The organism is Acinetobacter seohaensis, from assembly GCF_056431365.1.
In genome coordinates, this window is the sequence record NZ_JBWKMK010000140.1 from 1 (window position 1) to 45,047 (window position 45,047).

Annotated in this window: 51 protein-coding genes and 2 pseudogenes; 32 read left to right on the forward strand and 21 right to left on the reverse strand. The window is 41.6% G+C overall.

What is annotated here, in order from left to right:
- Positions 1-129 precede the first annotated feature (129 nt).
- The 4 genes from tfpZ to AC07E5_RS13470 all read left to right on the forward strand — a co-directional run bounded on the left by tfpZ (position 130) and on the right by AC07E5_RS13470 (position 3,437).
- Positions 130-849, forward strand: coding sequence for a TfpX/TfpZ family type IV pilin accessory protein (gene tfpZ / locus AC07E5_RS13455; protein ID WP_416713727.1), 720 nt, complete (start codon positions 130-132; stop codon positions 847-849).
- 152 nt (positions 850-1,001) lie between these two features.
- Complete coding sequence (locus tag AC07E5_RS13460) at positions 1,002-2,633, forward strand: PglL family O-oligosaccharyltransferase (RefSeq protein WP_498625652.1); 1,632 nt, start codon at positions 1,002-1,004, stop codon at positions 2,631-2,633.
- 276 nt (positions 2,634-2,909) lie between these two features.
- Complete coding sequence (locus AC07E5_RS13465; RefSeq protein WP_019836164.1) at positions 2,910-3,152, forward strand: type II toxin-antitoxin system ParD family antitoxin; 243 nt, start codon at positions 2,910-2,912, stop codon at positions 3,150-3,152.
- Positions 3,153-3,269: 117 nt separating this feature from the next.
- Positions 3,270-3,437 (forward strand): type II toxin-antitoxin system RelE/ParE family toxin, encoded by a 168-nt coding sequence (locus tag AC07E5_RS13470; protein ID WP_498625653.1) that lies wholly within the window; start codon positions 3,270-3,272, stop codon positions 3,435-3,437.
- A 165-nt stretch (positions 3,438-3,602) separates the two neighbouring features.
- On the opposite strand, the gene bfr is transcribed toward AC07E5_RS13470, so the two are convergent.
- The 6 genes from bfr to gmk form a co-directional block, all read right to left on the reverse strand.
- Positions 3,603-4,067 carry a heteropolymeric bacterioferritin subunit Bfr gene (gene bfr / locus AC07E5_RS13475; protein WP_131260631.1) on the reverse strand — a complete coding sequence of 155 codons (465 nt, stop codon included), beginning with the start codon at positions 4,065-4,067 and terminating at the stop codon, positions 3,603-3,605.
- 247 nt (positions 4,068-4,314) lie between these two features.
- Positions 4,315-4,509: a bacterioferritin-associated ferredoxin gene (locus AC07E5_RS13480; RefSeq protein ID WP_004974511.1), complete on the reverse strand. Its 195-nt coding sequence runs from the start codon at positions 4,507-4,509 to the stop codon at positions 4,315-4,317.
- Between the two features lie 171 nt (positions 4,510-4,680).
- On the reverse strand, positions 4,681-5,064 hold the full coding sequence (locus tag AC07E5_RS13485; protein ID WP_004809961.1) for a RidA family protein: 384 nt from the start codon (positions 5,062-5,064) through the stop codon (positions 4,681-4,683).
- Positions 5,065-5,187: 123 nt separating this feature from the next.
- On the reverse strand, positions 5,188-7,290 hold the full coding sequence (locus tag AC07E5_RS13490) for a RelA/SpoT family protein (protein ID WP_498625654.1): 2,103 nt from the start codon (positions 7,288-7,290) through the stop codon (positions 5,188-5,190).
- A 221-nt stretch (positions 7,291-7,511) separates the two neighbouring features.
- Positions 7,512-7,793 carry a DNA-directed RNA polymerase subunit omega gene (gene rpoZ, locus AC07E5_RS13495; RefSeq protein ID WP_004896248.1) on the reverse strand — a complete coding sequence of 94 codons (282 nt, stop codon included), beginning with the start codon at positions 7,791-7,793 and terminating at the stop codon, positions 7,512-7,514.
- Positions 7,794-7,869: 76 nt separating this feature from the next.
- Positions 7,870-8,493: a guanylate kinase gene (gene gmk, locus AC07E5_RS13500; RefSeq protein ID WP_498625655.1), complete on the reverse strand. Its 624-nt coding sequence runs from the start codon at positions 8,491-8,493 to the stop codon at positions 7,870-7,872.
- Positions 8,494-8,627: 134 nt separating this feature from the next.
- Here gmk and ispH point away from each other — a divergent pair, with 134 nt between their 5' ends.
- From ispH to rplS, 12 genes are all read left to right on the forward strand, one after another.
- Complete coding sequence (gene ispH, locus AC07E5_RS13505) at positions 8,628-9,578, forward strand: 4-hydroxy-3-methylbut-2-enyl diphosphate reductase (protein ID WP_498625656.1); 951 nt, start codon at positions 8,628-8,630, stop codon at positions 9,576-9,578.
- A 163-nt stretch (positions 9,579-9,741) separates the two neighbouring features.
- The gene (locus tag AC07E5_RS13510) at positions 9,742-10,176 is read left to right on the forward strand and encodes a pilus assembly FimT family protein (RefSeq protein WP_498625657.1); all 435 of its coding nucleotides are present in this window, start codon (positions 9,742-9,744) and stop codon (positions 10,174-10,176) included.
- Positions 10,177-10,194: 18 nt separating this feature from the next.
- The gene (gene pilV / locus AC07E5_RS13515) at positions 10,195-10,680 is read left to right on the forward strand and encodes a type IV pilus modification protein PilV (protein ID WP_179989822.1); all 486 of its coding nucleotides are present in this window, start codon (positions 10,195-10,197) and stop codon (positions 10,678-10,680) included.
- Positions 10,670-11,620 carry a PilW family protein gene (locus AC07E5_RS13520; protein ID WP_236094103.1) on the forward strand — a complete coding sequence of 317 codons (951 nt, stop codon included), beginning with the start codon at positions 10,670-10,672 and terminating at the stop codon, positions 11,618-11,620. The genes pilV and AC07E5_RS13520 overlap by 11 nt, the downstream gene beginning before the upstream one ends.
- Positions 11,617-12,315, forward strand: coding sequence for a pilus assembly PilX family protein (locus AC07E5_RS13525; protein ID WP_498625658.1), 699 nt, complete (start codon positions 11,617-11,619; stop codon positions 12,313-12,315). Before AC07E5_RS13520 ends, AC07E5_RS13525 begins: the two co-directional genes overlap by 4 nt.
- Positions 12,316-12,333: 18 nt before the next feature.
- On the forward strand, positions 12,334-16,020 hold the full coding sequence (locus AC07E5_RS13530) for a pilus assembly protein (RefSeq protein WP_498625659.1): 3,687 nt from the start codon (positions 12,334-12,336) through the stop codon (positions 16,018-16,020).
- A 10-nt stretch (positions 16,021-16,030) separates the two neighbouring features.
- Complete coding sequence (locus tag AC07E5_RS13535) at positions 16,031-16,612, forward strand: type IV pilin protein (RefSeq protein WP_179989830.1); 582 nt, start codon at positions 16,031-16,033, stop codon at positions 16,610-16,612.
- Positions 16,612-17,040 (forward strand): type IV pilin protein, encoded by a 429-nt coding sequence (locus tag AC07E5_RS13540; protein ID WP_236094100.1) that lies wholly within the window; start codon positions 16,612-16,614, stop codon positions 17,038-17,040. Before AC07E5_RS13535 ends, AC07E5_RS13540 begins: the two co-directional genes overlap by 1 nt.
- Before the next feature lie 144 nt (positions 17,041-17,184).
- On the forward strand, positions 17,185-17,442 hold the full coding sequence (gene rpsP, locus AC07E5_RS13545) for a 30S ribosomal protein S16 (protein WP_178319388.1): 258 nt from the start codon (positions 17,185-17,187) through the stop codon (positions 17,440-17,442).
- 30 nt (positions 17,443-17,472) lie between these two features.
- Positions 17,473-18,021, forward strand: coding sequence for a ribosome maturation factor RimM (rimM, locus tag AC07E5_RS13550; RefSeq protein WP_498625661.1), 549 nt, complete (start codon positions 17,473-17,475; stop codon positions 18,019-18,021).
- 26 nt (positions 18,022-18,047) lie between these two features.
- Positions 18,048-18,788, forward strand: a complete 741-nt coding sequence (gene trmD / locus AC07E5_RS13555) for a tRNA (guanosine(37)-N1)-methyltransferase TrmD (protein ID WP_498625662.1) — start codon at positions 18,048-18,050, stop codon at positions 18,786-18,788.
- Positions 18,789-18,995: 207 nt separating this feature from the next.
- Positions 18,996-19,367 (forward strand): 50S ribosomal protein L19, encoded by a 372-nt coding sequence (rplS, locus tag AC07E5_RS13560; protein WP_004974529.1) that lies wholly within the window; start codon positions 18,996-18,998, stop codon positions 19,365-19,367.
- 67 nt (positions 19,368-19,434) lie between these two features.
- Here the strand turns inward: rplS and AC07E5_RS13565 are convergent, their stop codons facing one another.
- From AC07E5_RS13565 to AC07E5_RS13575, 3 genes are all read right to left on the reverse strand, one after another.
- Positions 19,435-20,403: a lipase family alpha/beta hydrolase gene (locus AC07E5_RS13565; protein ID WP_498625663.1), complete on the reverse strand. Its 969-nt coding sequence runs from the start codon at positions 20,401-20,403 to the stop codon at positions 19,435-19,437.
- A gap of 176 nt (positions 20,404-20,579) precedes the next feature.
- Complete coding sequence (locus AC07E5_RS13570) at positions 20,580-21,560, reverse strand: esterase/lipase family protein (RefSeq protein ID WP_104852622.1); 981 nt, start codon at positions 21,558-21,560, stop codon at positions 20,580-20,582.
- Between the two features lie 351 nt (positions 21,561-21,911).
- Positions 21,912-22,940: a lipase secretion chaperone gene (locus tag AC07E5_RS13575; RefSeq protein WP_498625664.1), complete on the reverse strand. Its 1,029-nt coding sequence runs from the start codon at positions 22,938-22,940 to the stop codon at positions 21,912-21,914.
- 144 nt (positions 22,941-23,084) lie between these two features.
- Between AC07E5_RS13575 and truB the strand changes: the two genes are divergently transcribed.
- Together truB and AC07E5_RS13585 are read left to right on the forward strand one after the other, a co-directional pair.
- Positions 23,085-23,990 carry a tRNA pseudouridine(55) synthase TruB gene (truB, locus tag AC07E5_RS13580; protein ID WP_168460794.1) on the forward strand — a complete coding sequence of 302 codons (906 nt, stop codon included), beginning with the start codon at positions 23,085-23,087 and terminating at the stop codon, positions 23,988-23,990.
- Between the two features lie 203 nt (positions 23,991-24,193).
- The gene (locus AC07E5_RS13585; RefSeq protein ID WP_168418489.1) at positions 24,194-24,652 is read left to right on the forward strand and encodes a hemerythrin domain-containing protein; all 459 of its coding nucleotides are present in this window, start codon (positions 24,194-24,196) and stop codon (positions 24,650-24,652) included.
- A 21-nt stretch (positions 24,653-24,673) separates the two neighbouring features.
- Here the strand turns inward: AC07E5_RS13585 and AC07E5_RS13590 are convergent, their stop codons facing one another.
- Positions 24,674-25,552: an EamA family transporter gene (locus tag AC07E5_RS13590; RefSeq protein WP_498625665.1), complete on the reverse strand. Its 879-nt coding sequence runs from the start codon at positions 25,550-25,552 to the stop codon at positions 24,674-24,676.
- Between AC07E5_RS13590 and AC07E5_RS13595 the strand changes: the two genes are divergently transcribed.
- Positions 25,506-25,661, forward strand: coding sequence for a hypothetical protein (locus AC07E5_RS13595; protein WP_162164694.1), 156 nt, complete (start codon positions 25,506-25,508; stop codon positions 25,659-25,661). The genes AC07E5_RS13590 and AC07E5_RS13595 overlap by 47 nt on opposite strands.
- A 49-nt stretch (positions 25,662-25,710) precedes the next feature.
- Here the strand turns inward: AC07E5_RS13595 and serA are convergent, their stop codons facing one another.
- Positions 25,711-26,943: a phosphoglycerate dehydrogenase gene (serA, locus tag AC07E5_RS13600; RefSeq protein ID WP_104852617.1), complete on the reverse strand. Its 1,233-nt coding sequence runs from the start codon at positions 26,941-26,943 to the stop codon at positions 25,711-25,713.
- Positions 26,944-27,290: 347 nt separating this feature from the next.
- Here serA and AC07E5_RS13605 point away from each other — a divergent pair, with 347 nt between their 5' ends.
- The 4 genes and pseudogenes from AC07E5_RS13605 to craA all read left to right on the forward strand — a co-directional run bounded on the left by AC07E5_RS13605 (position 27,291) and on the right by craA (position 30,888).
- Complete coding sequence (locus AC07E5_RS13605; protein WP_154320282.1) at positions 27,291-28,700, forward strand: D-2-hydroxyglutarate dehydrogenase; 1,410 nt, start codon at positions 27,291-27,293, stop codon at positions 28,698-28,700.
- A gap of 157 nt (positions 28,701-28,857) precedes the next feature.
- Positions 28,858-29,229 (forward strand): hypothetical protein, encoded by a 372-nt coding sequence (locus AC07E5_RS13610; RefSeq protein ID WP_004974545.1) that lies wholly within the window; start codon positions 28,858-28,860, stop codon positions 29,227-29,229.
- A gap of 138 nt (positions 29,230-29,367) precedes the next feature.
- Positions 29,368-29,477 (forward strand): annotated as a pseudogene (locus AC07E5_RS13615) (pirin family protein); the annotation flags it as partial.
- A gap of 181 nt (positions 29,478-29,658) precedes the next feature.
- Positions 29,659-30,888 (forward strand): chloramphenicol efflux MFS transporter CraA, encoded by a 1,230-nt coding sequence (gene craA, locus AC07E5_RS13620; protein ID WP_498625666.1) that lies wholly within the window; start codon positions 29,659-29,661, stop codon positions 30,886-30,888.
- Between the two features lie 123 nt (positions 30,889-31,011).
- Here the strand turns inward: craA and AC07E5_RS13625 are convergent, their stop codons facing one another.
- From AC07E5_RS13625 to AC07E5_RS13640, 4 genes are all read right to left on the reverse strand, one after another.
- Positions 31,012-31,308: a DUF3817 domain-containing protein gene (locus AC07E5_RS13625; protein ID WP_004974548.1), complete on the reverse strand. Its 297-nt coding sequence runs from the start codon at positions 31,306-31,308 to the stop codon at positions 31,012-31,014.
- Between the two features lie 339 nt (positions 31,309-31,647).
- Entirely contained in the window at positions 31,648-32,136 is a 489-nt protein-coding gene (sodC, locus tag AC07E5_RS13630; RefSeq protein WP_256733956.1) for a superoxide dismutase [Cu-Zn] SodC, read from the reverse strand.
- Positions 32,137-32,353: 217 nt separating this feature from the next.
- Positions 32,354-33,493 (reverse strand): AI-2E family transporter, encoded by a 1,140-nt coding sequence (locus AC07E5_RS13635; protein ID WP_498625667.1) that lies wholly within the window; start codon positions 33,491-33,493, stop codon positions 32,354-32,356.
- Positions 33,494-33,601: 108 nt separating this feature from the next.
- Entirely contained in the window at positions 33,602-34,246 is a 645-nt protein-coding gene (locus AC07E5_RS13640) for a ParA family protein (protein WP_004974554.1), read from the reverse strand.
- Positions 34,247-34,361: 115 nt separating this feature from the next.
- Between AC07E5_RS13640 and AC07E5_RS13645 the strand changes: the two genes are divergently transcribed.
- Positions 34,362-34,835: a Holliday junction resolvase-like protein gene (locus AC07E5_RS13645; RefSeq protein WP_004974557.1), complete on the forward strand. Its 474-nt coding sequence runs from the start codon at positions 34,362-34,364 to the stop codon at positions 34,833-34,835.
- Here AC07E5_RS13645 and AC07E5_RS13650 read toward each other — a convergent pair.
- A complete protein-coding gene (locus tag AC07E5_RS13650; RefSeq protein ID WP_498625668.1) occupies positions 34,832-35,458 on the reverse strand; it encodes a class I SAM-dependent methyltransferase in 627 nt (208 codons plus the stop codon). The two genes, AC07E5_RS13645 and AC07E5_RS13650, sit on opposite strands and share 4 nt — an antisense overlap.
- Before the next feature lie 175 nt (positions 35,459-35,633).
- On the opposite strand from AC07E5_RS13650, the gene AC07E5_RS13655 reads away from it, so the two are divergent.
- Positions 35,634-36,200 carry a hypothetical protein gene (locus tag AC07E5_RS13655; RefSeq protein WP_171287417.1) on the forward strand — a complete coding sequence of 189 codons (567 nt, stop codon included), beginning with the start codon at positions 35,634-35,636 and terminating at the stop codon, positions 36,198-36,200.
- Positions 36,201-36,209: 9 nt separating this feature from the next.
- On the forward strand, positions 36,210-36,620 hold the full coding sequence (locus AC07E5_RS13660; protein ID WP_498625670.1) for a protease inhibitor I42 family protein: 411 nt from the start codon (positions 36,210-36,212) through the stop codon (positions 36,618-36,620).
- 149 nt (positions 36,621-36,769) lie between these two features.
- Here the strand turns inward: AC07E5_RS13660 and AC07E5_RS13665 are convergent, their stop codons facing one another.
- Positions 36,770-37,102, reverse strand: coding sequence for a HopJ type III effector protein (locus tag AC07E5_RS13665; protein ID WP_498625671.1), 333 nt, complete (start codon positions 37,100-37,102; stop codon positions 36,770-36,772).
- A gap of 234 nt (positions 37,103-37,336) precedes the next feature.
- On the opposite strand from AC07E5_RS13665, the gene crcB reads away from it, so the two are divergent.
- Complete coding sequence (gene crcB, locus AC07E5_RS13670; protein WP_004974593.1) at positions 37,337-37,714, forward strand: fluoride efflux transporter CrcB; 378 nt, start codon at positions 37,337-37,339, stop codon at positions 37,712-37,714.
- Between the two features lie 213 nt (positions 37,715-37,927).
- Here the strand turns inward: crcB and AC07E5_RS13675 are convergent, their stop codons facing one another.
- Positions 37,928-38,176, reverse strand: a complete 249-nt coding sequence (locus AC07E5_RS13675; protein ID WP_004974599.1) for a type B 50S ribosomal protein L31 — start codon at positions 38,174-38,176, stop codon at positions 37,928-37,930.
- 277 nt (positions 38,177-38,453) lie between these two features.
- Here AC07E5_RS13675 and AC07E5_RS13680 point away from each other — a divergent pair, with 277 nt between their 5' ends.
- Positions 38,454-38,735 carry a type II toxin-antitoxin system RelB/DinJ family antitoxin gene (locus tag AC07E5_RS13680; RefSeq protein ID WP_004974600.1) on the forward strand — a complete coding sequence of 94 codons (282 nt, stop codon included), beginning with the start codon at positions 38,454-38,456 and terminating at the stop codon, positions 38,733-38,735.
- Positions 38,735-39,055 carry a type II toxin-antitoxin system PemK/MazF family toxin gene (locus tag AC07E5_RS13685; protein WP_131260605.1) on the forward strand — a complete coding sequence of 107 codons (321 nt, stop codon included), beginning with the start codon at positions 38,735-38,737 and terminating at the stop codon, positions 39,053-39,055. The genes AC07E5_RS13680 and AC07E5_RS13685 overlap by 1 nt, the downstream gene beginning before the upstream one ends.
- A 158-nt stretch (positions 39,056-39,213) precedes the next feature.
- Here AC07E5_RS13685 and AC07E5_RS13690 read toward each other — a convergent pair whose 3' ends face one another.
- The 3 genes from AC07E5_RS13690 to AC07E5_RS13700 all read right to left on the reverse strand — a co-directional run bounded on the left by AC07E5_RS13690 (position 39,214) and on the right by AC07E5_RS13700 (position 42,522).
- The gene (locus tag AC07E5_RS13690) at positions 39,214-40,512 is read right to left on the reverse strand and encodes an ABC1 kinase family protein (RefSeq protein WP_498625673.1); all 1,299 of its coding nucleotides are present in this window, start codon (positions 40,510-40,512) and stop codon (positions 39,214-39,216) included.
- Between the two features lie 145 nt (positions 40,513-40,657).
- Positions 40,658-42,022 carry an MATE family efflux transporter gene (locus tag AC07E5_RS13695; protein WP_004974603.1) on the reverse strand — a complete coding sequence of 455 codons (1,365 nt, stop codon included), beginning with the start codon at positions 42,020-42,022 and terminating at the stop codon, positions 40,658-40,660.
- Positions 42,023-42,060: 38 nt separating this feature from the next.
- Positions 42,061-42,522 carry a DMT family transporter gene (locus AC07E5_RS13700; protein WP_004974605.1) on the reverse strand — a complete coding sequence of 154 codons (462 nt, stop codon included), beginning with the start codon at positions 42,520-42,522 and terminating at the stop codon, positions 42,061-42,063.
- Positions 42,523-42,644: 122 nt separating this feature from the next.
- Between AC07E5_RS13700 and hemW the strand changes: the two genes are divergently transcribed.
- The 3 genes and pseudogenes from hemW to AC07E5_RS13715 form a co-directional block, all read left to right on the forward strand.
- Positions 42,645-43,799, forward strand: a complete 1,155-nt coding sequence (gene hemW / locus AC07E5_RS13705) for a radical SAM family heme chaperone HemW (RefSeq protein WP_180060106.1) — start codon at positions 42,645-42,647, stop codon at positions 43,797-43,799.
- 158 nt (positions 43,800-43,957) lie between these two features.
- Positions 43,958-44,941 carry a DNA cytosine methyltransferase gene (locus AC07E5_RS13710; protein ID WP_180051423.1) on the forward strand — a complete coding sequence of 328 codons (984 nt, stop codon included), beginning with the start codon at positions 43,958-43,960 and terminating at the stop codon, positions 44,939-44,941.
- Between the two features lie 31 nt (positions 44,942-44,972).
- Positions 44,973-45,047: pseudogene (locus tag AC07E5_RS13715) on the forward strand (IS607 family transposase); the annotation flags it as partial.

A 45,047-nucleotide genomic window follows, 5' to 3' on the forward strand; every position in this document is an offset into this window, starting at 1 on the left:
AAATGGAAATATTACCTCGGTTAATGAGGGCACGATTGTAGGAAGACCAGTTAGTTGTACGATAGATTTTAGGAGCAGGTTTATTCATATTGAAATTATAGGACTGAATAATCTTTCTAGGCTAGGTATATGCAACAAAGCCGTTCATTTGGCTTTATCTATTCTTGTTGCTGCTTGTTGTGTGTGGATTGTTTTTTTCTTTGGCATCCACAACCAATAGCTAAAGCAATTGGGGTAATAAATATTTTTGTAATGATGCTTATTATAGATATAATTTTAGGTCCATTATTGACACTACTTGTTGCTAAACAAGGCAAAAAGACACTTAAATTTGACTTATTTATAATTTTTTTATTGCAGATTTCCGCATTAACATACGGTGTATATAATATTTCTATCAGCCGACCAGTTTGGCTAGCCTTTGATACAATGAGATTCGAATTAGTTCAAGCAAATAGTATTCCAACAGAGATGCTCAAAGAAGCCAAATTTCCATATAATCAACTAAGTTTTTTGAGACCCAAATGGGTTGCTATTAAAGTAGCAAAGAATGAAGAAGAAAAAGCTAGCCGTACCTTTTTAGAATTGCAAACGGGGGTTTCTCCAAGTATGCAGCCATCTTTATATGAACCATTATTGAAACAGGCTCAAGTAATACAAAAGAAAGCAAAGAATCTAGTAGAATTGGAACAGTACAACTCAAAAACTGAAGTTGAAAAAACTTTAGCAAACTACCCAAAAGCAGATGCTTGGTTACCTTTAAAAGCCAATGCCGTAGATATGGTGGTTTTAGTCAATAAAGAATCCGCATCTATCATCAAAATAGTAGACCTAAGACCGTGGAAATAATTTCTTAAGTTAAAAATGGGGAATTTAAGTATTCCCCATGCGATCATCCCATTTTAAGACTGGCAGAATTCCAATCAAACTTACCACACAAAGCACTATCATCTTGCCAAAAAAAATATAAGATAGAGCCAGTTTTTTAGTCTAGTTTTCTTATGAAATCTGCATTGCTGCTTTTGGCTGCCATCCTCATCTCCCTTGCATGGCTATTGCCCATTCACTACCGCCCGTGGGTTACCTATACAGGTGAGCTTTACGCATTTTTTTCCCTGTTTGCCCTTGCAGCCTGCTTTTTTAAAGCAAAATTACAAATACCCAAAATCAGCCTGCCCTTACTGGCATTGTGCAGTGTTCCGCTCATTCAGTGGAGTTTAGGCTTAGTCTATTTCTTTGACAAAGCCTTGCTCAGCAGTGTGTATATCTTTAGTTTTTGGCTCGCGATCATTTTTGGCTATAACCTTACTCAAAATAGTATTGAACGTGAACGCATCTTTACAGGCTTTAGTTATGTGCTACTCGGCGTAGGAAGTATGACCGCATTCATGGCAATTTGCCAGTGGCTCACACTCGATCAACACCTGCCAATGATGGTGGATATAAAAATCGGGCAACGTCCTTATGCCAATTTCGCCCAACCGAATAATATGGCGACTTTTTTGGTGATGTCGCTTATGGCATGCCTATATTTATACGAAAAACAAAAACTTAAAACCGTATGGATTGTGATTGCAGCTGCCATGATTTTGGTCGGTGTGGTACTGAGTCAATCACGGACTTCATGGTTGGCGTCGCTGTGTCTCTTGACCTATTTGAGCTATCAACAATACCGTGGCGTAATGCGGATTAAATGTCGCTATAGCTTGCTGTGGTTTGCCGCATTTATCGGGCTGATTTTTATCGCACCTGCTTTTAGTCAATTGCTCTCACAAAGTGCAGACCTTTCGGTGCAATCTCGTGATGTGGTACAGCGCGCCACAGGTGATATGTCGCGCTTGGCCATTTGGCAGCAAATGCTCGCTGCGATTGAACATCAACCGTGGTGGGGCTATGGTTGGCATCAAACCAGTGTGGCGTATGTCACGATTAGCGAATTTGTGCAAGGTCCTGTGTGGATTCGTAGCGCACACAATTTTATTTTGGACTTTTTACTCTGGAATGGTGTGATACTAGGCGTACCATTTTTGGCGTATCTGGGCTATTGGGGCTACCAACTGCATAAAGATACTCAGTCGGTGGAATCGGTTGTGGGTATTTTAATGCTCGGTGCATTTAGCGTGCATGCCATGCTGGAATTTCCACAAAACTATGCCTACTTCTTGCTGCCTGTAGGTTTTATTATCGGCATGGTTCAGTCACAACGTGTGGTAAAAAGCTTCACTTTATCTGCAATTTATTTACGCATTACTTTTGTACTTGGCGCATTGTTGCTGATGCTGATTTATAGTGATTATGAAGTAATGGTGCCCAAACTAAATCAGTCGGTACGCTACGAACACACACCTGAAAAAATCACCCATCATGAGCGTATTTTGGTACTCGAAGAATTTAACCGCCGCATTGCGTGGATTCGATTAAATCCGTATAGCCTACAAACGCCTGAACAATTGCAGGATATCCATGAAATTGTGTTGAATTATCCAACCCGCTACGATTTATTGAAATATGCACGCGTATTAGCATTTAACGGTTATGAAGCAGAAGCCAAAAAGCAATTATGGTTGTTAAGCACTTTGTGGCAGGTCAATGTGGATTATGCGATTTTATTGGATGAGGCAAAGCCGCGCTGATTTAAGTATTCTATTTTAAGAATATGCTTCTGTGGCTTCCCCCTTTGAAAAAGGTGAGCCATGTATGGCGCAAGGAGAGGGATTAAAAAAATATAAGCCAAATATGGTGAAAATTTTCAATGTTGAAAATCTCTCCCAACCTTTCTTTAAAAAGAGAGGGGTATTCATTATAAAATTGATTTCATGTGCGAAAATTTAAAGAGATGCTGAAATTTTGTTCAGATAAAGGGAGTTGTGTTAGAATTGTATGATCTATTCACACAATAAGGCATGCTGATGGCGAGAACTACAAGTGTAACAATTGGCCCACAACTCGATGACTTCGTGAGCAAACTGATTGAATCTGGACGTTATGGTTCAACCAGTGAAGTGATGCGATCTGCATTAAGATTATTGGAACAGCAAGAAAATCAAACTGCAGCTTTAAAGCAAGCGATTGAAGCAGGTGAGAACAGTGGAGAAAGTACACTCAGCCTAAAAGATATTGCGGCTCAAGTGAAGCAGAAGCATCGTGTATAAGCTATCAAATTTAGCTGTCGACGACTTCACTGCTATTTATGAATACACCTTACTTAATTTTGGTGTAGCTCAGCTGACCAATACACGCAACATTTGGAAAATACCTTTCATTTGTTAGTGAGTTCACCGCTGATTGGTTATGCATGTGTAGATATTGGCGAGGGAATACGCCGTCACGATCATCATCAACATGCTATTTTTTATAAAAAACAGGATTATGGAATTTTTATTATTCGGATATTGCATCAACAGATGCAACCCATGAAACATTTTTTTGCGTTATAAATACTTTTTTATAAATCCAAGAATTTAAAATGCGCATAAGTAAAATATATTGATATTGAGAGCTTCTTCATTAGAGATAGGCAAGATACTGAATTTTAGGTAAAGTGCCCCAAAAAACAAAAGACTGGAAAACCAGTCTTTTGAGTTATCTAAACCAGATGAATCTTAGAGTTGGCTTTGAATATAGTTTTCAATACCCACAGTTTCAACCAAATCAAGCTGTGTCGTTGCCCAATCTAAATATTCTTCTTCTTTCTCTAAAATTTCCTGAACCAAATCACGGGTTACATAGTCCAATTGTTGCTCTGCTAAAACCACCGCTTTTTGAATCGCTTCAATATTTTCTTGGACTTTACGAACATCGCAATTCAAAACTTCAACTGTATGCTGACCGATATACAATTTGCCCAAGTGTTGTAAGTTTGGTAGCCCTTCTAAAAATAAAATACGTTCAATAATTTTGTCAGCATGTTTCATTTGACGAATCGACTCTTTATATTCAGCCGAACCCAGTTGCTCAATGCCCCAATCATTAAACATACGTGAATGTAAAAAATATTGGTTAATTGCAGTCAGGTGATGATACAAAACTTGGTTTAACTGATTAATCACATCACGATTGCCTTTCATTGCAGCACTCCATCAACAATTTCTGCCTTAAACCGCTTAAGGCAATCTATATTTCTATCTTAAACAAGACTGGGCAAAATGGCGAGTGATTTATAGAACGGCAAATGAAAATCGCAATCAAAAACAATTAGCTAGGCGGTGTGAAGAAATGTAAGACAAGAAAAACCCGCTGTAGTCGGAAGCGGGGGAGGAAACACCGAGTAAAAATTATAATACTGAAATGTGGGAGAGCAATAAAACGTCAGCTTTAGGCAGCGACGGCAAGACGAGACGCAATTTGTGCAATTTCATCGCTAATGATGGCGCGAGTTTCAGGCGCACAGCGACCACAGCACGTACCTAAATCAAACATATCGCGAATTTCACGATAGCTGTCTGCACCATTGGCAACGGCTTCTTTAATGTCTTGATCTGTAATACCACGGCATAAGCAAACGTACATGAATGCAACCACAATAATGAAATAAGATAAGTGTTATTATTGATAATTATTATCGTTTGTCAATAAAAATCATTTAAAAAGTCATTTATTGTAATTGGGTTTTTGAATTAAAAAATGCCACTCAATAGGTGGCATCGTTTATTGGTTTTTAAGTATTTGAATGATAATGACTTATGAATTGATAATCACCACGCCATCCATTTCAACTAAAGCACCTTTAGGTAAGCTGGCCACACCTAAGGCTGCACGCGCAGGGTAAGGTTGTGCAAAATATTCACCCATAATCTGATTGACCAATTGGAAGTGAGATAAATCGGTCAGGAAAATATTGAGCTTGGCAATATCGGCCAAAGAGCCACCCGCCGCTTCGCAAACGGCTTTTAGGTTATCAAATACGCGGCGAATTTGCGCTTCAATGCCTTCCACCAATTCCATGCTGTATGGGTCTAAACCAATTTGACCTGATAAATAAACAGTATTGCCCACTAAAATGGCTTGAGAGTAAGTACCAATTGCTGCAGGTGCATTTTCAGTATGGATGACTTGGCGAGACATTGATTTCTCCTAAAATAATGTACGAACATCATAGACCATCCGACTGCATTTCAGTAGCCTGATGAGTCTATAATGCAAAATTGGTGAATGTACGGCACAGTCAAACTATGTAGCCACATTAAATTAACAAGCTTTGGCTTCTTCTGCGATGCTGATGGGACGCGCTAAACGGCTAATCCGTGGGAAACCGTAGTGCATACGCAAATCACGAATAATTTTGGCAATTTGCTTACGGTTATTGACCACAATATTCACATGAGTCTTGCCATCGTGGCTGCGTACCATTTCCACACCCGTTTTGGCCTTACGACATTGATAGATCAAATCGGAAATTTGTTCGTCATTCATATCCATATCAATGCTGAGGTAAGCCGTAAAACTCACGTCATCAACATCTTCCGAAGTCCATTGTAGCGGCATGATATTTTCAGGATGTTGATGCTGCTCATGCAGTAAGTTGTTGCAGCGCGCACGATGCACAATCAAACCGCGACGTGACAAGTTACCCTGAATCGGATCGCCTAGCACAGGGTTGCAACAGTGCGCATATTTCACGTCAATGCCTTCTGTGCCTTGAATCAGACGGTCAGAATGTTCGTTGCTGTCCTGATCAAGTGCGTAAATGTGATTTGCCACCAACTGCGGCAATAAATCACCGACTGCAATTTGCTCAAATAAACGGTCTTTGGAGTCGATATGACGCCATTGCAACACATTTAACCAATCGGCCTCAGTCAGGTCTTGAATCGAGTGATTAAATAATTTTAGTGCACGGTTAAGTGCTTGTTGTCCCACCAAACGCTGTTCTTCAATATCCTGATCACGCAGAATGTTTTGTAAGGCACGACGGGCTTTTTGGGTATTAATAAAACTCAGCCAGTCTGGGTTTGGTGTGGCTAAAACATCGGTGATGATTTCGACCACTTGCCCGCTGATGAGTGGCGTCGAAAGTGGTTTGCTTTCACCATTAATTTTTGTACCGACTGCGTGGTTACCTAAGAACAAACTGGCTGCATAGGCAAAATCAACAGCGGTGGCACCTTGCGGCAATTCATGTAAATGTCCGTGCGGGGTATAAACATGAATTTTCTCTTGGTGCAGATAATCCAGTAAATCGCTAAATGTAGTTTTGGCACATTCACCATCAATCAACACATTCAAGCTTTTCATAGAGGCTTGAATGGCAGAACGACAGGCTTGTGGTGCGTTTTCACCTAAGACCACACCAAAACGTGCGGCTTTACGCATTAATTCAGTTTGAATGGTGAGTGATAAGGTGGTTTGCTCACCTTTTAGACGCATCATGAGTGATTGGTTACCGCCTGGCAGTGGGCGACGAATATGATCTTCATAATGCAAGACCTGAAAACTGTCACGTAAAATGTCGGCCAAACGGTCACAGTCGGCAATGCTTTGTAAAATAATTTCAAACGCATGGCTGTGGGTCAGTTCTTGTAGATCAATATCGTTTTTAACAAAGTGGCGCAGTAATTCAATGTTGTTATTTTTCTTTTTAATACGGCCTGCAATTTGATTGTCTTGCAGCAGGTCGGCAAGGTTTTGTTCCCATTTAGATTGGTATTCGCAGCGTTTTGGCTTGGTGTGCAACAGGGCAGCTTGCACATCGTTATACATATCTAAATCAAGGTTTTGATAACACAAATGTTCAAGGTTATCTGCCATTTCATTCATACCCACGATACGTGCCATGGGTACAAATACATCAAAGGTTTCTTGGGCGATACGTGCGCGTTTGTCTGGTCGCAGCGCATCTAAAGTGGTCATGTTGTGATAACGGTCTGCTAGTTTCACAATAATGACACGTGGATCCTGTAAGGTCGCTTGCAGAATTTTACGGAACGAAGCGGCTTTGTTGTATTCCTTGTCACTGGAATGGCTAAGTTTGGTTACACCATCGACCAGTTCAGCAACGGTACGTCCGAATTTTTCTGTGATGTCATCTTTGCTGTAGTCGGTATCTTCAATGACATCGTGCAATAGCGCAGCAATGAGCGTGTCGGCATCCAACCGCATGTGCGCCAAAATGCAACTCACCGCAATCGGGTGTAGCACATAAGGTTCACCACTTTTACGGGTAACGCCATCATGCGCATGCTCGGCATAATCGCAAGCCGTAAGCACCTGTTCGACTTCACTTACGCTAAGGTAAGGTTCGATCATGGTTTGAAGCTGTTGTTTGGCTTGGCTAACCTCTACGCCTGGCATATAACACCCTTTAAAATACAAGTGATAACGAATCTACAGTTAGACCTTATAATGAAAAGCATATTGCATGACTTGTCAATTTTTTTGTACCAAAACATAAGGTCATTAGACCATTTAAAATCAGGTCTTAATCCTTATGTTATAACGGTTTTTAGCGCAAGATTAAAGTTCAGACAACAAAAAAGCCTAGTAAAAAACTAGGCTTTTTCAGAAAGTCGTTCTTATTGGAAAGAAAAACCATCTAAATTCAAGTTATTTGCTGAAAGTGCGAGGTCAAGACTCGAAGTTTGATAGTCTTGATCACGTTGTTTCAAAATGTCTTTAGACACATGACCCACAGCAATTTCACGTAATGCCACTACAGTTGGCTTGTCATTGTCCCATTCTACAGTTGGTTCAATGCCTTGACGTGCCAATTGACGCGCGCGCTTGCTTGCCACTAGTACAAGCTCAAAGCGGTTGTCTACATGGTCTAAACAATCTTCAACGGTAACGCGTGCCATAAGAATTCTCGTTCGAATAATAAATTTAAACAGACTGTGCAGTATAAGGTGCTTTGCTTATAGACTCAAGTTTTAATCACGCGCTTGGCGGGCTAATTAACTTTTGAATCAAGGCTTGATGACGATGTGCCTGCTGCGCCATCACCAAACGATTAGCCGTAATCACCGATTCTAAATCGTGCAGAGCCTTATTAAAGTCATCATTAATAATCACATAGTCAAAATTGACATATTGTTGCATGTCTTCAACTGCGCAGCCTAGACGATGTTCAATCACATCGACTGCATCGGTGCCACGGTTAGACAAACGCTCGCGTAAATCAAACTGGCTTGGTGGAAGAATAAAAATTTGCTTCGATTCAGGAAAAAGATTGCGTACTTGTTGAGCACCTTGCCAGTCAATTTCAAGCAATACATCGTGACCTTTGGCTAACTGCTCTTTAACGGTTGCTTGCGCAGTGCCGTAATAATTGCCAAATACTTCTGCATATTCAATAAAACCGCCCTGTTCTATCAAGTCGATAAAATCTTGTTTTTGCGTGAAGTGATAATGCACACCATCGAGTTCGCCGGGACGTTGACCGCGTGTTGTGTGAGAAACTGAAACGTGTAAATTATTCACACGCTCAAGCAGGGCTTTAACGAGGGATGTTTTGCCTGTTCCTGAAGCGGCAGAAACGACAAACAATAGACCCGACATGATATTTTTCCTGATATGATAAAATATCTTCTCTATTTTAGAGTAGACGCCCCTTAAACAAAATAGCCAAGATGGCTTTTGTTGGCATAAATTTTTAAACATCCCACCTATTTAACTTCAACATAGAGGGTTCTATGGAAATTGTATTGGCGAATCCACGTGGTTTTTGTGCAGGTGTAGACCGAGCAATTGCGATTGTAAATCGTGCCCTTGAGTGTTTTAACCCCCCTATATATGTACGTCACGAAGTGGTACACAATAAATTTGTGGTAGATGACTTACGCCAACGCGGTGCAATTTTTGTCGATGAGCTGGATGAAGTACCCGATGACAATATCGTGATTTTTAGTGCACATGGCGTATCTAAAGCAGTGCAGCAAGAAGCGGAACGTCGCGGTTTAAAAGTGTTTGATGCGACTTGTCCGTTGGTCACCAAAGTACATATTGAAGTCACTAAGTACGCGCGTGAAGGTACAGAGGCGATTTTAATTGGTCACGAAGGACACCCCGAAGTTGAAGGGACGATGGGGCAGTACGATAAGAAAAATGGCGGCGAAATTTATTTAGTGGAAGATGAAGATGATGTGGCTGCACTTGCGGTTCAGCATCCAGATAAAGTGGCTTTTGTGACGCAAACTACTTTGTCGATTGATGATACTGCCAAAGTGATTGATGCCTTGCGCCAAAAATATCCGAATATTCAAGGGCCACGTAAAGACGATATTTGTTATGCTACTCAAAATCGTCAGGATGCAGTGCGTGACTTAGCCAATCAATGTGATGTGGTGTTGGTGGTTGGTTCGCCAAACTCATCTAACTCTAACCGTTTACGCGAACTTGCAGAGCGTATGGGGAAACAAGCCTACTTGGTGGATAATGCCGATGAATTAAACCAAGCATGGTTTCAACCGAATACAAAGATTGGTGTGACTGCGGGCGCATCTGCACCTGAAATTTTAATCAAACAAGTGATTCAGCGTTTGCAAGACTGGGGTGCAACCGCCCCTGAAGAGCTGGCAGGTCGTGAAGAAAACATTACCTTTAGTTTGCCCAAAGAGTTACGTATTCCTGTAACACAGGCTTAAACTGCGAAGCATATAACACTTTAAAAAATTGATGAAAAATAGGCAGATAACCGTTATATGACGGTTATCTGTTTTTTTATGCCTTTTATCCTGAAGTGTGAGGGTTTTGTAAAGTTGTTGGTTATTATTTTTAATAGGGCAAAGTCTGTGTCTTGGGGGGAGTATGCGACAAAAAGAAAACGGGTTCACCTTAATTGAGTTGATGGTGACCATTGCGGTGTTGGCAATTATCGCGATGATGGCTGCTCCGTCTTTTATCCAAATGGTTCGGAGTAATCAATTGCGAAGCGATACCCGTGATTTTGTAGATTTATTGGCGGAAACAAGGTCTGAAGCGATTTTTAAACAGAGTGATCGGGTCGTAGCGTTGGATAGTAGTGTGGCAACACCTTTTAAAACTTGGGTGCCAACGCATGTCACAAAAACGAGTGGGGATAGCAGTGTGACTTTTAATCGTTTGGGGCAGACCAGTGTTTCCACAAACGGACAGTGCTTTATTTTTGAACACAGTAGTGATGCTGCGTTAAAAGCATATGTGTATGTACAAAAGGGTGGAACGGTTGTTTACAATAAAGCGGCAACAAGTTGTCCGACTTGAGGGGAAGGAATAATAAAAATGATGAAACGTCAAACGGGAGTTGGGTTGGTGGAGGTGCTTGTGGCTTTAGTACTTCTAAGTATTGCTGTATTGGGGTTTGTGGCATTACAAATTAGAGCCATCACGGCTAGCAACGAAGCGACGATGAATGTTCAGGCGACCAATATTGCCCGAGATTTGGCGGAGCGGATGCGTATGAATCGAACAGGGCTGGCGGGTTATGTTGCGAATACCGATACCACGAATTGCGCAACTGCATTTTGCTCCCCTGAAGATATGGCTAAATACGATTTTAGACTAGTAAGCAGCCGTGCAACTGACTTGGGTATGAGGATGAATGTGCTTAATTGTCAAGGGTCTACCTTAGTTCGAAAATGTATATATGTAGCGTGGGAAGGAACAACAGCGACCAATGGTACAAGTAGTTCTGATTGCACCAATGGTGCGGCTTATGTACCAAATGCGAAATGCATCATCATGGAGGTATATAACTATGGCTCATAAGCGATATACCTCAGGTTTCACCCTCATGGAGTTGATGATTGCTTTAGCATTAGGATTGTTAATTGTTGCAGCAGGTTTGGCGGTATTTTTGAGTAGTCAGCGTTCTTTGAATTTGCAGTCTGGCATGAGTGAGTTGCAGCAAAATGCTAATTTTGGTTTATCTTTAGTCACACATGATCTGCGTCATACCAATTTAAATACTTTATCCGAGCAAAAAGTAAATAGTCGGGTTATAGGTTCAGGCATTATTTTTAAAAAAGAAAATCTACCAACTGCATTGCAAGCAACACCTAATTTGGAAGCTGAATTTGTTACTTTGCAAAATAAGGATACTGACAACACCACAGGGAAAAGTGATCGCTTAACCATACAATACACGCCTGCAACAAGTACAATTTTTAACTGCGAAGGCGTACAGGTGACGAATGCGTCCTCGAAAACTATTGTGCAACGTTATTATGTGGCAGAAAGTCCACAACAAGTCACGGGTGAGCCGACCTCGTACTCGCTGTATTGTGATGCTGCTTCTTATGATGGTGCAGGGCTAGTCGGTTTAGATACCGATGCACAACAAATTATGCAGCGGGTCGATGCGTTTAAAGTACGCTTAGGGGTAAAAAATCCTGCGGGTCAGTTACGCTATATGACAATTGATCAATATATTACTGCGATGAATACGATCCGCACTGCTTGTGCTAGACCTATCGTGGAAGATACCTGTTCCAAAACCTATTTGAATGTTGTTTCTATGGAGATTGGCATTTTGTCTCGTTCTACGGGAACAATTGGTGCAGATGCAAATTTAAATACTCAAACCAGCTTTAATGTTGCTGGAACTCCAGTCACGCTTTCAGGGGATGTAGCAGTAAATAAGCGATATTTGCGTCAGGCGGTAAATCAAGTGGTCGCCATTCGTAATACCTTGGGAGCATCATCATGAAACAACAAAAAGGCGCAACACTCATTACGGTATTGGTCATTTTGATCGTTATCACATTACTGGGGACTATAGCGGTAAAAATGGGGATTGTGGGCTTAAAAATTGCAACTAATAGTCAGGTGAATGCGTTGTTGTTAGAAAACTCTGATTCAGCGTTGTTTAATATTGAAAACCCTGCTGAGGTTGAAAGACAACTGGCCTTGGATGGTATGTTTGCTTATTTTAACTCGGCTGCCAATGCTGAAGACGAACTAGTGTTTTGCTATCGTGCCGCACAATCATCATTTTTTTCACTCTCAAAAGCTAGTGCAATTCAAGTTGCTTCAGATGGAACCGTCACTACAACAAAGATTGGGATCGATGGTTATTGTAAAGCCAACCAGTTTGCAATGGGGCGTTCTGCAGTGTTGTCACAAGTGTATTTAACCAAGAGTTCTACGGTTTCTGCCCCTTTTGGTTCAGTTCCCAAGGGGACCAGTATCGGGCAAAGTAATGTGCCGGTAACCATGCATAATATCGGGGCGACTGTCATTTCAGTCTTACCAAGTTTTGCAGGTGCGACTACTACGCAAATAGAGAACTGTTTTAAGCAGCGGGCTTCGGCCGTGGGGGCATGTTTTGATGGGTTAGGTATTCCCTATAACATGCAGCATTCGGACTATACCGTTGGCGGTCAGCCGAAGTTGGTATCGTAAAGAAAGAGGGTTTAAAAAATGAAAAAGTTAGATCATAAAAAAGGACTTTCAGCTACGGTATCTATGCTGATGACCTTGGTTGTTTGTCAAAGTGTATCTGTACAAGCCAGCGATATTGATATTTATAGCAATGCAACAGGTGGTAAAACCACCATTATGCTAATGTTGGATACCTCAGGGAGTATGAGTGATTGTGATCTTGCACCAGGCACAACTTATACACGTAGAAGTGAACCTTCGGGAACGACACCTGGTTATACCAAATATTTTTGTGCTGTAAATATCCCAGGTTCAAGTTCTCAGCAAAAACGTTACGATCGTCTAACTCGATTAAAAGATGCAATTTTTACCCTAATGGATAGTAACCAAATTGATTCAAATTCGGTAGCGATGGGGATAGGGCAGTTTTCTTCTCAAAGTGGCAGTGACAACGTGTATACCAGTGCAGATGGAAAAAGTGGGAAAATAGTCGTTCCTGCTGCGCTTTTAAGCACAACACAACGTACAGCGATTAAAACGGCAGTTGCAAATTTACGAAGTAGTGGAGGCACACCTACTGCAAATGCTTATGCTGAAGTGGCTGCGTATATGTTGGGTGAGACGACAGCAACAGGACATTCAAATTACCAAGGGTATTTTTTATTGACGGGAGGAAATGCTGGTTATTATGCTATTTGCCAACAATGGAGTGGTACCACATGTACTTCTTGGGTTGGATTTTATTATCAAAGTGGCTTTACACCGAGTGGATATACAGCGGGTCCTACAGGGACTCTAAGTGGATATGCGGGACGTTATTATTTAGGCGAAAAAACTGATCGCGGTTTTGCTAAATCAGTGACTACATCTAAAAGTGGAGCTAAATATATTAGCCCATTATCCACCACCAATACGCAATGTGATGGTCAGGGTATTTACTTCTTAACCGATGGTGAACCGAATAGCTCATATGTCCCTGTTTCGGTAATGCAAAAAGCTTTAGGGTCTACAGGGTCATCTTTCAGTGTTCCTACTACAGGAACGCTACCAGACGGTAGTCAGGGAGGGCATGGTATGCCCGCTGTTGGCGAGTTTGCCAAAGCATTACGTGATAAAACGAGAAACCCTTTAGGATTAGAAATTAAAACTGCGGTTGTTGGTTTTGGGTCAGTATTCAATGTGGATAGAACCGCTGATGCTGCAAAACCTGTCGCTCAGAGAGTTATACGCACTTTGGATTATATTAATAGCAGAGGTGTGCGTACCAATGAACAAAGAGAATATTATAATTGCTCACTCATAACAGGTGTAGATGCCCAAAATGCTTGTAACTGGGGAGCTAAGCCGCATCCTGATTTACCAAGTAGTGTTGGAGGTTATGGGAATGGTGGTTTCTATTCTGCACAATCAACAGAAGATGTTGTACAAAGTGTGGTGAAATTTTTGGATGATGTTAAGCCTGAATTCGATCCGATTGCCACAGGTTCGCCTACCCTACCACAAGACGCATTGAATCCACTACGCATTCAACCTTATGGTTATTATGGATCATTTACACCGAAACCTCAGGAGTCTACTCAGCTTTGGGTCGGAAATATGAATAAATATCATATTTTTAACGGTGAACTATATAATGCAAGCAAAACTATTCGCTTAATTAAGGCAGATGGTTCGCTTGACGCAGCCGCCAAAGGGCTTTGGACCGACGAGGGCATGAAAGGACAATTGCCTTTGGGTTTAAGCACCAATGCCGCAAATGAAAAAATTGCCAACCGTACTCTTTATACCAATCGGGAAATTACAGGTACTGCGGCTCCGTATGCAGCAAGTGAAATCGGTTCACTGAAAAAAGTGAATGTGACAACTTTATTTGGTACGGGCACTACAGCGTTATTTGCCAATGACCCAGATAAAAACTATTGGTTGAACCTGCTCGGCTATAATGTTGCCACCACAGATACAGTCACTTTAGCAGACCTTGTGACCAAACCTGAACTGCGTCAGGTCGGTTCGGTCATGCACTCTACCCCTATTTTGCTGACCCAGTCAGGTAAAATCTCATATACTTCAGGCACCATTGACACCACTGATCGTGATGATTATTTACTATTCGGTAGTACACAAGGATTGCTGCATGTCGTACGGGCAGGCAAAAATGCAACTGATGCAAATCGTGGTAAAGAGGTTTTTGCCTTTGCGCCAAACGAAATGATGCAAAATCAAAAGAATGCTTTTCTATCTGAAACCAGTAGTACCTTGGGGAAAAATAACCTGTTCTACGGTATAGATGCACCGTGGACGGCTTATACCCAATATGTTGCAAAAGCAGATGGAACATTGACCGTGAAGGATTCAGGTCGTGTTGCACAAAATGCCAGTGGTGATGATATTGCCATTAAAGGGTTGCAGTGGGTCTATGGTGGTTTGCGTATGGGAGGCAAAAGTTATTACGCCTTGAATTTATCTGACTTAGATAATCCAGAGCTCAAATTTCACATCGACCCAGCTAGCTCAAAAATTTATAACTCAAGTTCCACAACCACAAATGTAACCGCTCTAAGCTATATGGGACAAAGCTGGTCTAAACCGACCATTGCTTATGTGAATTTTGGTGGAGTGAAAAAACTAGTCATGTTTGTGGGTGGGGGTTATGACCCTGGTTATGAAGATGCGGCTTATGACCAAAATACCACAACAGGCGGCGGTGCGGGTGTCTATATGTTTGATGCAAATAATGGCGACTTGCTTTGGTGGACCAGTGCCAATGCAACAGCAGCACGTGGTGCAGAAGCCTATACCAATGCCAGTGCAACGAGCATTAACATGAAATATAGTGTAGTCAGTCAGATCAATGCCATTGACCGTGATAATGACGGTTTAGTCGATAACTTATATTTTGGGGATTTAGGTGGACAGGCGTTCCGTGTTGACCTAAATAATGCAGCAACAGGTACGACCGCAAGTGATAAAAAAGCGAATTTTGCTAAACGTGTGGTGCGTTTGTTCAATGAACATGCAACAGGTGGAGCAAGTCCTCGCTTCTATGAAATGCCAAGTGTGTCTATACATGACAGCGATGATGGCTATGTTGCTGCCGTTGCGTTTAGCTCAGGTAATCGCAGTTCACCATTGGTTGGGGCGGCTGGCACGAATCAGGCGGGTTCAGCAACCAGTGCAGTAGATGGCGTATTTGTGGCTTATGATAAAGACGTTGCTAAAACAGATCTTTATGCTTCTCCAACATTAACGACACAAAATATTAGCTTTAGTTCTTTAAATACAAATATTAGTACAGGCGTTCCAGTTACTGGAAATAGCGGTTGGAAATACACCTATTCAAGTACTGCAGGAGCTTATAAAGGAATGAATGAGCTGTATGCCTTAGATGGCATGTTATATGTCAATGTGTTTCATCGCGATGGTACAGGTATTGGTGGCTCGTGTGGTGCAGGTGTCAAAGGTGACAGCTATGTCTATCAGTTCTGTTTGCCTACAGGAAAATGTCCATTTAATACAACCACATCTGGGGTGCCGAATAGCGTTAAACTTGGTGCGGGTATTTTGGGTGCTGGTTTAGGTCAAGGACGTAGTAGTGCCAATAATACTGGGTTGATTGTAAACCGCCCAACCACGCTCAATTGTACCACTACCCCAAATTTACCTGAATGTCAGGAGTTTACCACCACAGCGAAACTTAGACAGTTACGTTGGTATGAAACTCGTTAAGGGGTAAATCATGAAAAAAACACATGGCTTCACATTAATTGAGCTAATGATTACAGTGGTGGTGGTAGCAATTATTGCTGCCATTGCCGTACCTTCGTATCAACAATATATGCGAAAACAGGATTTGGCGATTGCGAAACAGGAGGCCTTGCGTATAGCCAGCGAACTAGAACGCTTTAAATCCAAGAATTTCAGTTATAAGGGCTTCGACGCAAGTTATATCTATAGCTCTTATAATAATTCTACGGGAACCTTGTATCTTCCTGTTGGTTCAGCAGCAGCAGATGGTAAATATGTTTTAACTCTGGTAGATGCTGATTTGAGTACTCCGACAAGCGATACTAAAAAGCCTTTAACTGTTGTAAAAAGTGGGGGGGTTGAAACCGCAGATTCCCAGTCAGTTAAAGGTTTAAATTGGGCAATAAAAGTAGAGCGCTGTAAAGTAGGGGGATGTGCCGCTACCAGTGGTTTTCCGAAAGATCCTCAAAATTATGATTTATTACTGAGAGGTAATGGTCTACGTTGTATGACAAAAGTCAAAGATGTAGTGACAGGTTATGCAAATTGTGGCAGTTATAGCGAGTCATGGTAATGAAAAAATACTCTTTAGGATTTACTTTAATTGAATTAATGATTGTTGTCGCAATTATTGGCATCTTGGCAGCAATTGCTTATCCATCTTACACACAGTACAAAATCCGTACCAATCGCGCAGATGTACAAAGTGAAATGATGCAACAGGCACAACGTCTACAGAGTTATTACGTTATCAACCATAACTATACCAGCGCAACACTGGATAATGGTGCAACTACAAAGGATTACCCAACATCTAATCCTGTTTATAGCATTACACTGGTCCCGAATGGTCAAACGTATACGTTAACTGCAGAACCTAAATCTGGTACTGTTCAGGTGGGTAATGGAAGTGTAATTTTAGATAGTCAGGGAAGGAAGTGTTGGACTAAAACAACTACAGCTTGCGTTCCCTCAGCCACCTCCAACTGGGACGGACGCTAAATAAATTCAAACCTGTAGATAAACAGATTATTTACTTTTAATCAAAACAAAAATAACGTAGAATATCGCCCTCTATGAAAGGGGTTTGAAGTGTTGCCGATGGTCGGTGCAGGGATAATCCGTAAAAATTATAAGGTTGTTCTCATGGTTGTTATTCGTTTAGCGCGCGGTGGTGCAAAAAAACGTCCATTCTATCAAATCGTTGTAACTGACAGCCGCAATGCGCGTGACGGTCGTTTCATCGAACGTATCGGTTTCTTTAACCCAACAGCTCAAGGTAAAGCAGAAAAACTTCGTTTAGATGCTGACCGTTTTGCTCACTGGGTTGCACAAGGTGCTCAACCTTCTGAACGTGTTGCTTCTTTAGCTGCTCAAGCGAAGAAAGCTGCAGCTGCTGCATAATTAAATGAATTAAGTAGTAGTAGGTAGCCCATGACACCAACACAGAATGTGCCCGAAGATCGTATTCAGATTGGACAGCTACGTTCAGCTTATGGATTAAATGGGTGGCTCTGGGTCTATTCCAATACAGAACCTATGAGCAACATGTTTGACTACCTGCCTTGGTACATTGAAACCAAAGCAGGATGGCAAATGGTCGATGTAAAACGTTGGAAACCACATGGCAAAGGCTTGGTGGTCAGCTTAAAAGGTGTGAGTGATCGTACCGCAGCAGACAACTTGGTTGGCGCAAATATCTGGATTTCAAAAGCGCAACTGCCTCAAGCAGGTGTGGACGAGTATTACTGGTCTGATTTAAAAGGTCTAACAGTGTTAGGTCTGAACGATGACGAACAAGAAGTAAACCTCGGTCAAATCCATGAACTGTTTGAAACAGGTGCCAATGACGTGATGGTGGTTCGCGCAACTGCCGATAGTGTCGATGGTGAAGAGCGTATGATTCCATGGCATAAAGATGTGGTACAACGCGTTGATCTCGAAGCGGGTCGTATTTATGTCAATTGGGGCGTAGATTACTAATATTTTTGGAAATACGGGAGTCTGCGATGTTTTTTGCAGTCATTACGCTTTTTCCTGAAATGTTTGAAGCGATTACACGTTTCGGTATTAGCGGGCGCGCAGCACAACGTGATCTGATGCAAATTCATTGTATCAATCCTCGCGATTATGCTGAGGGTAACTACAAACGAGTGGATGAACGTCCATTTGGTGGTGGTCCCGGTATGGTAATGATGGCTGAGCCACTGGCAAAAGCAATCCGCCGTGCCAAAGAACTTGCTCATGAAGCAGGTGCGGTCAACGTACCCGTGGTGTATATGTCACCACAAGGTAAAACCTTAAACGAAACTGCAGTGCAACAATTTGTTCAATATGACGGATTAATTGTGCTGTGTGGTCGTTATGAGGGTGTCGATGAACGTTTAATCCAGAAATATGTTGATCAGGAATGGTCGATTGGGGATTACGTGTTGTCGGGTGGTGAACTACCTGCGATGGTGTTATTGGACAGTATTATCCGGAGACTTCCGGGTGCCATGTCTGATGAACAATCCCATGTACAAGACTCTTTTGTGGATGGTCTGTTAGACTACCCACAATACACAAAGCCTGACCATTTTGAAGGTTTGGATGTGCCTGAGGTATTGAAATCAGGTCATCATGCAAATATTGAAAAATGGCGGTTTTTGCAGCGTTATCAACGGACTTTAGAGCGTCGACCTGAGTTGATTGAAAAAGTTGAGTTGAGTAAGCAGCAAAAAAAATGGCTAAAAGATGAGCGAGGGTGAGTAAAGCATTGCTCTACCCGAGCGCAAGGCGAGAAGCTATGCTTCGAGCAAACTAAACTGCTTAATGTAAATTAAGTACTTAAATAGGCTCTTTATGTCTTGAAGCGGTCAAGCATAAAGGGAAAGTCAATCGGGTCTATGCGCTTTAGCCTCTAGCCCCAGTGGATCTCAGACCTCTTCTGACCCACACATATTGGAGATACCCCCATGAGTGGTAAGCATCCTTTAGTTCAAGCTGTTGAAAATGCACAGCTTAAGCAAGACATTCCAGCTTTTGCACCAGGCGATACAGTTATCGTTCAAGTAAAAGTAAAAGAAGGTGATCGTGAGCGTCTTCAAGCATTTGAAGGTGTTGTAATTGCGAAGAAAAACCGTGGTTTGAACTCTGCGTTCACAGTACGTAAAATTTCTAGCGGTGTTGGTGTTGAGCGTGTTTTCCAAACTCACTCTCCAATCGTTGCGAAAATCGAAGTGAAACGTCGTGGTGACGTTCGTCGTGCTAAACTTTACTACCTACGCGAATTGTCTGGTAAAGCTGCACGTATTCGTGAGAAATTACCAGCACGTAAACAAGGTTAATTTTAACCTTGCGTTACAGCTAAAAAATGCGCCATTTAGGCGCATTTTTTTATGTCTGGTATTTGATTTATAAACCTTGTAGTTTTAAGCGGTTGGCATGTTGACGATATACATCAACAGGATCAGGCGCAAAAATATCTTTCATGCCCAAGAGTTGATTGACTTCGTCCAAGTGGTTCCAATAGTAGTTATCACGAATGGTTTTACCAAATTTGGCGCTGCAGCGTGATACCAAACCATCATTATCACGACCATTATCAATCAACAAACTGGTCGCCAACATGGCTGAGTCTGGATCAAGTAAATTGGTGACAGCCGTATTGCCCGTAAATGAATAGAACTGGATGCCTTTTTCTTGATAAGCGCCCTCACCACAACTTGTCGTTGGCATACCCATTGGGAATTTGCTGTTAAATTGTGCAGAACCAGCCAAAGTTAAGCTTTTTGCACTCGCCAACGAATCATGTGGATAGCTGTTTGGATCTAAACCTTGTGCCCAAGTGATGGTTTTGGAAACTAAATTGACCATGTCGATTAATGGCTTTTCAAGTGGTGTGCCTTGTACTTTTAAAATAAAGTCAGCTACAGGCGAGCCTTTGTTAGGTGAACCGACCGCAGTCAGCGATGCGACTTTAGACGGCATCACGCCTGCAACATAACGAATAGTGGGCCCACCATGTGAGTGACCAATTAAGTTGACTTTGCTTGCACCTGTAATTGCAAGAATTTCATCGACCTGTTGTGCCAATTGTTCGCCACGAACTTCGGATGAGTTAAAAGGAGATACACGGGTTGCCCAAGCGTTTGCACCGTTACGTGCTAAATTGGGTAAAATTTGGTACCAATAGTCGACACCTAACTGATCTCCACCAATATTGATAAAGCCTGCCATACCGTGAGTAAACACAATCGGATATTTGGTTTTGGCATAACTGGAGATCACGAAGTTAGATTTGACCTGTTCTGCATTGGATGCGTGCGCGGTACCGAGAGTACTGGCCGCGATTAAGCCTGCAATGAATAATCCATATTTCATATAACATCCTCTATTTTATTGTGCTTTCCTAGCATGACAATATCTATTGTCAAATATCATTATTCAGGAAATTTGCTAGATTGCAAGTTCTGAATGATTCATGGTTATTGAACTTCTTGCACTTGAGTTTCAAGCACAGGAAGATGGTTTTGCCAAGATTGAAATGAGCTTTACTACTACAAACCTTGTAATTTTAATCGGTTGGCATGTTGTCGATACAGTGCAACTGGGTCAGGTGCAAACAAGCCCGTTAAGCCAAACATCATGTTGGCAAGGTCGGTATGATTTAGTCGGTAGTTGTCACGAATGACGTGTCCAATGTGGGTACTACAACGTGCGACCATGCCATCGTTGTCTAAATTGCCATAAGACAGTGGGCCGAGTTGCATTAAAACAGTGTCAATATCCAGTAAATTGGTGGCTTGTGCTACACCTGTCCATGAATAGTAATGAATACCGCGATCTACTTTGGCACCGCTGCTGCTGCAATTTGCGGCCAAGGCTGTGGTTGGAAAACGACGGTTAAAATCTGCAGACGCTGTTTCGGTTAAAGAAGCCATCGATGCATCAAAATCGACAGGCATGTCTGGCTGTTGCTGCGCCCAAGTAATGAGAGGCGCCACCATATAGTCGCCTAAAATATTAAACGCGGTGCGTGATAAACGATTATTTTGAATATCATCGGCAACTTTGGAGCCACGGAATGTACCTGCAACGCCCGTAATTGATGCCACATATTCAGGTTTGGTCGCAGCTACATAACGTACTGTTGGGCCACCATGTGAGTGACCAATTAAATTGACTTTGGATTTGCCCGTGATTGCCATGACTTCTTCGACTTGGGCAATCAGTTGCTCACCTCGAAATTCAGTACGGTGTGCAGGGGAGAGTTGTGCGGCAAATACGGTTGCGCCATTACGTGCCATATCTGGCAAAATTTGATACCAATAATCCATATTAAAGGTTTCATTGCCAATGCGTGACCATCCGAGCCAGCCGTGTACCATGAGCAATGGATATTTGGTTTTGGCATAGTCAGATTTGGCCTGTTCCTGAATAGGCAACACGCTTGGAGCAGCTTGAGCGACACCCATTGAACCGAGCAAGCAGCCAGTGACAGCCAATGTAATTGCCCGTATGTTAGAGATGATGGTCATAAAACAATCCTGTGATCTTTATTTTTATTACAAGTGAAGTGGTGGCTTCGCTTCCCTCCTGAAAGCTCAGATATGCAAATTGCCGTTGGTTACGGCACATTATTGTGAGTCATCCTCGACTATTTTTTGTACGCTCAGGTATTTTTTCATGCGTAATTTAGAAAAAACATATCATTTGGGGACAGTTATTGCGCATTGTCCCAGAGATTTGTAAATCTACATGCATCTTGATATCTATTTAATATTTATAGACATTTGTATATTAAATCGTTGTGGTGAGTTTGTACTAAAACAGCTTTTCAGGCATAAAAATAGGGCATGTTGAATGCCCCAGTTTCCTATGTAGATATGTTAGTCAGCAAAAGGTAATTTTCCACCTTGATCATGTACCTGTTCAAAGGTTTCTAAACGCAATTGCTCTTGTGGATTTTGAAAATGCTGTCCGCGTAATTGTTTCACGGCTTGTTGCTTGGCTTGATCATTCATTCCACTTTGCATGATTTGATCACGCGTACTTAAATAATCCTCTACTCGTGATTTCCACTGACTGCGTTGCCCATCCAATTGTTCTAAACGCTGAGTTGCTTCAGGACCAACCAGATTTAAACGCATTTGGCGGATTTCAGCAGCAGAACCGCCACGTGCTTTAATTGCTGCGGTTAAACTGCGCAAATCCTGTAAAGTATTTAACTGTTCTAAATTCTCCTGCCAATCTTGCGGGAGTTGTTTAAATAATTCTTGTAATTTCTGCGCTTTTTCAGCTTCGGACAATTTTTTATCATCCATCACCGCCATACGTTTTAAGGTGTATTCGTGGTAGGCATCTTCCGTACCAAATAAACCTTCAATTTCATAATCTGAAAAATACTGTTTACGCAGGTTTTGCATATTGCTAAAAATGCTGCGGTAATATTGCGGATCTTCCTGACTCAAGTTCGGTGTTTGCAGTTGCCCCAACGCATTTCTGTAGTCTAAATAACGCTGCCATAAATCTAAAATTTGCGATAAAGCAGGCTCTTTATGTCCTTGTTGAATATACCTTTTAAAATCACCACGAATTTGTTCAATGCTTTTTTCGCCATATTGGGTAATAAAATATTCAAAACAGTTACGGGTTTGCTCATTCACAATCAGACGATTACTTGCATCCAGTTTAAGCTGACAATTGACTTCGGTGTCCTGCTGACTTGGGCTTAAAAAATTTGCAGCAGGGTGATTCTGCATGGTTTGCTGCATGCTCAAAGCTTGAGATGTTTCATCATTTGAGCTTTGCTGGGGTGATGTATCGGGGGAGTTTGATTGTGGCATCAGCCAATACACCAAAGCCGCAATCAGCAGTATCACTACGCCTAAAACAATCCATATTTTATGTTTCTGCATTTCAATGCACCTGTATATCCATTTTATTTTTTTAATCCTAAGCGCCCAAATATGCCATAAAAGTAAGTCGCTGTTCTAGAAATGTTGTCATTTATCGCGGCAGATTGTTACCATGACGCAGTTTTGCTTTGACCTATGTGTGCTATGAAATCATCTGCGGCTAAAATCCAGCGTCGTGCCATTAGTGGTGTATTTTTATTGAATAAACCTTTGGGCATCAGTTCCAATGCAGCATTGCAAAAAGTGCGTTGGTTATATCGGGCACAAAAAGCAGGGCATACAGGAGCATTAGATCCATTGGCTTCAGGTTTGCTGCCGATTTGTTTGGGTGAAGCGACCAAATTTTCGCACTATTTACTCGATTCGGTGAAACGCTATCAAACCACCATTCAATTCGGGCATAGCACCACGACAGGTGATGTAGAAGGTGAAGTCTTGTTACAGCAAGTTGTGCCAGCATTGAGCCAAGAAAAAATTGAACAGGTTTTGACGCAGTTTCAGGGCGATATTATGCAAGTTCCGCCCATGTATTCTGCCTTAAAAAAAGAAGGTCGTCCGTTATATGAGTTAGCTCGTCAAGGCATAGAAATTGAACGTGAAGCGCGCCCAGTTACCATTTATGCGATTGAGTTACTGTCCTTTACCGAAAACAGTATCACGCTGGATGTTACCTGTTCCAAAGGCACGTATATCCGTGTGTTGGGTGAAGATATTGCCAAAGCTTTAGGTACTTATGGACACCTGACTTATTTGCATCGGATTAAAACGGGGCATTTTGACCTGATTCCAAGCTATAGCATTGAATATTTGGAAAGTTTAAGCGAAGCGGAACGTGAAGCCTTATTGCTGCCTGCTTATGCGCCTGTACAGCATTTTCCACAGGTTCAGGTGCCTGAAGGTCGGGCTGAATATTTTAGCCGAGGCATGGAAAGTAATATCGAGCATCCTGCTGTTGCACAAGTATTGGTGTTTGATGGTGAGCGTTGTTTAGGCTTGGCAGAAATTACCGACAAAAAACGCTTGGTGCCTAAACGAGTGTTAAATCTTTAAAATGCAGTGAGATAGCTTATTTAAACTTGTGCTATGAAGACGTAAAGTTTCTCATACAAATCTTTGCAGGATTTCAGCTTCATGCCCTATACAGTAATTAGAGCTAAAAACTGAAATTAAAAACCGACAATAAAACCGAGCGTTGCGTTAGCCAGTGACATTTGCTTGCCAGCCAGCATCGGTTTAAAACAAGAGGTCTGCATATGAATATTTTTGAAGCTTTGCGCCAGAGTCACGAGATTCAACGAGATTTAGCCACCCAACTCATTCAAACTTCGGGTGATAGTCCTGAGCGCAGAGCTTATTTTGAACAACTCAAAAACGAATTGTTTGCCCATGCCGTGGCAGAAGACCGTTATTTTTATATCCCTTTGATGATGATGGATGCAGGGTTGAATATTACCCGCCATGCCTTGTCTGAACATCATGAAATTGATGAGTTGCTGGAACAGTTGACCGAAACTGAAATGAGCAATACAGGCTGGTTGGCTGTGGCCAAACAATTGTCAGAAAAAGTCCATCACCATTTAAAAGAAGAAGAACACGGTTTTTTCCAACAGGCAGGCAAAATTTTATCTGAATCGCAAAAACAAAGTTTGGCCAAACAATACTTGGCAGAGTATGAAAAATATAAACAAATGTCTAAAGACAGTTTGGTTTAAGTTTTCATTCAAAATGCCATTTTAAGTACTGTGTGGCTGTTTGGATTTTTTCACGGCTCTTAAAGTCACACCAACCGAAGCCAGCATAATGCAGCATAAGGCAATCCATTGCAGTGAAGTGATTTTCTCACCCAACAACACCAAGCCTGTCAGTGCGGCTAAAGCAGGCGATAAACTGGAAAGTGTGCCATAACTCATTTTGCTCAGTTGTTTTAAGGCTTGTAAATCCAGCGCATAAGGAATGGCCGTGGCAAGTACTGCAATGGCAAGCGCCTTACCCCAATACTGGGTTTCAAACAGTGCGGGGGCATTGTTATACAGTCCGAAGGGAATCAAAGCCAAAGCTGAAATACTGATGGCGATGGTCAGCGCGTGCATGCCAATATTTTGTTGCACCACTTTTTGCCCAAAATAAATATAAAAAGCCCAGCACAATCCTGCACCTAGGGCACACGCTGCACCAAACAGACTAAAATGATCACCCTGCGCTTGTCCCCAAGGCACCATAAGAATAATGCCTAAAATCGCCAACAACACCCAAACATAATCTTTACGGTTTTGAATGGATAATAAAGCCAAGCCCAAAGGCCCGACAAACTCTAAACCCACCGCAATACCTTGCGGCAACTTGCCCAAAGACAGATAAAACAGAATATTCATTAAGCCCAAGGCTGCGCTATAGCACAATAAATCACGCCATTTTAAATGTGCGAGCCGCGACAGAATTTGCCATGAGCGAAACATGATTGCCACAATTACACTGGCAAAGCACAGTCGCAAAATCGTCACAGTAAGCGGGTCAAGCACCTGAAACAATTGTTTGGCAAAAGAAGCACTGATTTGATAGGAGATCATGGATAAAACCATGAACAACACCGCAGTGAGTTGGGCGTTTGGCATGGGGCAGAAAAATACTCAACAGTGTGGAAATGGGAAGGTCAGGCAGATTATAGCAAGTTTAAAAATACAGGGCTGTGGCAACTCAAGGTTACTCATAGATCAGGCATAAAAAACCACAGTGCTAAGACTGTGGTTTTTTGTAGCACCAGCGTGTGGTCTTAGAACAAGACACGTACGCGAATTGTGCCTTCAACTTCGTGTAAAGTATCTAGTGCTTCTTTAGATGCAGTCGCATCAACATCCATCACTAAATAACCGACATCACCTTTGGTCATAAGTGATTGACCAGAGATGTTGATGCCGTGTTCAGCAAACAAGTTGTTGATTTTAGACAATACACCTGGAATATTTTGGTGAATATGCAATAAACGGTGCTTGCCTTCAGTCAATGGCAGTGCAATTTCAGGGAAGTTCACTGCAGACAAAGTCATACCTTTATCTGAATATGCAACAAATTTCTCTGCCACTTCTAAACCAATGTTCGCTTGCGCTTCCATGGTAGAACCACCCACGTGCGGTGTTAAAATCACGTTTGGTAGGTTACGTAGTGGGGAAACAAATTCTTCACCATTGGCTTTTGGTTCTTTCGGGAATACGTCAACTGCAGCACCTGCAATATGACCAGACTTGATGGCATCTGCCAAATCTTCAATCACCACACAAGTACCACGTGCCGCGTTAATGAAAATTGCGCCTTCTTTCATTTGTGCAAATTGTTCTTTTGCCATGAAATTGCGGGTAGAGGGTACATCTGGAACGTGTAAAGAAACCACGTCAGCATTTGCCAATAATTCGCCCATAGAGCCAACTTGACGTGCATTACCTAACGGTAACTTGGTCACAGCATCATAATAAATGACCTGCATACCCAAGCTTTCAGCCAATACTGAAAGTTGAGAACCGATTGAACCGTAACCCACGATACCTAAAGTTTTACCACGTGTTTCAAATGAACCTACAGCAGACTTGTTCCAGCCACCTGCATGTGTATCGGTTGATTTTTCAGGTACGCGACGTAGCAATAAAATTGCTTCAGCCAATACCAATTCTGCAACCGAACGGGTGTTTGAATAAGGGGCATTGAAAACTGGAATACCACGTTCCATTGCTGCAGTTAAGTTCACTTGGTTTGTACCAATACAGAAACAACCTACCGCAATTAGTTTGTTCGCAGCTTCAAAAACTTCTTCAGTTAGCTGTGTACGTGAACGAATTCCGATGAAATGCGCATCTTTAATCGCTTCTTTTAACGCATCGCCCTCAAGCGCTGTTTTACGATAATCGATGTTGGTATAACCCGCTGCATTTAACACGTCGATTGCGTTCTGGTGTACGCCTTCTAACAACAAGAAACGAATTTTATCTTTAGGTAGTGAAAGATGTTGGCTCATTACGGCTCCGCTACAAAGGCCAAATTTAGTGGCGGTATGATAACATAGGAGATGGGTCGATATACATTTCCTTTATGACCAAGAGTGCAGGTATTTTTTGTCAGATATAATCTCTTTCAGAAATATTGCCCAAAATTATCCTGTTCTTACCACGTTATATTATCGGAATTGCCAATATTCACAGGTTTTTCAAAAAAATCGCTTATAATAAGCGGCGCACATGAAAGCCAACCCACGCTGTTGCTTTGATGCACATATTTAGTCTGCAGTATCTTCATCTTCAAATAGATCAAGATGTGCAGACAGTCGCTTTTCTTCCTGTTTAATTCTTGCTAGGTCTGCAAACGATGAATGCTCCAGTCGCTTTAACCCCTGAGTTATTGACCCAATTAACGGCAATAGTCGGTGAAAACCGTATTAAAACGGATGCCGATAGCCTCCAAAACTGGGGTCGTGACCATACAAAGCATTTTGATCCGAACCCATCGGTCATCGTTTTCCCATCAAGCACAGAGCAAGTACAAGCCATTGTAAAACTGGCGAATCAGTTTAATGTGGCCATTACTCCATCGGGCGGACGTACAGGTTTATCTGCGGGTGCTGTGGCAGCCAATGGTGAAATTGTAGTCAGCATGGACAAGATGAACCAAATCTTGGAATTTTTCCCTGCAGACCGTATGGTACGTGTGCAAGCGGGTGTGGTGACTGAGCAACTACAAAACTATGCCGAAGAACAAGGCATGTATTATCCAGTCGATTTTGCATCTTCAGGTTCTTCACAAATTGGCGGTAATATTGGTACCAATGCGGGCGGTATTAAAGTCATTAAATACGGCATGACCCGTAACTGGGTGTTGGGTCTGACTGTGGTAACAGGCAAAGGAGATATCCTGCGTCTGAACAAAGGCATGATCAAAAACGCAACAGGTTATGCGCTGCAACATTTATTTATTGGCGGTGAAGGCACACTTGGCTTAGTGACCGAAGCTGAAATTAAGCTAGAACGCCAACCGCAAGATTTGCAAGTGATGGTGTTGGGCGTACCTGATTTTAATTCGGTGATGCCTGTATTACATGCTTTCCAAGCTAAAATTGATCTGACTGCATTTGAATTCTTTGGTGAATTGGCGATGCAAAAAGTCTTGGATCATGGTCATGTGCAACGTCCATTTGAAACCGAATGTCCATTTTACGTGTTACTTGAATTTGAAGCGCCATTTGAGCCAATTATGGACAAGGCGATGGAAATTTTTGAACACTGTATGGAACAAGGCTGGGTGATGGATGGCGTATTGAGCCAAAGCCTAGACCAAGTTGAAAGTTTATGGCGTTTGCGTGAAGACATTTCTGAGTCGATTGCACCGTTTATTCCATATAAAAACGATATTTCAGTATTGATTACTCATGTTCCTGCATTTATTCAGGAAATTGATGCAATTGTGGCAGAAAACTATCCTGACTTTGAAATTTGCTGGTTCGGCCATATTGGTGATGGTAACTTGCACCTGAACATTCTTAAACCTGCCGATTTAAGCAAAGACGAATTCTTTGCCAAATGTCAGGTGGTAAATAAGTATGTATTTGATACTGTGAAGAAATATGATGGTTCTATTTCTGCAGAACACGGTGTAGGCATGACCAAAAAACCATATTTGGAATATTCACGTTCGGCTGAAGAAATTGAATATATGAAAGCGCTGAAAAAAGTGTTTGATCCTCAAGGCATTATGAACCCAGGCAAATTATTTGATTTGTAATTCCTTTCGCCTTTCATTTATTTAAGTGAATTGAAAAACGCATCCTCGTGATGCGTTTTTTTATGCCGCTGTTTTAATTTTACATTTCTGTTCTAGCGTTTCTGCTCGAACAAGGCATCATAGAAGCATAAATAATAATCAACATTTTGGAGGAGTTATGTTGCGTTTAATCACGGTTTCCGCATTGGGTGTTGCGTTATTGTCAGGCTGTGCGACTACACAGAATATTATTTCACAAGTTACGCCTGCAGAAACACCTTTGGCGCAGGTACTCAAACAACGTCCAGATTTGCGTAAAGAATTGGCTACCGTTGAAATTCGTCAATACTTTAACCGTGTCGAAGCACCAACTGCGGCAGAAGTAAAAATTACCGAAACAGGCTTAATGGATGATTCGGTACGTTCAATTCGTAGTATTTATCACTTTAAAAATATTAATGGACAATGGCAGCAGGGTGATGTGCAAACCGCTTACTTATGCGCACGTGGTAAAAATACCAAGACTTTCCAAAGCAAAAAATGTCCTTAAATTGCTGTAGGGCTTAGGTAAATCTTGCATGATGTTCTAAAAATGCAACAAAGCGTCTGTGGATAATACTCGTGTTATCCACAGCTTTTATTTAGGATGACTTCATTCGATTCAAAAACGTGTGAGCGCAGCATGTCCATCAAAACGCTAGCATTTCTACACTGTAATGATCGCCTCATTGCCGTGGGTAGTTTTATCCTGTACTTTCGGTATTTTCATATTATGAATTGGGCAATACCGTATCGCCTTAACCCGCTGAAGGAGGTGATGCCTAACTTGGTCTGATGTCACATCAAGTGCCGCAATTTATTTAACGGACTTAAAAAATGCGCCATAAATTTGCCATTCAACTCTGTTAAACTGCAGCTCAATTTTCTATTTTTATGGGCTAAACGCGGCTGACTTGCATCGTTTTGTCCTTTATAACTCATGCCACAGCAGCAAAAAAATACCATTCAACGTGCCACACTCATGTTTCCCTTGGCTTTGGTCTTGTTTGAGTTTGCAGTTTATATTGGCAATGACTTGGTTCAACCCGCAATGTTGGCCATCACACAAGATTTTGGTGTCAGTAGTGCATGGGCAGCTTCGTCTATGTCATTTTATTTGTTGGGCGGTGCTTGTGTAGCGTGGTTATTGGGGCCACTCTCTGACCGTTTGGGGCGCAAAAAAGTATTATTGGGCGGCGTGGCATTTTTTACCCTGACTTGCTTATTGATCTTATTGACTCAGAATATTGAAAGTTTCCTAGCCCTTCGTTTTTTACAAGGGTTTGGCTTGTCGGTCATTAGTGCGGTCGGTTATGCGGCTATTCAGGAAAACTTTGCAGAGCGTGATGCAATTAAAGTCATGGCACTCATGGCAAACGTCTCTTTACTCGCTCCCTTGCTCGGCCCAGTCTTGGGTGCATCTATGATTGAGCATGTTTCTTGGCATTGGGGGTTTATCGGCATAGCACTGTTGGCATTTTTGAGTTGGTTTGGTTTGAAAGCCAAAATGCCTGAAACTCAGCAAAGTATTCCTAAACGTCCGTTTCGAGATGTGTGGGATGATTTTAAGCATGTCTTTCAAAATACCAGATTCTTAGGTCTGACATTGGCGCTGCCTTTATTGAGTATGCCCTTAATGTTGTGGATTGCATTATCTCCCGTGATGTTGGTTGAAGATTTAGGCTTTAGCAGTCTGCAATACGGTTTAGCACAGTTTCCTGTTTTGGGTGGTTTGATTTTAGGCAATTTGGTGCTGATGAAAGTCATTGACCGTTTGCCTTTAGGCAAAACAGTCTTGATTGGCCTGCCTTTAATGTTGTTGGGCAGCGTGCTGATCGTACTGGGTGCAATTTGGCAAAGCTATTTTGTGTGGTGTTTGGTGATTGGCATGAGCCTGATCAGTTTTGGTGAGGGGATGAGCTTTTCGGTCTTATATCGTTTTGCCCTAATGTCATCAGAAGTGTCTAAAGGCACTGTTGCTGCCAGTGTTTCAATGCTATTGATGCTGTGCTTTTTTATAGTGATTGAACTGGTACGTGTTTTATATGTTCAGTTTGATATTTGGGCGTATAGTGTGGCTTGTTTGGTGCTGATAACACTGTGGTTTAGTTTGCCACGCATGATGCTTAAACAGGTGATGCAGGAGCGAGTTGCTGCAGGGCAGTTTTAAGGGTTTAAATTTTTCTGCGGTATCATAAAACAAGGCGATGTAGCATCGCCTTGCAAACATTTGATTTAGAAATCAAATATCAAATAATGTGTAATGTGATGAAAGCTAAAAAGGACTTGCAGATTAAGCTTGTACTGGTTGTTCCATCTTTTTCAATTTAGCATCAAAAACAAATGGGCCAAAAGGTAAAATTGAAGCAATTAAGCCCAAAATAAACATTTTAAGAGACCATTTTTGTTTTTCACAAACCACAAAAAGCACCACTAAAAATGCGATAAACAATACGCCGTGTCCCATACCTACATATTTCACTAAAATTGGGTTATCGAACATATATTTCATGGGCATAGCAATAAATAACAACAATAAGAATGAAATACCTTCTAGGAACCCAACCCAACGTAATGTTTTAATGTTCATGCCCAAATCTTTTTCATGTCGATAAAACAGCAGTGTAGCGCAAATAGTGACAATCGCAAAGATGAGCGGTTGTGATCTCTGCACATTTATAAGTTAGACACGATGTTTGCAAAATTGAGCTGTTTTCTGCTAGTTCGTAGCAAGTTTTTCAAAAATTAGTGAGTGTGGATATGAAACACGACTGATATAAAGCGAGACGAGCTGCATTGAGCTTATTTTTAGAATAATCCACAACAAGATGATTTTACTTTTTTGCGGATAAGTCGAAAGGCATGTGTATAACCCTTAACTTATCCACAATTGGTAATAAATGTTTTATTGAAAATGTATAAAGCGGGTTTAAATGACCCCACAGGCGATTCGCTCACCACCACCGCCCAATGGTTTTGGATGGTCGGCATAGTTATCGCCGCCTGCATGAATCATTAAAGCCAATCCTTCAACTTGTGCCAATGTTAAACGTGGTGCAATCACGGTTACTTTGGCTGTTCCATCGCTTGCAACACTTAAAGCAGGTAAATCACCTAAATGTCCTGTCAGTGGTGTGCCATGATGCGGGACATTTTTCGGATTAAAATGACCGCCCGCTGCCAAAGCAGCAACCATTTTTCCTTCTTTTTCTGCTGCTGCACATGAACCTTTTTCATGGATATGAAAACCTCGTTCACCTGCAGGGAGTTGCTGGAGTTGGGTGTGAATGATTAAGCCTGCTGCACTGTCACGCAGTTCGACCGTACCTAATTCTTTGCCAATACCTTGTGCTGAAACAGCATGCATTTTCACTAATTTTGATTTTTCTTGTGTGGTTGCGGTGGTGCTGCAACCCATGAGTACTAGACCACTAAAAGCAGCAAGACTGGCAAATTGGAGTATTGAGCGCATAAAAGACATCCTGTTTGTTGTGCATAATATTTAGGGATGTCTTGATTGAAACAAAGTTAGCCACGTTACAATACAACGTTTGCGTAGTGGAATGTATGTACTGTGTTGAGCTGATTTGTTCAGATCAACACAGTCATGTGAGCAATATGATCAGAAAGAAAGCTTAATCAAGCTTTGAATTGGAAGATGAATCGTCTTCGGGTAGGTCGTGGGCAAGTGTGGCTTTCGGCATCATTAAAGCTTCGGGTTGATTATTTTCATGCAACCATTCACGCCAAATGGCCAGTAACACGGCCAAAATAACAGGGCCAATAAACAGACCAATTAAGCCAAAGCTAGCAATACCACCCAGTACACCAAACATAATCAATAAGAATGGAATTTGGGTCGCACCTGAAATCACCAAAGGTCGGATGACGTTATCTGCCGTGCTGACTACACACACGCCCCAAGCCATAACACCAATGGCTTCCATGGTATGCCCTTGGGTGAATAACCATAAGGATACCGAACCATAAGCCAGCGGTGGGCCAAAGGGAATCAGCGCAAATAAGAAGGTCACAATTGTCAGTACCATTGGGTTAGGTACATCGGCCACAAAATAACTTACACCTGCCAATAAGGCCTGTGCAATTGCCGTAAGACCAACCCCATACACCACGGCACGTGTGGTTTCAGAAATGGTATCTAAATAGTGGTGAATACGTGGCCCAATCACCATTTCTAAAGCTTTGCTGACTTGATGCAAAATGGTGTGACCATCGCGGTAGAAAAAGAATAACGATAGCAGGGCAAAACCCAGTTTAATCAGATTTTTACTGACCTCATTAATGACCACTTTTCCGTAGTTTAAATGTCCCTGAATCCATAAGGAAATAGACTGCACAATACTGTTGGGATCGTGGTTAATTTCTTTGAGAGTGCGGGTGACTTCTTTTCCGATAATCGGTAAATTACGAATAAGATCAGGCACATCTAAATGCCCAGAAAAGACCTGTTTTTGCAATTCGTAATATAAATTGCGACCTTCATGTTGCAGAATAAAAATGGCAAAGGTGAGTGGAATACCTACTACCAACGTGACCAACAGCATCATTAGGGCTGCACTGAGTGTAGGACGATGACCGCATAGACGTAGCACCGACTGATACAGTGGCCAGCTCATGTAGGCAATAATTGCTGCCCAAACAACAGGAACAATAAAATATTTGAGTATGTGAAAACCCAAAAAGATCAGGACAAAAAACAGTCCAAACAATAAAATTTTTTGTAATGTTGGCGCGTACTGTTGCACTGAATTCACTGAAACATTCCTAAGGTCATGTGCCATATTAACTGAAAAAAAAGCTCCCGAAAACGAGAGCTTGGTAAGTTCTGGTGAATAAGTTCTAAACGGTGGCGATTCTAGGCTTTAAAACCATTGAGCAGGGTCATCTACAATGGCATTCAGTACAGGCTGCCATTGATCTTGCATTTGCAGATAAGTTTTTTGGGTTTTATCAAAAATACTTAAACCTTGCATTGCCAATTGTCCATAGGCTGCACGTTCTGAAATCCATGCCACAGGCTGTTGCTCGATTTTCTGGAAAAAATCCTGAATATCTTTAGAGCTGGCAGAGTTGGGTTTGACCCGATTGGCCAACAGCAAAATTTGGACTTTGCCTTTACGAATCCGCTTAATGTCTTGTAAGTGTTTTAAGAAGCGACGGGTGGAGTCAATGTCAAAAAATGAAGGCTGTAGAGGTGTGATAATGGCATGTGCTTCGCTAATCAGCTGCTCGGCATGCTCACCCGATAACGCACCAGGTGCATCAATAATTAAATATTCAATGTTTTTGGGTGCATCGCCAATCGACTTTTCATGACGCCAATCTAAACTTTGAATTGGAGCGGCTGTTTCTGGTCGTTGTTTTAACCATTGCAGCGCAGATTTTTGATTGTCGGCATCCGCCAAAGCAACTTTATAGCCTTTTTGTGCAAGCGCAGATGCTAAACTAATAGCCGTAATGGTTTTTCCACAGCCACCTTTTTGGTTGGCAATTAATATAGTTTTCATGACCCTCGAATCGATTTTAATCTGCTCATCCCTAGCATATCATTGTTTTGTGCTCGGAATATGACAGTTGACAAAAGTCGTATCGAGTTCTGCAAAAAAGGTTTAGGAAGGTTTTATGTCAATCTGGATGGCGATGCTGATTGGTGCCTGTATAGGCGTGGTGCTGACCACCTTAATTTTAAGCAATAGCCGCAATGGACGGATTAAAGCCGAGTATGAACAATATATTGCAGAAATTGAACTGTCACATCAGCAGGCATTATTGCAGGCACAAAAGCGCAGTGTAAATACCAGTCGTGCGGTACTGAAAGGCAAAATGGCAGAGCAATTAGCACCGATTATGCCCGAATTTCAGTATTTACCGAGCGATGCCAAATTTTTAGGTGATCCTGTTGATTATATCGTGTTTGATGGCTATACCGATTATCGGGATGGCAATGGGCATGCCGAAGATATTGCAATCGTCCTAATTGATATTAAAAGTGGTGGCGCACGTTTGACCAAAGGTCAGCAAGCAATTGCGCAGGCCATTCAGCAGGGCAGACTGCGTTTTGAAACCATTCGGATTGATTTTGAGGATTGTGATTAAAGAGGTTTATGTACTCGCGCCAATAACATGCGCTGTGCAAGACTTGGAATGCCTGCAATATCAATATATTGGACTTCACCCAATTCAAAACCAGTTTCGAGTAGGGCAATTTCAATGTCACGGTTTAAGTGACAGCCATCTGCAACTTTCTTTTGAATTGGTGTGAGCAGATGTTGCAAACGCTGAATATTTAAGTTTTGTCGATTTAAAACGTGTTCTACGAGGTGCAAAGTGCCGCCCGGTTGTAAGACACGATAAATCTCTCGCAAGCTTTGTTCTAGATCTGGAATACTGCACAACGTCCAAGTAGACACCACATGCTGTAGTTGTTCATCGGCAAAAGGGAGTTGTTCTGCACTTGCAGCAATGTGCTCAACTAAAAAGGGGGCTGCGTCAATTCGTTCCTGTGCCAGTTGAAAGACGGCTGCATTGGGCTCTAAGGCATAAACCGTATCGACATTTTGATAAAAAGCTAAATTGATCCCTGTACCAAAGCCTATTTCCAACACTTCACCTGACACGCCCAATAAAAGTTCACGGCGCAAATCCATGAGCGATGGGGTTTGCATGACTTGATTGAGCAGGTGCGGAAAAATATGTTTTTGATAAAGTCGGTACAGCATATTTTAATCTAATCATTCCTTTTTATTGCCTTTGAGCTTAGCTGAAAAGTCTGTACTTTTGCTATGTCAGTACATGCCAAAGACTACATTTTGTTACTAATTTCAACTATTGTATTCATGATCTGGCGCTAAGATAAAAAGCTGAATACATGAATTTGATGGGCTGATGACCATGATGAAAAAGCATATTTCACTCAAACTGACCGCATTATTGCTGACTTTGGCTTTGCCATGTTCTGGCTATGCTTCGGTTGAGCGTAATATTGCCAAAGGCTTACCACCTGTGGTGAAAGGTCAGTCGATTGAAGTCTTACAACCTTTTAAAGGTGATTTTCGGATTTTGGGTTCTAAAACCTATCAACATGATGCCCAAGCCAAATTTTCCCCCATTGATTATGCGGTAAGTTGGGGCTTATTTGCTGAGCCTGAAATTGCCCGTCATATCACGGTCAATCAATATGACCGCTATTTAAACTGGAAAATAGATCGTTTGCCCGTACCTGCGGAACAAGCCATGCAAATGGTCTCCAATATGCACATCATTCCTGCCAACCCACAAATTGCCAAAGAAATTAAGAAGGTCAAACGTGGCGATTTGGTACGTTTAAAAGGGGAGTTGGTGGAAGTCAAAGATCAGGATTTGGTCTGGACATCATCGCTTACTCCTACCGATACGGGGGATGGTGCTTGTGAGGTATTTCGCGTCAGTTCAATTCAGTGGATTGAAAAGGTTAAAAGTTAGGACAGGGTGATGAATTGCTATTTGCGCATGGGTTTGAGTGGATGTGTTGTGGCATTGGGCTTAAGCGCATGCACAAGTATGAATTCAAGCATTGATGGGCAAACTTTTAAATTTACAGCGCAGCAGCAATGTCCCGCATTGTTAGAGATGGATGTCGGACAAACTTTAGAATTACAACTGAATGAAAACCCAAGTACAGGCTATCAATGGAGTTTGGTAGAGTCACTGAAGCTATTTGATGTAGAAAGTATTTATCATACTGCTGAAGCTTCATCTTCTGCTCAAGTAGGGCAAGGTGGACAAAAAATATTTTATTTTCAGGCAGTCAAGGCTGGTCAGGAATTGCTCCACGTGAAACATGCCCGTGCATGGGAAAAAACCGCAATACAAGAATGGCAATGTCGGGTGCGTATTTCTTGATATGTTTGATTATGCTAAACAGCTTGAATTGTTGTGAGATTTAGCAGCAAAAAATCTATAATTTTCTTAAAATAAAAAGCCGTGTGAGGCTGTTTATAATCAGTATCGCACGGCTTTCCTATCTAAATTTAAAACTAAAATACTAAAAATTATTTGGCGCTGAGTGCTTGTCCTTCAAATTGGATGCCATCCCAACCATGTTGCATAAACTGGCGAATATTTTGGTGGTCACTGCTTGTCGGGTTTGCACGTACCGAGGCATAGTGTTCTGCAAACAAACTGAGAGTTTGTGCCTGATCTAAACCTTTTAACTGAGCAAAAGAAAACACTTTGGCGCTGCCCTGATTTTCAGTGGCCGCATTGTTTTGTTGTCCATTTTTAAATGCGGTTGGGGTGTGGTTATAGTGTGCTTCAATGAATGCAATCACATCGGCAAATGCTGCTCTGCCTGCCTCAACTTGAGCCAATAATTCTTTTGCCATGACATCCTCCACATGTGCCTAAATTGAAATAATATGCAGACTAGCGCAATTTGGTTTTGAGTGGAAAACTTTTTCGTGTATTTAACTTATGTGATTTAGGAAGATGTAAAATCTGAGCAAAGATATGGATACTTCGGGCAAGAATATCTTGAAATACAGAAAGAGATCACATGTGACTAAAAATTATGGCTGTGAGAAATACACGACATAGCCGCAAAAAGGACAGTAGAACAGATGAATTGGCTATTGGTGGCAATTGGTGGTGCATTGGGGGCAAGTTTACGTTATGCCGCAAGCCTGTATTTATTTAAATCGGCACAGCATTTTCCATGGGCAACGTGGTCGGTCAATCTGTTTGGCTGCTTTTTGGCAGGTGTATTTTTTGCATTGAGTCAGAAATATCCTGTGTTGCAGCAGGAAGCCCGCTTATTACTGATGGTAGGTATTTTAGGTGGCTTTACCACTTTTTCCAGTTTTAGTTTGGAAACTTGGCAACTCTTAAGACATGGACAGCAAGGTATGGCGTTTAGTTATGCGCTTTCCAGTGTGGTTTTGGGAGTGATGTTGCTGGGATTGGGTTTTTATGTGATTCAACAGTTTTTAAAACATTAGATTAGGGTCTGTACCAAATCAATCGTTGAGTAGAAAAATCCATTAGATAAAAATTATAAATAAAAAGAAGCCCAGGCTGGAGGAGAGTGCTTGGGCTTTGAAGATAGAGGATATCCCATCGTTTCGATGAGCAATCTTGCTATGTTTAAAATATAAAACAGAAAACTTAACTGAATATGAAGTGATTGTGAGATTTTGCAATAAAACTCAAGCTTAGCGTTTGAAACGTGCAAAGCGTTTGTTGAAGCTCGCGACACGTCCTTCATTACTGGTTTGACGTTGTTCACCTGTGTAGAACGGATGCGATGCGCTTGAAATATCCAAAGTCACATAAGGATATACCTTGCCTTCATATTCTTTACTTTGGCTGCTTTGCAAGGTGCTGCCAATCACAAAATAGGCATTGGCGTTGGTGTCGTGGAATAAAACTTCACGATATTCTGGGTGGATATTCGGGCGCATGAGATTTCTCCAAACTAAGTGTATATTTAAGTAAATGTTATAACATAACATTTGATTTGGCAAATAAAACCCACATGCATTCTTTCTAGTGAGTTTTACATAAAAATTATCTAATCTTTTTCTAAACCCGTTGTATAAGGGCTTTCATTGAGGGAATAGTGTCTGCACAGATTAAATAATTTTTTCTATTTGAAGTGAAAAGGCATCGTAAGAACAAGTTTGACTCGTGCCATTTTAGGGCATAAAATGGCATTTAGTGGTGTAAATGGAGCATATGATGACAACATTGGTAAAAAAACGGGTTCAATACACGGTTGATCAGGCAATTATGGAATCAGCAGAATACATTATGACAAAAGTTGGTCTGACGCCTGCTACTGTAATGAGCATGGTTTATGCTGAAATTGCACGAACTGGCAAAATACCTGTCACGACTCAGGTGAGTGACGAGGATTTGAATACAGCAAGATTAATCGCGATGAGCCATAATGTTCCTAGTGTAAAAGTGTCTAGCGCTGCTGATGCTGCTGCTTTTTTAGAAGATGATGGCGGCTACTAATGACCCAACAACTCTATTGGGCTTATGTTGGCTTTACAGATATTGCCGAGGGTAAGACCAGACCTGTGTTGTATATTCGCCAAACGGACACCGACTATGTTGTATTTCGTTTAAGTAGTCAGTACGAAAATAAGTCTGCTTTTATTAAAAGCAAATATGTGGAAATTAAAAACTGGCAACAGGCTGGTTTAAAAAAGCCATCGTGGATTGATACAGTACAAACATATCAGCTGCCTATCCAAAAAACACAACTCACTTATATTGGACAACTGTCTGCCGATGATCTGGAATGCTTAATCAAACACCTTGAAATTCAATAATTTGAATTTCATCGTTTCAACTTGAATGAATCGGTTTAGATAACAAAAAATCCTCCTACATTTGGGAGGATTTTTTGTCTGGATTATAATTTTAGTTACGGAGCATAAAACAGATTGGGCTTTATTTTCAGCATCCTTTGCTGAGTCCAAAGTTGAGTCTAAGCTCGCGGTGGAACCAACTCCTCAAAAATATCATTTAAATTATCATGTACTTTTAAATGAATTAAATTCCAATAATGCCCTGAAACAGTTCGATTCACCATTAAGGTATCGGGAGAAGGCTTAAACACATCCCAATATTTCAATGAACTTTTGACCAACTCAACGCCATCATGATGGGCAGAATTTTCAGCAAAATCATAATGTGTGGTTAGCGGACGCATCAGCACTTCTAACCATTGCAAATATAAATCTTCAGGGAATTTACCCAATGCAGAAATTGCCTGCAGTGCATCTAGATGCTGTTCAATTTCGGCAATAGCTTGCGCACGCGCAGCATGAATCAGTTGTCGAAAATGATGCACTACATCATTCGATAGAGTTTTGACGCCGCCGTAATCATAAATCACCACAGAACCATCTTGGCGGAACGCAAAGTTGCCCGGATGCGGGTCGCAATGAAAGCGTTTTAAATAAAAGATTTCTTGACCCATGGCACGCAATAAACGTCGTCCCAAAGTGTTGCGGGTACGCTGTGACCATGTGCTTGCCGTTTCTATATTTTCACCTTGTTCCAAACTTAAGGTGAGAATATGCCGCGAAGAATAGTCTTTAAACACTTGTGGGATAATAATTTTATCATCCAAAGCCGCGTGAAAGGTACGCGCTACTTCTAGGTTTTGTGCCTCAATCTGGTAGTTCAGCTCATTGTCTAAACTTTCCTGAATTTCCTGAAATAGACGGTCTTGTAATTTACGGTCTATTTTAAGTACACCCATTAAACGCAGTGCCAAACGGACTTGTTTCAGGTCACTTTCGCAGGCTTCATCGACCCCAGGATATTGCACTTTGACCACCACTTGCTCGCCATTGGGTAAAATGGCTTTATGCACTTGCCCAATAGATGCGGCTGCAAACGGAGTTTCATCAAAGTGTTTAAAAATTTTGTCGAGCGGTTTACCAAGTTCTTTTTCAACTTGTGCCTTAATTTCAGCAAAAGGCATGGCAGGTGCTTGGCGCTGTAATTTACTGATGGCTTTGGCAACTTCAGGCGGAAAAATATCTTTATATTGCGAGGCAATTTGCCCGACTTTCATCACCGCACCTTTCATTTCGCCTAAGGTATCAGCAATTTGGATACCAATATCCTGAAACAATTGGCTGCGTGCCGCATTTTTTTGTTCTTCATCTGCGGTGAGGTTTTTAATCGAGTTCGATACCGTTTTGGTTGCAATACTTGCTGTCATGCTCGCAAGTTTCATAAAGCGACGACCAGGTGTACGCGCCGTTTTTGCCATGCGATGTTCCTCAAGATCATCTTTACTATCTTTTGATCATAAGTGTTCGTGAGCAAAATGCCTACTTTTAATTGTTAAAGTATTTTTTGATCACAAGACCCACGTGCCAAAACGTATTTTGGCATGTAGGTGAGTAGGCTGAGGTTTATGCTGTAAATTGGCGTTCCAGTCGTTGATTGTTGAAATATAAACGGGTCAGAAGTAACACACAGGCAATGCTTAAACCGACAATCAGCCCGACCCAAACCCCTGCAGCGCCCATACTGCTGTAACGAGTTAAATACACGCCAATGGGGAAAGCCACAACCCAATAAGCAAGCATGGTAATCCACATTGGGCCCTGAGTGTCTTGCATGCCACGCAAACAACCTGCTGCGCTAATTTGCCATGCATCCATGAGTTGATAGGCAATCGCAAATAATAATAGAGACATCGTCACTTGCGCCACTTGCGGGTCGCGGGTGTAAATTGAAATGATTTCAGGACGGAAAAACCACATCAGCGTCATTGTAGAAAAGGCAAATACAGTTGCAGTTGCAAAGCCTAAGCCTTGTACTTTACGCATGGCGTGAATATTTTGTTCGCCATAATATGTGCCAATACGAATGGTCAGGGCAATTGCCAAAGACATGGGAATCATAAATAACTGAGATGTGACTGACATGGCAATTTGATGGGCTGCCAGTTTGGTTTCTCCCAAAGGACTGATTACAATGGCGGCAGTACTAAAAATACTCACTTCAAAGAAAATGGCTAAACCAATTGGTAGTCCTAATAGCAAAATGCGTTTAATCCAGACCGCATCAATCGCTTCCCATTGGCTAAATACCTGTGTGCTTTGATAGGCGCGACTTTTAAAAATATAAAATGCCAAAGTTATAAACATTAACCATTGCAAAATAGCAGTGGCAAAACCACAACCCGCACTGCCCAGTTCAGGCAGAGGCCCCCAACCATACATAAACATAAAGTTCAGTGGAACCAATAAAGCCAATGCCAACAGACTAATTACGGTCACAGGGCGTGGATAGCCCAGTGCTTCTGAATAACCGCGCAAAGCGGCATACATGGTCACGGCAGGCATCCCAAAACCGATGGCATGTAAAAATAAGCCTGCTTTGGGCTGTAAATTTTCAGGCACACCAAATAATGGCAATAGTGCAGGCATGAGCTGTAAAATCAGCCCTGCAATCACACCTAAAATAAACGCAATCCATAAAGACTGACGGGCGATGGTTGCAATTTTTTCTGGGGTACGCGCGCCTTTAGCCTCGGCGACTAAGGGTGTGGTAGCAATCATAATGCCACTGAACAGCAGCATAATGGGCATCCACAAACCGACCCCAACGGCAATAGCAGCTAAGTCGGTGGCAGACATGTGACCTGCCATAATGGTATCAATCAGACCTAAACCTGCTTGCGCAAATTGTGTGACCAAAATTGGAATCATCAGTTGAAAAAGCTGTTTTAATTCAAAACGGGTCGTGGTCACAGAATGTATATTTGACACAAAAAATCTCAATGCATGAGGTGCTTAGCGTTTGGGTATTAGCGTTGTAAAGTGAGAAGCACACCAATAAAAATCACCACGCTACCTAAAAGACGTTGCCAATTGATACTGACTTTATCAGTGCCCAAGAACCCAAAATGATCAATCAGCATTGATGTGACCATTTGTCCAAAAATAATCACCCCAGATAAAGTGAGTAAACTTAGTTTTGGAGCACTATAAATACTCATGCTGATGGCATAAACCCCTAGACATCCGCCAATCCATAAATACCATGGGATGTTGAGCAAGGTGCTGAGGTTGGGTTTTTCGACTTGCTGAAAAAATACCAGTATGGCTAAAACTATTGTACCAACCAAAAAAGAGAAAAGGGCAGCTTGTAACGGAGAATATAAATATTCACGCAATTGGCTGTTGATTGCAGTTTGAAAGGCCATTGCAATCCCGATGCCCATCGCCAGTGGCAAAATTAAGAGTAATTGGCTGGATATCTTCATCATTTTCACATTTTTTCTTATTAAACAGATTCTAGTCTAAAGCAAATTCTAGGGAATACATCAGTGTCCTGCTGTAGTCATGTTAAAATCTGTATCACTGTTTTGATTTTGCATTGAGTCTGTCTTTGAATCCACTTCAACCCATTGATATTCCTTTATCTTTATATATTCACATGCCGTGGTGCGTGCGTAAGTGTCCGTATTGTGATTTTAATTCACATGCTGTGCCTGACGGTAAGTTGAGTTTAGATTTAGAACAGGAATATCTACAGGCTTTGCTGGAAGATTTTAAAACCCAGACTCAGTTTGCGCAGGGGCGGAAAATTCACAGTGTTTTTATTGGCGGTGGCACACCTTCGCTAATTTCAGCACAGGGGTATCAATGGTTATTTACACAGCTGAAAGCCGTGCTAGCTTTTGAAGATGACTGCGAAATTACGTTGGAAGCTAATCCGGGAACAGTGGAGCATGATCCCTTTGCAGATTATTTGGCTGCAGGCATTAACCGTTTGTCGATTGGCGTGCAGAGTTTTAATACTGAGCATTTAAAAAAATTAGGGCGTATTCATTCTAATGATGATGCGATTGCCGCAATTGGCTTGGCGCGTGAAGCGGGCTTTCAGCGAATTAATGTCGATTTAATGCATGGCTTGCCTGAACAGACTTTGCAGCAAGCACTGCAGGATTTAAAACTGGCAGTGGAACATGGTGCAACGCATATTTCATGGTATCAATTGACTATTGAGCCTAATACTGTTTTTTTCCGCACTCAGCCAATTTTACCTGTAGATGATGTCTTGGAAGAAATTCAAGTGCAGGGTGAAGCCTATTTAACTGCGCAAGGTTTTGTGAATTATGAAGTGTCTGCATGGCGTAAAGAGTTGCCGTCTGCACATAATTTAAATTATTGGCAGTTTGGCGATTATTTGGCGATAGGTGCGGGGGCGCATGGCAAAGTGACTTTGCATGATGGTGTGTATCGCTTCCAAAAAACCCGTTTGCCGAAAGATTACTTAGCCAAAGTACCTGCGGAAAACTTGCAGTTTAAAGCAATTGCAGCCGATGAGTTGCCATTTGAATTTATGATGAATGCACTGCGCCTGAATGATGGGGTTGAGGCAAACTTGTATACTGCCCGCACAGGTTTAAACTTGGATGATTTGCAGGATATTTTAAATACATTGCGTCAGCGGCAATTGTTGCAGGATGATCCGAAGCGATTGGCATGTACTGCGCAAGGGCATGTGTTTTTAAATTCGGTGTTGGAAGCGTTTTTGTGATTTGAGTTCAGCTCAGGCATCTGTCCTAACGCTTATCGAATATTGTGCTAGAGCGACAGCTTGTATCTTGCACTGCATGCTATTTAAGGTAAATTTTGTTATTGTAATGGCTTTGTTATTGTAATGGCTTTGTTATTGTATCGCCTTGAAGGTTTGAGATGAACTCTACTAGTCCAAAAGTTTTAAAGGCTCATGGTGAATTAGTGGTAAACAAAGAGGAAAACCTTTCCCTCTTTGAATCAATCCCTTTTTATCCAGAATACCCAAGTAAATTTAAATTTATTGACCTATTCGCAGGAATTGGTGGATTTCGGCTAGCGTTACAAAATCTTGGTGGCGAGTGCGTATTTTCATCAGAAATAGACCTATATGCCCAAAAAACATATTCCGTCAATTTTGGTGAAACGCCTTATGGTGATATCACTTTAGAGTCTACTAAAAATGCGATACCTGATCATTTCGATATTTTATGTGGAGGCTTCCCTTGTCAGGCTTTTTCAATTGCAGGTAAAAGATCTGGATTTGAAGATACACGCGGTACGCTATTTTTTGACGTTGCGGATATTATAAAACGGAAACAACCTAAAGCTTTCTTTTTAGAAAATGTTAAAGGCTTAATTAGTCATGATAAGGGAAATACACTTAAAACTATTTTAAAAACATTAAGAGATGATTTAGGTTACTACGTTGCTGAGCCTCAAATTATAAATGCTAAAGATTTTGGTGTTCCCCAAAATAGAGAGCGAATTTTTATTGTAGGCTTCCATAAAGATACTGGAATTCAAAATTTCTCTTATCCACAACCATTAAATAAAAAAACCTGTTTTGCCGATATAAAGGAAACTCAGGTTGTACCTACTAAATATTACTTATCTACACAGTATTTAGATACCTTGGAAAAGCATAAAGCTCGACATGAAAATAAAGGAAATGGTTTTGGTTACGCTATTATTCCAGATCACGCAATTGCCAATGCCATAGTTGTAGGTGGAATGGGGAGAGAGCGTAATTTAGTTATAGATCATAGAATTACAGACTTTACTCCAACTACTAGAATTAAAGGAGAGGTAAATCGGAAAGGTATTCGGAAAATGACGCCAAGAGAATGGGCACGGTTGCAGGGGTTAATAACTGCTAGTTGAAATCTACCTATTTCTATATTATTATATACAAATGAGTAGATATGTTAGTATTGGCGTTGCAGCTAAAACACTGGGTGTTTCCATCCAAACCCTAAGAAGATGGGAT

Bases quoted from the DNA above. Each gene is read 5' to 3' on its own strand.
- trmD (WP_498625662.1), top strand. From the start codon at position 18,048: ATGTTTTTTGCAGTCATTACGCTTTTTCCTGAAATGTTTGAAGCGATT.
- AC07E5_RS13625 (WP_004974548.1), bottom strand. From the start codon at position 31,308: ATGAACATTAAAACATTACGTTGGGTTGGGTTCCTAGAAGGTATTTCA.
- crcB (WP_004974593.1), top strand. From the start codon at position 37,337: ATGAATTGGCTATTGGTGGCAATTGGTGGTGCATTGGGGGCAAGTTTA.
- AC07E5_RS13645 (WP_004974557.1), top strand. From the start codon at position 34,362: ATGTCAATCTGGATGGCGATGCTGATTGGTGCCTGTATAGGCGTGGTG.
- tfpZ (WP_416713727.1), top strand. From the start codon at position 130: ATGCAACAAAGCCGTTCATTTGGCTTTATCTATTCTTGTTGCTGCTTG.
- AC07E5_RS13655 (WP_171287417.1), top strand. From the start codon at position 35,634: ATGAAAAAGCATATTTCACTCAAACTGACCGCATTATTGCTGACTTTG.
- AC07E5_RS13510 (WP_498625657.1), top strand. From the start codon at position 9,742: ATGCGACAAAAAGAAAACGGGTTCACCTTAATTGAGTTGATGGTGACC.
- AC07E5_RS13640 (WP_004974554.1), bottom strand. From the start codon at position 34,246: ATGAAAACTATATTAATTGCCAACCAAAAAGGTGGCTGTGGAAAAACC.
- rpoZ (WP_004896248.1), bottom strand. From the start codon at position 7,793: ATGGCACGCGTTACCGTTGAAGATTGTTTAGACCATGTAGACAACCGC.
- AC07E5_RS13660 (WP_498625670.1), top strand. From the start codon at position 36,210: ATGAATTGCTATTTGCGCATGGGTTTGAGTGGATGTGTTGTGGCATTG.
- AC07E5_RS13590 (WP_498625665.1), bottom strand. From the start codon at position 25,552: ATGCCAAACGCCCAACTCACTGCGGTGTTGTTCATGGTTTTATCCATG.
- AC07E5_RS13710 (WP_180051423.1), top strand. From the start codon at position 43,958: ATGAACTCTACTAGTCCAAAAGTTTTAAAGGCTCATGGTGAATTAGTG.
- AC07E5_RS13465 (WP_019836164.1), top strand. From the start codon at position 2,910: ATGGCGAGAACTACAAGTGTAACAATTGGCCCACAACTCGATGACTTC.
- AC07E5_RS13610 (WP_004974545.1), top strand. From the start codon at position 28,858: ATGTTGCGTTTAATCACGGTTTCCGCATTGGGTGTTGCGTTATTGTCA.
- AC07E5_RS13595 (WP_162164694.1), top strand. From the start codon at position 25,506: ATGGATAAAACCATGAACAACACCGCAGTGAGTTGGGCGTTTGGCATG.
- AC07E5_RS13480 (WP_004974511.1), bottom strand. From the start codon at position 4,509: ATGTACGTTTGCTTATGCCGTGGTATTACAGATCAAGACATTAAAGAA.
- AC07E5_RS13700 (WP_004974605.1), bottom strand. From the start codon at position 42,522: ATGATGAAGATATCCAGCCAATTACTCTTAATTTTGCCACTGGCGATG.
- AC07E5_RS13460 (WP_498625652.1), top strand. From the start codon at position 1,002: ATGAAATCTGCATTGCTGCTTTTGGCTGCCATCCTCATCTCCCTTGCA.
- AC07E5_RS13565 (WP_498625663.1), bottom strand. From the start codon at position 20,403: ATGAAATATGGATTATTCATTGCAGGCTTAATCGCGGCCAGTACTCTC.
- AC07E5_RS13535 (WP_179989830.1), top strand. From the start codon at position 16,031: ATGAAAAAAACACATGGCTTCACATTAATTGAGCTAATGATTACAGTG.
- AC07E5_RS13540 (WP_236094100.1), top strand. From the start codon at position 16,612: ATGAAAAAATACTCTTTAGGATTTACTTTAATTGAATTAATGATTGTT.
- AC07E5_RS13605 (WP_154320282.1), top strand. From the start codon at position 27,291: ATGAATGCTCCAGTCGCTTTAACCCCTGAGTTATTGACCCAATTAACG.
- craA (WP_498625666.1), top strand. From the start codon at position 29,659: ATGCCACAGCAGCAAAAAAATACCATTCAACGTGCCACACTCATGTTT.
- AC07E5_RS13650 (WP_498625668.1), bottom strand. From the start codon at position 35,458: ATGCTGTACCGACTTTATCAAAAACATATTTTTCCGCACCTGCTCAAT.
- rplS (WP_004974529.1), top strand. From the start codon at position 18,996: ATGAGTGGTAAGCATCCTTTAGTTCAAGCTGTTGAAAATGCACAGCTT.
- AC07E5_RS13570 (WP_104852622.1), bottom strand. From the start codon at position 21,560: ATGACCATCATCTCTAACATACGGGCAATTACATTGGCTGTCACTGGC.
- rimM (WP_498625661.1), top strand. From the start codon at position 17,473: ATGACACCAACACAGAATGTGCCCGAAGATCGTATTCAGATTGGACAG.
- AC07E5_RS13490 (WP_498625654.1), bottom strand. From the start codon at position 7,290: ATGCCAGGCGTAGAGGTTAGCCAAGCCAAACAACAGCTTCAAACCATG.
- serA (WP_104852617.1), bottom strand. From the start codon at position 26,943: ATGAGCCAACATCTTTCACTACCTAAAGATAAAATTCGTTTCTTGTTG.
- pilV (WP_179989822.1), top strand. From the start codon at position 10,195: ATGATGAAACGTCAAACGGGAGTTGGGTTGGTGGAGGTGCTTGTGGCT.
- bfr (WP_131260631.1), bottom strand. From the start codon at position 4,067: ATGAAAGGCAATCGTGATGTGATTAATCAGTTAAACCAAGTTTTGTAT.
- AC07E5_RS13575 (WP_498625664.1), bottom strand. From the start codon at position 22,940: ATGCAGAAACATAAAATATGGATTGTTTTAGGCGTAGTGATACTGCTG.
- AC07E5_RS13685 (WP_131260605.1), top strand. From the start codon at position 38,735: ATGACCCAACAACTCTATTGGGCTTATGTTGGCTTTACAGATATTGCC.
- AC07E5_RS13675 (WP_004974599.1), bottom strand. From the start codon at position 38,176: ATGCGCCCGAATATCCACCCAGAATATCGTGAAGTTTTATTCCACGAC.
- AC07E5_RS13485 (WP_004809961.1), bottom strand. From the start codon at position 5,064: ATGTCTCGCCAAGTCATCCATACTGAAAATGCACCTGCAGCAATTGGT.
- AC07E5_RS13680 (WP_004974600.1), top strand. From the start codon at position 38,454: ATGACAACATTGGTAAAAAAACGGGTTCAATACACGGTTGATCAGGCA.
- gmk (WP_498625655.1), bottom strand. From the start codon at position 8,493: ATGTCGGGTCTATTGTTTGTCGTTTCTGCCGCTTCAGGAACAGGCAAA.
- rpsP (WP_178319388.1), top strand. From the start codon at position 17,185: ATGGTTGTTATTCGTTTAGCGCGCGGTGGTGCAAAAAAACGTCCATTC.
- truB (WP_168460794.1), top strand. From the start codon at position 23,085: ATGAAATCATCTGCGGCTAAAATCCAGCGTCGTGCCATTAGTGGTGTA.
- sodC (WP_256733956.1), bottom strand. From the start codon at position 32,136: ATGGGTTGCAGCACCACCGCAACCACACAAGAAAAATCAAAATTAGTG.
- AC07E5_RS13525 (WP_498625658.1), top strand. From the start codon at position 11,617: ATGAAACAACAAAAAGGCGCAACACTCATTACGGTATTGGTCATTTTG.
- AC07E5_RS13585 (WP_168418489.1), top strand. From the start codon at position 24,194: ATGAATATTTTTGAAGCTTTGCGCCAGAGTCACGAGATTCAACGAGAT.
- AC07E5_RS13665 (WP_498625671.1), bottom strand. From the start codon at position 37,102: ATGGCAAAAGAATTATTGGCTCAAGTTGAGGCAGGCAGAGCAGCATTT.
- ispH (WP_498625656.1), top strand. From the start codon at position 8,628: ATGGAAATTGTATTGGCGAATCCACGTGGTTTTTGTGCAGGTGTAGAC.
- AC07E5_RS13520 (WP_236094103.1), top strand. From the start codon at position 10,670: ATGGCTCATAAGCGATATACCTCAGGTTTCACCCTCATGGAGTTGATG.
- AC07E5_RS13690 (WP_498625673.1), bottom strand. From the start codon at position 40,512: ATGGCAAAAACGGCGCGTACACCTGGTCGTCGCTTTATGAAACTTGCG.
- AC07E5_RS13530 (WP_498625659.1), top strand. From the start codon at position 12,334: ATGAAAAAGTTAGATCATAAAAAAGGACTTTCAGCTACGGTATCTATG.